At 54.1% G+C, this 57,671-nt stretch carries 58 protein-coding genes and 1 pseudogene (1 of these 59 running past the window's edge); 18 read left to right on the forward strand and 41 right to left on the reverse strand.

Annotated features, from left to right (window positions below):
* Positions 1 to 296: 296 nt before the first annotated feature.
* Positions 297 to 944, forward strand: a complete 648-nt coding sequence (locus tag OES20_10020) for a ceramidase (GenBank protein MDH3635030.1) — start codon at positions 297 to 299, stop codon at positions 942 to 944.
* A gap of 19 nt (positions 945 to 963) precedes the next feature.
* On the opposite strand, the gene OES20_10025 is transcribed toward OES20_10020, so the two are convergent.
* The gene (locus OES20_10025) at positions 964 to 1,479 is read right to left on the reverse strand and encodes a hypothetical protein (GenBank protein MDH3635031.1); all 516 of its coding nucleotides are present in this window, start codon (positions 1,477 to 1,479) and stop codon (positions 964 to 966) included.
* 572 nt (positions 1,480 to 2,051) lie between these two features.
* Between OES20_10025 and OES20_10030 the strand changes: the two genes are divergently transcribed.
* From OES20_10030 to OES20_10050, 5 genes are all read left to right on the forward strand, one after another.
* Positions 2,052 to 2,786 (forward strand): ABC transporter ATP-binding protein, encoded by a 735-nt coding sequence (locus tag OES20_10030; GenBank protein ID MDH3635032.1) that lies wholly within the window; start codon positions 2,052 to 2,054, stop codon positions 2,784 to 2,786.
* 4 nt (positions 2,787 to 2,790) lie between these two features.
* Positions 2,791 to 5,157 carry an ABC transporter permease gene (locus OES20_10035; protein ID MDH3635033.1) on the forward strand — a complete coding sequence of 789 codons (2,367 nt, stop codon included), beginning with the start codon at positions 2,791 to 2,793 and terminating at the stop codon, positions 5,155 to 5,157.
* A gap of 2 nt (positions 5,158 to 5,159) precedes the next feature.
* The gene (locus OES20_10040) at positions 5,160 to 6,356 is read left to right on the forward strand and encodes an efflux RND transporter periplasmic adaptor subunit (protein MDH3635034.1); all 1,197 of its coding nucleotides are present in this window, start codon (positions 5,160 to 5,162) and stop codon (positions 6,354 to 6,356) included.
* Between the two features lie 655 nt (positions 6,357 to 7,011).
* A complete protein-coding gene (locus OES20_10045) occupies positions 7,012 to 7,950 on the forward strand; it encodes a hypothetical protein (protein MDH3635035.1) in 939 nt (312 codons plus the stop codon).
* 91 nt (positions 7,951 to 8,041) lie between these two features.
* Positions 8,042 to 8,263 (forward strand): hypothetical protein, encoded by a 222-nt coding sequence (locus tag OES20_10050; protein ID MDH3635036.1) that lies wholly within the window; start codon positions 8,042 to 8,044, stop codon positions 8,261 to 8,263.
* A gap of 358 nt (positions 8,264 to 8,621) precedes the next feature.
* Here OES20_10050 and OES20_10055 read toward each other — a convergent pair whose 3' ends face one another.
* From OES20_10055 to OES20_10085, 7 genes and pseudogenes are all read right to left on the reverse strand, one after another.
* Positions 8,622 to 9,062 carry a DciA family protein gene (locus tag OES20_10055; protein ID MDH3635037.1) on the reverse strand — a complete coding sequence of 147 codons (441 nt, stop codon included), beginning with the start codon at positions 9,060 to 9,062 and terminating at the stop codon, positions 8,622 to 8,624.
* Positions 9,062 to 9,841: a pseudouridine synthase gene (locus OES20_10060; protein MDH3635038.1), complete on the reverse strand. Its 780-nt coding sequence runs from the start codon at positions 9,839 to 9,841 to the stop codon at positions 9,062 to 9,064. Before OES20_10060 ends, OES20_10055 begins: the two co-directional genes overlap by 1 nt.
* 299 nt (positions 9,842 to 10,140) lie before the next feature.
* Positions 10,141 to 11,067 (reverse strand): hypothetical protein, encoded by a 927-nt coding sequence (locus OES20_10065; protein ID MDH3635039.1) that lies wholly within the window; start codon positions 11,065 to 11,067, stop codon positions 10,141 to 10,143.
* 92 nt (positions 11,068 to 11,159) lie between these two features.
* Positions 11,160 to 11,705, reverse strand: a pseudogene (gene scpB / locus OES20_10070) (SMC-Scp complex subunit ScpB).
* 3 nt (positions 11,706 to 11,708) lie between these two features.
* Positions 11,709 to 12,515 carry a segregation/condensation protein A gene (locus OES20_10075; GenBank protein MDH3635040.1) on the reverse strand — a complete coding sequence of 269 codons (807 nt, stop codon included), beginning with the start codon at positions 12,513 to 12,515 and terminating at the stop codon, positions 11,709 to 11,711.
* Positions 12,516 to 12,528: 13 nt separating this feature from the next.
* A complete protein-coding gene (locus OES20_10080) occupies positions 12,529 to 13,746 on the reverse strand; it encodes a tryptophan--tRNA ligase (GenBank protein MDH3635041.1) in 1,218 nt (405 codons plus the stop codon).
* A gap of 141 nt (positions 13,747 to 13,887) precedes the next feature.
* Complete coding sequence (locus tag OES20_10085) at positions 13,888 to 14,508, reverse strand: L-threonylcarbamoyladenylate synthase (GenBank protein ID MDH3635042.1); 621 nt, start codon at positions 14,506 to 14,508, stop codon at positions 13,888 to 13,890.
* A 313-nt stretch (positions 14,509 to 14,821) separates the two neighbouring features.
* Between OES20_10085 and OES20_10090 the strand changes: the two genes are divergently transcribed.
* On the forward strand, positions 14,822 to 15,793 hold the full coding sequence (locus OES20_10090; protein ID MDH3635043.1) for a porin: 972 nt from the start codon (positions 14,822 to 14,824) through the stop codon (positions 15,791 to 15,793).
* Positions 15,794 to 15,941: 148 nt separating this feature from the next.
* Here the strand turns inward: OES20_10090 and OES20_10095 are convergent, their stop codons facing one another.
* Positions 15,942 to 16,799, reverse strand: coding sequence for a sulfotransferase (locus OES20_10095; GenBank protein ID MDH3635044.1), 858 nt, complete (start codon positions 16,797 to 16,799; stop codon positions 15,942 to 15,944).
* Between the two features lie 116 nt (positions 16,800 to 16,915).
* Here OES20_10095 and OES20_10100 point away from each other — a divergent pair, with 116 nt between their 5' ends.
* Positions 16,916 to 17,566, forward strand: coding sequence for a septation protein A (locus OES20_10100; GenBank protein ID MDH3635045.1), 651 nt, complete (start codon positions 16,916 to 16,918; stop codon positions 17,564 to 17,566).
* Entirely contained in the window at positions 17,566 to 17,865 is a 300-nt protein-coding gene (locus OES20_10105) for a YciI family protein (protein ID MDH3635046.1), read from the forward strand. Before OES20_10100 ends, OES20_10105 begins: the two co-directional genes overlap by 1 nt.
* Positions 17,866 to 18,012: 147 nt before the next feature.
* On the opposite strand, the gene OES20_10110 is transcribed toward OES20_10105, so the two are convergent.
* On the reverse strand, positions 18,013 to 18,522 hold the full coding sequence (locus OES20_10110) for a sigma D regulator (protein ID MDH3635047.1): 510 nt from the start codon (positions 18,520 to 18,522) through the stop codon (positions 18,013 to 18,015).
* 152 nt (positions 18,523 to 18,674) lie between these two features.
* Between OES20_10110 and OES20_10115 the strand changes: the two genes are divergently transcribed.
* Positions 18,675 to 18,893, forward strand: coding sequence for a SlyX family protein (locus OES20_10115; protein ID MDH3635048.1), 219 nt, complete (start codon positions 18,675 to 18,677; stop codon positions 18,891 to 18,893).
* Positions 18,893 to 19,594, forward strand: coding sequence for a class I SAM-dependent methyltransferase (locus OES20_10120; GenBank protein MDH3635049.1), 702 nt, complete (start codon positions 18,893 to 18,895; stop codon positions 19,592 to 19,594). Before OES20_10115 ends, OES20_10120 begins: the two co-directional genes overlap by 1 nt.
* Positions 19,595 to 19,624: 30 nt before the next feature.
* Here the strand turns inward: OES20_10120 and OES20_10125 are convergent, their stop codons facing one another.
* The 8 genes from OES20_10125 to smc all read right to left on the reverse strand — a co-directional run bounded on the left by OES20_10125 (position 19,625) and on the right by smc (position 28,139).
* Positions 19,625 to 20,107, reverse strand: coding sequence for a YajQ family cyclic di-GMP-binding protein (locus OES20_10125; protein ID MDH3635050.1), 483 nt, complete (start codon positions 20,105 to 20,107; stop codon positions 19,625 to 19,627).
* Between the two features lie 15 nt (positions 20,108 to 20,122).
* Positions 20,123 to 20,653, reverse strand: a complete 531-nt coding sequence (locus OES20_10130; protein MDH3635051.1) for a hypothetical protein — start codon at positions 20,651 to 20,653, stop codon at positions 20,123 to 20,125.
* Positions 20,654 to 20,820: 167 nt separating this feature from the next.
* Positions 20,821 to 21,144: an iron donor protein CyaY gene (gene cyaY, locus OES20_10135; protein MDH3635052.1), complete on the reverse strand. Its 324-nt coding sequence runs from the start codon at positions 21,142 to 21,144 to the stop codon at positions 20,821 to 20,823.
* On the reverse strand, positions 21,137 to 21,529 hold the full coding sequence (msrB, locus tag OES20_10140; GenBank protein ID MDH3635053.1) for a peptide-methionine (R)-S-oxide reductase MsrB: 393 nt from the start codon (positions 21,527 to 21,529) through the stop codon (positions 21,137 to 21,139). The genes cyaY and msrB overlap by 8 nt, the downstream gene beginning before the upstream one ends.
* Entirely contained in the window at positions 21,522 to 21,881 is a 360-nt protein-coding gene (locus OES20_10145) for a hypothetical protein (GenBank protein ID MDH3635054.1), read from the reverse strand. Before OES20_10145 ends, msrB begins: the two co-directional genes overlap by 8 nt.
* A 2-nt stretch (positions 21,882 to 21,883) precedes the next feature.
* Positions 21,884 to 23,905, reverse strand: a complete 2,022-nt coding sequence (gene ligA / locus OES20_10150) for an NAD-dependent DNA ligase LigA (protein MDH3635055.1) — start codon at positions 23,903 to 23,905, stop codon at positions 21,884 to 21,886.
* Positions 23,906 to 23,922: 17 nt separating this feature from the next.
* Positions 23,923 to 24,633, reverse strand: a complete 711-nt coding sequence (locus tag OES20_10155; protein MDH3635056.1) for a hypothetical protein — start codon at positions 24,631 to 24,633, stop codon at positions 23,923 to 23,925.
* Positions 24,633 to 28,139, reverse strand: coding sequence for a chromosome segregation protein SMC (smc, locus tag OES20_10160; GenBank protein ID MDH3635057.1), 3,507 nt, complete (start codon positions 28,137 to 28,139; stop codon positions 24,633 to 24,635). The genes OES20_10155 and smc overlap by 1 nt, the downstream gene beginning before the upstream one ends.
* Before the next feature lie 169 nt (positions 28,140 to 28,308).
* On the opposite strand from smc, the gene queF reads away from it, so the two are divergent.
* Both queF and cysZ read left to right on the forward strand, forming a co-directional pair.
* Complete coding sequence (queF, locus tag OES20_10165; protein ID MDH3635058.1) at positions 28,309 to 28,698, forward strand: preQ(1) synthase; 390 nt, start codon at positions 28,309 to 28,311, stop codon at positions 28,696 to 28,698.
* Positions 28,699 to 28,710: 12 nt separating this feature from the next.
* On the forward strand, positions 28,711 to 29,451 hold the full coding sequence (cysZ, locus tag OES20_10170) for a sulfate transporter CysZ (protein ID MDH3635059.1): 741 nt from the start codon (positions 28,711 to 28,713) through the stop codon (positions 29,449 to 29,451).
* Positions 29,452 to 29,879: 428 nt separating this feature from the next.
* Here cysZ and OES20_10175 read toward each other — a convergent pair whose 3' ends face one another.
* Positions 29,880 to 30,707 carry a metallophosphoesterase family protein gene (locus OES20_10175; protein MDH3635060.1) on the reverse strand — a complete coding sequence of 276 codons (828 nt, stop codon included), beginning with the start codon at positions 30,705 to 30,707 and terminating at the stop codon, positions 29,880 to 29,882.
* Positions 30,708 to 30,853: 146 nt separating this feature from the next.
* On the opposite strand from OES20_10175, the gene OES20_10180 reads away from it, so the two are divergent.
* Entirely contained in the window at positions 30,854 to 31,660 is an 807-nt protein-coding gene (locus OES20_10180) for a peptidoglycan DD-metalloendopeptidase family protein (protein MDH3635061.1), read from the forward strand.
* Here OES20_10180 and OES20_10185 read toward each other — a convergent pair.
* The 9 genes from OES20_10185 to rlmN form a co-directional block, all read right to left on the reverse strand.
* Entirely contained in the window at positions 31,657 to 32,232 is a 576-nt protein-coding gene (locus tag OES20_10185; GenBank protein MDH3635062.1) for a YfaZ family outer membrane protein, read from the reverse strand. The genes OES20_10180 and OES20_10185 overlap by 4 nt on opposite strands.
* 98 nt (positions 32,233 to 32,330) lie before the next feature.
* Positions 32,331 to 33,053: an AAA family ATPase gene (locus OES20_10190; protein ID MDH3635063.1), complete on the reverse strand. Its 723-nt coding sequence runs from the start codon at positions 33,051 to 33,053 to the stop codon at positions 32,331 to 32,333.
* 67 nt (positions 33,054 to 33,120) lie between these two features.
* Positions 33,121 to 34,470 carry a ribosome biogenesis GTPase Der gene (gene der / locus OES20_10195; GenBank protein ID MDH3635064.1) on the reverse strand — a complete coding sequence of 450 codons (1,350 nt, stop codon included), beginning with the start codon at positions 34,468 to 34,470 and terminating at the stop codon, positions 33,121 to 33,123.
* Entirely contained in the window at positions 34,467 to 35,618 is a 1,152-nt protein-coding gene (bamB, locus tag OES20_10200) for an outer membrane protein assembly factor BamB (protein ID MDH3635065.1), read from the reverse strand. Before bamB ends, der begins: the two co-directional genes overlap by 4 nt.
* Positions 35,615 to 36,238, reverse strand: a complete 624-nt coding sequence (locus OES20_10205) for a tetratricopeptide repeat protein (protein ID MDH3635066.1) — start codon at positions 36,236 to 36,238, stop codon at positions 35,615 to 35,617. The genes bamB and OES20_10205 overlap by 4 nt, the downstream gene beginning before the upstream one ends.
* Before the next feature lie 17 nt (positions 36,239 to 36,255).
* A complete protein-coding gene (gene hisS / locus OES20_10210; GenBank protein MDH3635067.1) occupies positions 36,256 to 37,527 on the reverse strand; it encodes a histidine--tRNA ligase in 1,272 nt (423 codons plus the stop codon).
* 13 nt (positions 37,528 to 37,540) lie between these two features.
* The gene (locus OES20_10215; protein MDH3635068.1) at positions 37,541 to 38,581 is read right to left on the reverse strand and encodes a DUF4115 domain-containing protein; all 1,041 of its coding nucleotides are present in this window, start codon (positions 38,579 to 38,581) and stop codon (positions 37,541 to 37,543) included.
* A gap of 1 nt (position 38,582) precedes the next feature.
* Positions 38,583 to 39,299, reverse strand: coding sequence for a type IV pilus biogenesis/stability protein PilW (pilW, locus tag OES20_10220; protein MDH3635069.1), 717 nt, complete (start codon positions 39,297 to 39,299; stop codon positions 38,583 to 38,585).
* Positions 39,300 to 39,318: 19 nt separating this feature from the next.
* Positions 39,319 to 40,440 carry a 23S rRNA (adenine(2503)-C(2))-methyltransferase RlmN gene (gene rlmN, locus OES20_10225; GenBank protein ID MDH3635070.1) on the reverse strand — a complete coding sequence of 374 codons (1,122 nt, stop codon included), beginning with the start codon at positions 40,438 to 40,440 and terminating at the stop codon, positions 39,319 to 39,321.
* Positions 40,441 to 40,673: 233 nt separating this feature from the next.
* On the opposite strand from rlmN, the gene thrC reads away from it, so the two are divergent.
* Positions 40,674 to 42,155: a threonine synthase gene (gene thrC / locus OES20_10230; protein MDH3635071.1), complete on the forward strand. Its 1,482-nt coding sequence runs from the start codon at positions 40,674 to 40,676 to the stop codon at positions 42,153 to 42,155.
* Here thrC and OES20_10235 read toward each other — a convergent pair.
* Genes OES20_10235 through OES20_10245 form a run of 3 tightly spaced genes read right to left on the reverse strand, consistent with a single transcriptional unit; the run spans position 42,152 to position 45,173 of the window.
* A complete protein-coding gene (locus tag OES20_10235) occupies positions 42,152 to 43,369 on the reverse strand; it encodes a multidrug effflux MFS transporter (protein ID MDH3635072.1) in 1,218 nt (405 codons plus the stop codon). The genes thrC and OES20_10235 overlap by 4 nt on opposite strands.
* A 19-nt stretch (positions 43,370 to 43,388) precedes the next feature.
* A complete protein-coding gene (gene arsN2, locus OES20_10240; protein ID MDH3635073.1) occupies positions 43,389 to 43,838 on the reverse strand; it encodes an arsenic resistance N-acetyltransferase ArsN2 in 450 nt (149 codons plus the stop codon).
* 18 nt (positions 43,839 to 43,856) lie between these two features.
* Positions 43,857 to 45,173 carry a homoserine dehydrogenase gene (locus tag OES20_10245; protein MDH3635074.1) on the reverse strand — a complete coding sequence of 439 codons (1,317 nt, stop codon included), beginning with the start codon at positions 45,171 to 45,173 and terminating at the stop codon, positions 43,857 to 43,859.
* A 95-nt stretch (positions 45,174 to 45,268) separates the two neighbouring features.
* Between OES20_10245 and OES20_10250 the strand changes: the two genes are divergently transcribed.
* Positions 45,269 to 45,688 carry an Mth938-like domain-containing protein gene (locus tag OES20_10250; GenBank protein MDH3635075.1) on the forward strand — a complete coding sequence of 140 codons (420 nt, stop codon included), beginning with the start codon at positions 45,269 to 45,271 and terminating at the stop codon, positions 45,686 to 45,688.
* A gap of 457 nt (positions 45,689 to 46,145) precedes the next feature.
* Here OES20_10250 and rpoS read toward each other — a convergent pair whose 3' ends face one another.
* Genes rpoS through surE form a run of 5 tightly spaced genes read right to left on the reverse strand, consistent with a single transcriptional unit; the run spans position 46,146 to position 49,975 of the window.
* Positions 46,146 to 47,228 (reverse strand): RNA polymerase sigma factor RpoS, encoded by a 1,083-nt coding sequence (gene rpoS / locus OES20_10255; protein ID MDH3635076.1) that lies wholly within the window; start codon positions 47,226 to 47,228, stop codon positions 46,146 to 46,148.
* 12 nt (positions 47,229 to 47,240) lie between these two features.
* Positions 47,241 to 47,999, reverse strand: coding sequence for a peptidoglycan DD-metalloendopeptidase family protein (locus OES20_10260; GenBank protein ID MDH3635077.1), 759 nt, complete (start codon positions 47,997 to 47,999; stop codon positions 47,241 to 47,243).
* On the reverse strand, positions 47,974 to 48,561 hold the full coding sequence (locus tag OES20_10265; protein MDH3635078.1) for a DedA family protein: 588 nt from the start codon (positions 48,559 to 48,561) through the stop codon (positions 47,974 to 47,976). The genes OES20_10260 and OES20_10265 overlap by 26 nt, the downstream gene beginning before the upstream one ends.
* Positions 48,561 to 49,226, reverse strand: coding sequence for a protein-L-isoaspartate(D-aspartate) O-methyltransferase (locus OES20_10270; GenBank protein MDH3635079.1), 666 nt, complete (start codon positions 49,224 to 49,226; stop codon positions 48,561 to 48,563). The genes OES20_10265 and OES20_10270 overlap by 1 nt, the downstream gene beginning before the upstream one ends.
* A 2-nt stretch (positions 49,227 to 49,228) precedes the next feature.
* Complete coding sequence (gene surE, locus OES20_10275; protein ID MDH3635080.1) at positions 49,229 to 49,975, reverse strand: 5'/3'-nucleotidase SurE; 747 nt, start codon at positions 49,973 to 49,975, stop codon at positions 49,229 to 49,231.
* Between the two features lie 90 nt (positions 49,976 to 50,065).
* On the opposite strand from surE, the gene OES20_10280 reads away from it, so the two are divergent.
* Positions 50,066 to 50,572, forward strand: coding sequence for a Smr/MutS family protein (locus OES20_10280; GenBank protein ID MDH3635081.1), 507 nt, complete (start codon positions 50,066 to 50,068; stop codon positions 50,570 to 50,572).
* 3 nt (positions 50,573 to 50,575) lie between these two features.
* On the opposite strand, the gene OES20_10285 is transcribed toward OES20_10280, so the two are convergent.
* The 5 genes from OES20_10285 to OES20_10305 are packed head-to-tail and all read right to left on the reverse strand — an operon-like array spanning position 50,576 to position 57,631.
* A complete protein-coding gene (locus tag OES20_10285; GenBank protein ID MDH3635082.1) occupies positions 50,576 to 51,343 on the reverse strand; it encodes a hypothetical protein in 768 nt (255 codons plus the stop codon).
* A gap of 9 nt (positions 51,344 to 51,352) precedes the next feature.
* Positions 51,353 to 52,345, reverse strand: a complete 993-nt coding sequence (gene dusA, locus OES20_10290; protein MDH3635083.1) for a tRNA dihydrouridine(20/20a) synthase DusA — start codon at positions 52,343 to 52,345, stop codon at positions 51,353 to 51,355.
* A 16-nt stretch (positions 52,346 to 52,361) separates the two neighbouring features.
* The gene (locus OES20_10295; GenBank protein MDH3635084.1) at positions 52,362 to 54,482 is read right to left on the reverse strand and encodes a bifunctional (p)ppGpp synthetase/guanosine-3',5'-bis(diphosphate) 3'-pyrophosphohydrolase; all 2,121 of its coding nucleotides are present in this window, start codon (positions 54,480 to 54,482) and stop codon (positions 52,362 to 52,364) included.
* A gap of 11 nt (positions 54,483 to 54,493) precedes the next feature.
* Complete coding sequence (locus tag OES20_10300; GenBank protein ID MDH3635085.1) at positions 54,494 to 56,944, reverse strand: hypothetical protein; 2,451 nt, start codon at positions 56,942 to 56,944, stop codon at positions 54,494 to 54,496.
* A 6-nt stretch (positions 56,945 to 56,950) separates the two neighbouring features.
* Positions 56,951 to 57,631, reverse strand: coding sequence for an ABC transporter ATP-binding protein (locus OES20_10305; GenBank protein MDH3635086.1), 681 nt, complete (start codon positions 57,629 to 57,631; stop codon positions 56,951 to 56,953).
* Between OES20_10305 and OES20_10310 the strand changes: the two genes are divergently transcribed.
* Positions 57,609 to 57,671: the 5' end (the start) of an arylesterase gene (locus OES20_10310; protein ID MDH3635087.1), read on the forward strand. 567 nt of this gene lie beyond the right edge of the window; only the first 63 of its 630 coding nucleotides appear in the window; its start codon is at positions 57,609 to 57,611; its stop codon lies beyond the right edge, outside the window. The two genes, OES20_10305 and OES20_10310, sit on opposite strands and share 23 nt — an antisense overlap.

Genomic DNA, 57,671 nt, shown 5'->3' on the forward strand with positions numbered 1-57,671 from the left:
CCTCTCGCCCGGCAGATCGTTTTCGATTGGATCGAGGACCGGATGCGCGAAGGGGAACGATGACAATCCGTGAGAGTCGGCTTTGGGTCGGTTATTGCCGCTGATCAATCGAATTTGAGCGTCAGCTTTCTCAATAGCGGACTCTCATCGAATCCTGATGGGAGGCAATCTTCAGCCAAGAGCGGACACTTGATAATCAGGGGCTGCTAGTGATCGTGAGTTTTTGGATACCGCACTTAAACAAGATCACGCGTAAAATGCCCTTTAAACCACTTGAGAGGATTTATTAACGGCCAATGGTGGATCTTTATTGTGAAAGAGTAGACTCTGGCTTCTGGGCGGAACCAGTCAACGCCTTGACCAATATCGGTTTTGTCTTTGCGGCGTGGTTTATATGGCGCATCGTGGCGCGCGGGCAAGTGCACAGCTCGAGTATCGCTGCGATTGTCGGCGTGATAGCGGCTATCGGTATTGGAAGTTTCCTGTTTCATACAATGGCAACACCGCTTACGCGATGGCTGGATATCATTCCCATTTTCGTGTTCCAGCTGTTATACATCGGATTTTATACTCGCCGGATTATCAATCTGCCCATGGCAGTTATTGGCATCTTACTAATCGTGTTTGTGGCAGCATCTGTCTATGGTAGGCAATTTCCGGACGTCATTAACGGCTCGCTGATATACGCGCCTGCTTTGCTGGTAATTTTTGTTCTGGGTTTATACCACTACCAGAGTCAGAAGGTGGAGCGCACCTTGTTACTCGTTGCCGCCAGTGTGTTCTTGCTTTCGATATTTTTCCGTTCTATCGATAACATGATTTGTTCCCAGTTTGCATTAGGAACCCATTTCCTGTGGCATATTCTAAATGCGTTGGTTATATACTTGGCAATGCGTGCTCTAATTTCAAACTTATCGTCTGGGCCCAGGTCGGTTTCTCACTAACCATTCCGAGGATAGCTCCTTAATCTTTATTTTGGAACGTTTCGTTTTCGATTTTTATTTTTATAGGGTAGATCTTCAATACATCTACCATAAAGATCTTTATCCCAATATAAAGGCCCGATATTGTTAAAAGCGAGGCTATAAATCCGTAGTTGGCACCGATTTTATAAATCAGAAGACCCGCGGCAACGAACATAAGACAATAATAACAAACGTCTAATAAAAAATTGCGAAGCCCAAAGTAACCAGATATACAGCCATCCTCTACAGGCATTCCATAATGAACTGGAAATGGAATGCCACCAACACAAATATCAGGATTTCTTTTGTAAGCTACCATCGGATTCACAAACCAACCTACCAATACACCAAGCACGGCGGCCAGCGTGATCGTTATTGATAGCCAAGTTGTTTCTGAATGCTGCAACCGTTCGTAAAGAGTGCTCCATACATAATAGATAAGCATCGGCAAGATAACGAGCGATCCAATAACAACATACCTCACCTTATCAAGTTGTATTCGTGGGGTTTTCATGAACTACTCGTATATTGCCCCATTGAAATTATTTCACGATCCATGGTATGCCTAATTCATGGATTTGAGGGTAAAAGTTGCTCGAACTATTCGTTTCACAAAATTAATGGGATCATAAGCATCGAATAGCCATACTGATGCGTATCAATTTCCCTTTAGATGGGAGTCTCCTTTGGGTCGTTTTCTGCCGCCCATCAAAGATTTCCCAGCGTCTGCTTTTCGGAATTGAGGCTTAAACTCGGGCTAATTGAAACTCTCTAATTCCCTCGAAAACAGCCCTGACCTCTCGCGAAGGCGCCAGGCAAAAAGTTCGATATGTGTCCACGATGGGGAGCCAAACACCAAAAAGCCGGTTGAGCATGCCCAACCGGCTTTTCTCGTTCCTGGCGACGTCGGGTAAATCTTAGCGGAGTCCGGAGACGTCACCCTTATCCGGAAACGCCTTTACCACCTGCCATCAGGCCGCACCCGACATTTCCCTGCCGGTATGGCACATTTTCCTGACTTGCATCATTTCATTCCGACCCAATTGCATTTAAATACCGGTAACCAGAGATTCTAATACTGGATAAATGACAGTCACCCGACCGCAAACGGCCGATACAGATATCGTCTTCAACACCCGTGGTATCACCAAGGTCTACCAGATGGGCGAAGTGCAGGTTCACGCCTTGCGCGGCATCGACCTGGAACTGTATGAAGGCGAATTCATCGTTCTGTTGGGGCCATCGGGGAGCGGTAAATCAACGCTGCTGAATATCCTCGGCGGCCTGGATGTGCCCAGCAGCGGCACGGTGCAATACCAGGATCACGATCTCAGCACCTTCAGGGAATCGGTGCTCACCCGTTATCGGCGCGAACACGTCGGCTTCGTATTCCAGTTTTACAACCTGATCCCCAGCCTGACCGCGCGCGAGAACGTCGCGCTGGTCACCGAGATTTCCAGTAGGCCCCTGCCGCCCGACGAGGCACTCGAACTCGTCAACCTGAGTGACCGCGCGGAACATTTTCCGGCGCAGTTATCGGGTGGCGAACAGCAGCGCGTGGCCATCGCCCGTGCGATTGCCAAGCGACCGGACGTATTACTGTGCGACGAGCCGACCGGCGCGTTGGATATCAGGACCGGCATCGTGGTGCTGGAGGCGTTGGCGAAAGCCAACCGGGAACTGGGCACCACCACCGTGGTGATCACACACAACGTCGCGATCGCCGATATGGCAGACCGTGTAATCCATCTTAGCGATGGCAAAATTTCGAATATCGAGATCAACTCGCAGAAAAAAGCGCCTGCGGAATTGAGCTGGTAAAAAGATGAGAGCACTGAACCTCAAACTCTGGCGCGACCTTTGGCATTTGCGCGGCCAGTCCCTCGCCATCATCGCGGTGATGGCCAGCGGGGTTGCCTGCTTTCTCATGTTCATGAGCACGCTGGACTCGTTGCTGCTGAGCCGCGACTTGTATTACAGCGAAAACCGTTTCGCCGACATCTTCGTGCCGATCAAGCGCGCGCCGGAATCGGTCGCCCGGCTAATCGCAACGATCGATGGCGTAGACAAGGTCGATACCCGCGTTGTGGCACCCCTGACGATCGACATCGAAGGTTTTCCCGAACCTGTCGTCGGCACCGTAACCTCCATTCCGGACAACGGCGAATCCCTGCTCAACCAGCTCTACCTGCGTGCCGGGCGGCTGATCGATCCCGGACGCAACGACGAAATCATCATCAGCGAATCCTTTGCCAAAGCGCACGACTTCAAGCCGGGCGATCAGCTGCATGTCATCATCAAGGGCAAGCGCAAACAACTGCGTATCGTCGGCACCGGCGGATCCCCTGAATTCGTTCACCAACTGCGCCCCGGCGGCATGTTTCCCGACTACGAACGCTACGGCATCCTGTGGATGGGCCGTACGGCGCTGTCACACGCCTACGAAATGCAGGGCGCATTCAATTACGCGGTGCTGACGCTGACGCGCGACGCCGATGAACAAACCGTGATGGACCGTATCGACGAGCTCCTGGGGCGTTATGGCGGCATCGGCTCCTTTGCCCGTGAGCACCAGCCCTCGCATCGGTTCCTCGCGCAGGAACTCGAACAGCTGGAAAACCTGTCCGGTATCTTTCCGATTATATTCCTGGGCGTGGCAGCCTTCCTGCTGAACGTCGTCGTCACCCGCCTTGTCGGCACCCAGCGCGAGCAGATCGCGGCCCTGAAAGCGTTCGGCTATGCGAACACTACCGTCGCTTCGCATTACCTGCAGATGGTCATGCTTATCGTACTGGCCGGTGTCGTGCTCGGTATTGCAGCCGGCGCCTGGCTCGGCGTGATGCTCAGCGAAATCTTTGTGGAATATTTCCGGCTGCCGTTCGTGCATTTCGAAATGCATCCACTGCGCATAATCCAGGCCGGCCTGATCACTGTCGTCGCGGGTCTGCTGGGCACACTGGCCGCGGTGCGTGCCACTGTGCGCCTGAAACCGGCCGAAGCCATGCGCCCGGAAGCGCCGACCGTCTACCGCACATCGTTGATAGAAGAAATGGGGTTGAAGCGTGTGTTCTCGACACCCACCCGCATGATTTTGCGTAATCTCGGCCACAAGCCGGTCAAGTCGCTATTGTCGGTGCTGGGGATCGCGCTGGCTGTCGGTATGCTGATGACCGGCCGCTTCCAGGAAAACAGCACCAACTACATGGTGGACATGCACTACGGTCTGTCGCAACGCGATGACCTGTCAGTCGGATTCAACGAGGCGACTTCGCACCGCGCACTCACCGAACTGCAAAGCCTGCGCGGCGTCGAGTATGGAGAACCGGTGCGCACGTTACCGGCGCGACTGCGTTTTGAGCACCGCGAGTATCGGGTCTATATCTCGGCGTTCGAACCGGGGACGACGATCAAGCGCCTGGTCGATAGCGATCTCAATATTGTCGAACTGCCGCGCGACGGCATCGTACTGAACGAATACCTGGCCGAGGAAATCCTCGGTATCGAGACCGGCGAACTGCTTACGGTCGAAATTCTGGAAGGCAGCATGCCGGTTCGACGGATTCCCGTGGCTGCACTGATCCGCCAAGACCTCGGTGTCGGCGCCTATATGGACCTGGACGCTCTCAACCGCCTGATGCAGGAAGGCGACGTCATCTCGGGTGCCTATCTCTATATCGATGATCGCTACGCTAACGAGATTTACCAGCATCTGAAGGACCGGCCGAGAATCGTCGGTTCCGTGATCCGAACCCAGGAGATCGATAACTTTCACCGCACCATGGACGAAACCATGCTGTTCTGGACCTTCGTGGCGACCCTCTTTTCCGTTGTTATCGCGGTGGGCGTGGTCTACAACAGCGCGCGCATCACGCTGACAGAGCGCAGCCGCGAACTGGCCAGCCTGCGCGTACTGGGTTACACGCGTGGCGAAATCTCTTATATCCTGCTCGGCGAACTGGCATTGCTGACCCTAACAGCCATGCCGCTGGGCCTGTGGTTCGGGCACGAGCTGTGCCGTTATATCGCCGCCAGCATTGGCAACGAAATGTACCGCGTACCCCTGGTTCTCGAGCCTTCCACCTATGCTTTTGCCGCGCTGGTGGTATTGATTGCCGCCGCCGTTTCAGCCTTGCTGGTGCGGCGCCGGCTGGACGAACTCGACCTGATCGAAGTATTGAAAACAAAGGATTAACTATGAACGTACAATGGCAAAGACGCATCACCTGGCTGACCGTACTGTTGCTAATCGTGGCTGCACTGGCATATGGATTCAGGCCCCAGCCACGCCTGGTCGATATCGCCGAGGCGAAACGCGCGCCCATGCAGGTCACCATCCAGGAGGAGGGCAAGACCCGCGTAATCGATCGCTATATAATCACCGCGCCGGTCGCCGGCACCACCTGCCGCGTCGACCTGGAAGTGGGCGACCTCATCGAGAAAGACGAAACTCTCGTCAATATCAACCCGCTGCAATCGCAAGCGCTCGACCCTCGTAGCCGGGCCGAGGCACGCGCCCGGGTTTCCGCTGCGGAAGCCTCGTTGCACGCCGCCGAACAGAACGTCAGCGTCGCGCGTGCCGAAGCCGACCTGGCCGTCACGGAACTGGCGCGACTCGAGCCGCTCGTGGAAGCGGGTCACATCTCTGCAGAAAGGCTCGACCAGGCCAGAGCAGTCAAGCGCGGCACTGAGGCCAGACTGCGCTCCGCCTTGTTCGCCGTGGACGTCGCCAAATACGAACTCGAGGCGGCGCGCACGGCGCTGCGTTACACGGGAAACACGTCGTCGGATCCAGAAGATATCGTGCGGGTGGCCGCGCCCGTCACCGGCAGGATTCTCAAACTGCATCAGGAATGTGAAGGCGTGGTCAGCCGCGGCCAGCCCCTGCTGGAAATCGGCGATACCCGCTCGCTGGAAATCGAGACCGATGTCCTCTCCGCGGACGCGGTGAAGATCAAACCGGGAATGCCCGTCCTGTACGAGCGCTGGGGTGGCGAAAAACCGCTGACCGGCCGAGTGCGGCGCGTGGAGCCGGTCGGTTTCACCAAGATCTCCGCCCTGGGCGTGGAAGAACAACGCGTGCTGATCATCTCCGACATCACCTCGGACGCCGAACGATGGCAAACCCTCGGCGATGGTTACCGTGTCGAGTCACGCTTCATACTCTGGGAAAACGAGGACGTGTTGCAAATTCCGGCCAGCGCCCTGTTTCGTATCGATGATCAATGGGCTCTATTTGTCATGGAAAACAACAAGGCCAAACGGCGCGGGGTCAAAGTCGGGCAACGTAACGGACTGTCCGCACAGATACTGGAAGGCCTGGCGGAGGGTGACGCCGTGATTACACATCCGGACAAAACGATTGAAGATGGCATCGGAGTGAAACAAAGATGAGAATAAATGTAATCAGTCATTCGTGGCTTGCGCCCTATTGTTTCCCATGGTCGAGGGCTGCCTGAAGCCATTGGTAGACACCCGGTCGGCAAGTCTTGCGTTGCAAAGCGGATGTCGAGCCCGGTGCTGGTTGAGCGTACGGGTGAATTCGGCCCACCCGCTTCCAGCGGAATATAAAGCTCCTTTTCCGGTCGGTTACAGCTGCTATTCGAAAAAAAGCACGATGTCAGTTTTTCCGTTCGAGTATCTGCTTCAGGATAATTAAAAACTTGCGGTAATCTCGAAAACTGCCCGGATTTCTGGTGAAGGCGCCAGGCAAAAAGTTCGATAGGTGACCACGACGGGGACCCAAACACCAAAAAGCCGGTTGGGCATGCTCAACCGGCTTTTTTTATTCATCTGATAACGATTATTTACTAACCCAGATTGTTGGGGTCCCCACCATCGACAATTTGCCTTTAACCTGTCTGGAATGGTTGCTGTTTCACGTGATAGGATCGGTAAAGTGTTAAAACCGTTGGAAAATCGATCATCACTGCTTTACCCTTCCATGCAAGATAACCTCCAGCCACTTCTTACTGCCGTTCAGCGTAATTGCCATATTTCTGATGCACGGCACGCCGGTGATTACACCCTGTGTGTATATCTCCTTAAGATGAGGGAATATTTCCGCTGGGAGATGGGTTATGCGTTTCACGACAACCTGCCTGACGGCGATCTCGGCGACTGGCTAAAAGAGCGCGAACTCTACTGGCAAACCATTGAAGACGAGTCTTTTGCCAATTTACCGATCGCCGGCGACAGTTATGATCCCTTCGACATCGACGCGCTAAACGTGGCGTTGAATCCGCACGGACTGATTTATAGCGGTGGATTCGGTTACAAACACACGCCGCATTTTTTCCTCGGTAGGCTGGGACATATCGAAAAGCAAGCCGACTTTACCATCCTCCTATCGGAAAACGAGTACGCACGGGATTTGACGGCCCCGCCAGCAATGACGCGCAACGGCACGATCTTCGTCCGGCGCGAGTCTCTGCGACGCATGATCTGGGAAAAGATCGAGGAATGGCAGTGGAACCGGCAAGAAAACGCGATGGCCCGCGCAATTCGCGGCTTCGACTTCGAACATAACACCGAGACCGCGCTCGAGAATATGACCGATTCGGTGCTCGACTCGGCGCTGTTGCATGAAAAGGGAGAAGTGCTTGCGGGAAAGCGGCTGGGGCCGGAATGGGAGCAGATGCTTGCCGACCTGCCGCGATCGAAAACCGAAATCATGATCCGCGCCGTGCGCGATAATCTTGCCGACTCGCTGACGACGCTTCCCGTCCTGCTTCGTAAAGGAGACGACCCCTCATTGCACTTTTTCTTTGCGAATCTTACGAATATGCGCAAGGAACTTTTTCCGTCGCTTACGCGGTCTTATGAAAACTGGGTAACAACTGGCAAACGCAACGGTATCGAGGCGCTGGTATCGGCGAGCGAGAACCACTGGAACAGGCTTGCAAACCAGGTGCTCGTTACGTATCGAAAGAATTCCGATGATTTTTCCGACCGGCTAAATGACCTGATTGAAAATAACAAATTCTAGAATTGCCTAAAGGGTACTAGCGCAGCTCAGGCGGTTTCCCGGGGATGGCCGGGCGATTAATATTCCAGGACATCGTAATTCTGGGGCGAATATGGCTATGTGGCATGCAATAGTCACCCTTGCGATATATATTGACCCAGCACTGGTCGACCACTGCCTGGTCGAAATCAAGGCCATTGACGAAAAAAGCAATGGCGCGCGCATGAACCAAATCGGCTTCGGGCACATTCCAGCGATCGATATGGTCTATTTTTGTTCCACAACCTCCGCGCATAAGCTGGATCAAAAAATCGGGATCGTTTTCGAGATCTAGAATCGCCTTCGCCAGGTTTTCGTTTAAATTTGAGGGACCTTCGAATATTGTGGAATGTACTTTGGTTTCAGCATTTACGTAGGGGAAAACGTGCTGGTCCGAAGGCTAAACTTCTGCCGGCTCCTGATTTATGACAACCACTTTTTCTAGTTCAGATTCTTCCATTTTATTGGCCATAAGATTTCGAACTTTGAAGCTTTGATAAACGAAGCACAAGAATAATAAAGTGGGTGAGCAGACATTCTATTGACAATCGAACTTCTGCAAACGATCAATTTTTACATCTGAGCAATAAAAAATCCCGCGGTGGCGGGGCGTACGGGTTGGAAATGTCATACACCGAAATGCAATACATTAGCTAGTCAGCTTTGAGGCTCTCGGCCAATGACAACAGGGCTGCTTTCAGTTCTTCATCTTCAATCCAGTCCGCGTTACGCCGAATCGCCCTGATCGATTCAGCACTGACTGCGCGCGGTTCACGCGCGGTTTGAATTTTATCAATCTTTAACAGCGAATCCGGAACGGTGCGGAATTTCAAAGCCTGCTCGAGGTGAAAGGTTTCCCGCAACTGCTGCGCGATCTCCCCGCTATGCAAACGCAGGTAGTTCGCCACCATCGGGCTGCTCGCGGCAATCACGATTTCATGCCGATTGACGTTCAGCAGCGTTACTGCCTGGTTCACCGATTCGGGCAGGTTCTGTTCCAGGAAATGCTGGATCTCGGGCCCGAGGCGAGTAACCTCTTCAAACCCGGCCGGCAGCACCGACTGGCAAAGCCTTGATAATTTCTTCGATCCCATCAGGCCCTGCGTCGCTGGCGCTTCGGACGATGCGTTTCGCGGCTTTTCCTGCCCAGGTCGAGACGCCGATAAACCCGGGTCACCACTTCTTCATCCAGTAATCGCGACTTACCGGGCTTTAACCACTTCGGCAGCCTGAACTGGTCATAGCGCACCCGGGTCAGGCGGCTCACCTCGACCCCAACCGCTTCCCAGAGGCGTCGCACCTCGCGGTTGCGTCCTTCCTTTAAAACCACGTGATACCAGTGATTGCTGCCGCTACCGCCGGAATCGATAATATCTTCAAAATGGGCCATGCCATCTTCAAGCTGAACACCATCGCGCAGCTGCTGCAGCATTTCATGACTGACGGCACCGTGCACGCGCACCGCATACTCGCGTTCTACCTCGAAAGACGGATGCATGAGGCGATTCGCGAGTTCACCATCGTTGGTAAATAACAGCAGTCCGCTGGTATTGATGTCGAGCCGCCCGATACTGACCCAGCGACCCTGGTTCAGACGCGGCAAATTCCTGAACACGTCATCGCGTCCCTCGGGGTCCGAGCGCGTGCAGACCTCGCCCACCGGCTTGTGGTACATCAGGATCTTTGGTTTGGCAACGTGACGCTGCAGGCGCAGCAGCTTGCCATCGATCGCGATCTTTTCGCGGCCGTTGATCTGATCGCCCGGTTTAGCGGTTTTGCCGTTGACGCTGATGCGCCCCTGCTGTAGCAGCGCGTCAATATGGCGCCGCGAACCGGCACCCTGGTTGGCTAAATATTTCTGTATGCGCTCCATCGCGCGATTATACAGCAGGCCAGAGCCGCGCCCTAAGTTAATGTCATCCCGCGGCTCGACCGGGCCGCGTAGGTCGCGGGATCCAGTATTTAATGCACTGCAACTCCTCCCTGGAAACCGCGTTATCCAGGGATTATCTAATTGGCGTCCCTGACTCAGATAACATTCTGACACTGGTTACCGTGGGCGGAATACATTTTTGCCCGCAAAAATTTTTTCCGCCCACCCTTGTATCATCATGCTCAAAAAAGTTGATTACCGCGCAGCCGGTACTAGCGATGGAGGGAATGCCTTGCAGGTCAGTTAATGGCCCAGCGCTGGCCGATGCCAGTCGAGGATTCGGAGATCAGGGTTTTCGCATTGCTGTCGAGCTTGAGGTCGAGAATCGTCGCCGAGTCCGGCTGCACCTTGTGTTTGACTTTCGGTTTCCAGGTTTCGCGGCGTTTACCGCTAGCAACATCCCAGATATCGATCGCCTTGGCCGCCCGGCCGGTCGCGAGCGTACGGTTGTCATCCGAAAAGTCGGCCGAGACCAACGTCATCCTGACTTCATCGAGACGCGACACCAGTTCACCCTTGCCGCGCGTCGTGTAAACACGTGCGTCACCGATATGGGCATTCGCGAGCGCAAGTTCACCGTCATCGGACAGCGCAACCAGCGAGATCTTGTACTCCAGGTTCTTCGACCAAAGATGTTCACCATTGCTCAAATCCCACAGACTGGCGTGCCAGTCATCGGCGCCGGTCAACGCGAAGCGACCATCCTTCGAAAGCGCCACGCTGGTAACCTTCTCGTGATGGGCAAACACGAAGCGCATCTCGCCTTCGATCATATCGAAATAAACCGCCTGGTTGTCCTTGCTGCCGATCAGCGCGAAACGACCGTTCGCCGACACTGCGACATCGGTCAGGTTGGGCCAGGTCCAGTAACCGGTAAGACGTCCCGACTCCACTGCCCAGCGCGCAATCGAATTTTGTTCAATCGTGACCAGCACATTTCCGAGCTCCGAGAATGCAGCGGCAATAACACCGCCTTCACCACCTTCTTCGTGCTGAACGCTGTACTTGACCCGGTTGGTTTGTAAATCCCAGACCCGGGCAAATCCGCCAATTTCACCGGTCAGCAGGTACTTGCCATCGGGGCTGATAGCAGCGCCGTAGGAACCGGTGTCGGCATGCACCCAGGTATCGAGCGCCTGTTTTTGCTCACTGCAGGCAGTCAGCAAGGCGCAAATAGTTATTAGACTAACAAGGCATCGCATCTACCCGATTATAGATGCTAATTGGCGGCTGCCTCGATTTTTTCCTCGAACGAAAATTCAGGATTGAACTGGTCGATGTCACGAATTTCAGCCAGCGTCGGCAACTCGTTGAGCGACTTCAGGTTGAAGTAATCGAGAAACGCGTTGGTGGTACCATACAGTGTCGGCCTGCCCGGGACTTCCTTGTGCCCCAGCGATTTAACCCAGTCGCGTTCTTCCAGCGTCCTGATGATGTTGGTACTGACGCTGACACCCCGGATATCCTCGATTTCGCCGCGCGTGATCGGTTGACGGTAAGCGATCAGGGCCAGCGTTTCCATCAGCGCGCGCGAGTAGCGCGGTGGCTTTTGCTCCCACAGGCGCACCACCCAGGTTTCGAAATCGGCCTTGACCTGGAATCGAAATCCCGAGGCGACCTGTTTCAACTCGAAACCACTGCCGTCGTATTTTTCCTGCAGTTGCTGGATTGCCTGGCGAATCTCATCCTTGCCGGGCTGCTCAATATCGCCGGCAAACAAATCAGACATCTGGTTGACCGATAGCGGTTTATCGCTGGCCGCAAACAGGGCTTCGAGGATGGCTTTGAGTTTTTCGATTTGCATAATTTATGATCTGGCTTTGACGTAGATCGGGCCATAGGGCTCGGTTTGCACAAGATCGATCAGCGATTCCTTGAGCAGCTCAAGAATCGCGACGAAACTGACAACGACGCCCATACGCCCTTCGGCTGGATTGAAAAAGTCATTAAAGCTGGTGAAATCGTCGGCCGAGATACGACCCAGCACGATCACCATGCGTTCACGCACCGACAGCGGCTCACGATCGACATGATGACTGGCAAACTGCTCGGCGCGGTTGACGACGTCGCGAAACGCACTCATCAGGTCATTCAGATCGACCGTCGGTAGCGCCAGCTTGACCTTGAACTTGGGAATATCGATGTGGGTCGGATGGATTTCGCGTTCCATTCGATCGAGCCCATCGAGGTCTTCCGCCGCCTGTTTAAACTGCTCGTATTCCTGCAGGCGTCGAATCAGCTCGGCACGCGGGTCTTCCTCGTCCTGCGATTCCGTGGGTCGCGGCAGCAGCATACGCGACTTGATTTCGGCCAGCATCGATGCCATCACCAGGTATTCCGCGGCCAGTTCGAGTTCGAGATTGTCCATCAGGTGGATGTATTCCATGTACTGCCGGGTGATCGCGGCTATGGGTATATCGAGGATATCGATATTCTGGCGCTTGATCAGGTAGAGCAACAGATCGAGAGGCCCTTCGAAAGCCTCGAGAAATACCAGCAGCGCGTCGGGCGGGATATAGAGATCCTGCGGAATAACGGTCAGCGGCTCGCCCTCAACCAGGGCAAACGGCATTTCCTCCTGGATCGATGTACTACTGGTGAAAACTTTTTCCATGGTTTTATCGATACTACCTGCGCCCGGTTAATCCCATGACCTTGCGCACTTCTTCGATGGTATCCTGCGCAACGTCACGAGCGGCCTCGCAGCCTTCGTTGATGATGCTGTCGACCCCGGAAAGATCGCCCAGGTATTCCTTGACACTCTGCTGTATCGGTTTTAACTCCTCGACGATTGAATCGATGACGTATTGCTTGCAGTCGATGCAGCCGATCGACGCCGTTCTGCAACCCTCTCCAAGTTTTTGCTTGGTCGCTTCATCGGTATAGACCTCGTGAAACTCCCACACCGGGCATTTGTCCGGGTCTCCCGGATCCGTGCGCCGCACGCGTGCCGGGTCGGTCGGCATGGTTTTGATTTTCTGGGTAATGCTGTCCTTGTCTTCGCGCAATGCGATCGTATTGTTATAGGACTTCGACATTTTCTGCCCGTCAGTCCCGGGCATTTTTGACGACACGGTCAGCAGGGCCTGCGGTTCCGGCAGGATAATGCGTCCCTCGCCATCGAGGTAGCCCAGCAGTCGTTCGTGGTCACTCAAACTGATGTTCTGTTGCGATTCCAGCAACGCGTGACCAATCGACAGTGCCTCGCTATCACCCTGCTCCTGGTAGCGCTTGCGTGCATCCTGGTAAAGCCTGGCGTTTTTCTTGCCCATCTTATTAATCGCGGCGCTGACCTTGTTTTCAAAATCAGGTTCGCGACCATAGAAATGATTAAAGCGGCGTGCAACCTCGCGCGTCAGCTCGACATGAGCGACCTGGTCATCGCCCACCGGCACAAAGCCGGCCTTGTACATCAGGATATCCGCGCTCTGCAGCAACGGGTAACCGAGAAAGCCATAGGTCGATAAATCCCTATCGTTAATCTTTTCCTGCTGATCCTTGAAGCTGGGCACACGTTCAAGCCAGCCCAGCGGTGTAATCATCGACAATAACAGGTGCAGTTCGGCGTGTTCCGGGATGCGTGACTGGATAAACAGGGTTGCCGTGCCCGGATTCACGCCGGCGGCAAGCCAGTCGATCACCATATCGCGCGTGCTCTCGGCGATAATCGATGGATCCTCGTAATGCGTCGTGAGCGCATGCCAGTCCGCAACGAAGTAAAAACACTCGTAGCTGTGTTGTAGTTCGATCCAGTTTTTCAAGACGCCGTGATAGTGGCCTAGGTGCAACAACCCGGTAGGACGCATGCCCGACAGCACGCGGTTGTTTTGACTAATGGTATTCAATAATGATGATCCGGTTTATAGAGGCCCGGCTTGAATTATACTGACAAGCCAGGCCACAAACCATGATTTTAACATGTCATCCTGCGGTAATTGGAATAGACCACCGCTCATGGGCACAACCAGGAAAACGGCCCTGTCTCCCTACTCCAGGAACGAAATCTCGCCGCGCCCATGCCTCAGGATTTCAGGCTGTCCGTCGATCAGGCTGATGACCGTGGTCGGCTCGACACCGCAGAAACCGCCGTCGATGACCAGGTCGACCTCGTGTTCATAGATTTCGCGAATTTCGGCAGCATCGTCCAGCGCCTGCTGCGCGCCCGGCGGAATCAGCGTGCTACTCATGATGGGCTGTCCGAGTTCCGTCAGGATCGCCTGCACGATATAGTTATCGGGCACGCGCACGCCGATGGTTTTACGTTTCGGGTTCATCAGGCGTCGCGGCACGACCGAGGTTGCCTTGAGCAGGAACGTGTAGGGCCCCGGGGTCAGCGTTTTCATCAGGCGGTAATCCGAGTTGGATACCTTGGCATAAGTGCCGATCTCGGACAAGTCGCTACAGACCAGCGTGAAGTGGTGCTTGTTGTCGGTACGCCTTATGCGCTGGATGCGTTCCATCGCGGCCTTGTCACCTATGTGGCAACCGAGCGCGTAGCTTGAGTCGGTGGGATAGATCACCAGGCCTCCGCGATCGATGATTGCCACGGCCTGCTGAATCAGGCGTCGCTGCGGGTTGTCCGGATGTATTTCAAAAAATTGCGCCATGACCATACCTATGTGCAAGCCGCGCGATAATACAGGAAATCAGTGGGAATAAAACAACGTTTCAAAAGATATTTAAATCAATAGATTAGCGCGGATTTTTGAACAAGCGGGGAAGAAATCGTTTAATTTGTGTTACATTTATGCAACAAATGGCAAAAATTGTTGTTTTTTTCAAAAAAAAGGGTTGCTATTGTGCCAATTATGGCTATCATCGTTGCACATAAGCCATCTGGGTCAATACATTACGCGAAACCCAACATAGAAGGTTTATATCCTAGGCACAAAACTATAACTGACTTAAGGGTAATTACTCATGAAATTTAAAACATCTGCAATCGCAATGGCCGTAGCCGGTAGCATTGCCGCTCCCGCCGCAGTACAAGCTGACGTTTATGCCTCGGCTCGCGTCGGAATCTGGAATGTTGACGAGGGCGGCGTGAGCGATCTCGAGCTGCGCAGCTTTTCATCCCGCTTCGGCGCCAAGGGCGAAACCGACCTCGGCAATGGCATGACCGGATACGGTCGTTACGAGTGGGACGTCGACCTGAACGACGAGACTAACACCGAGTCTCTGAGCGTACGTCATCGTTACGTCGGCCTGAAAGGCGACTTCGGCGACATCCGCATGGGCCAGGGCGCACAAACCTGGTACAACCACGTGGTCGGCCCGATCGACTTGCCCTGGTGGCACGTTGGTTACGCCATGATTTCATACACGAACCGTACCGATAACGCGCTGACCTACTCGAACAGTGCAGGCGCGGTCTCTTTCGGTATCACCGCATATTTCACCAACCTGGATACCGGCGAAGATGCTCCGGATGGCATGGAACTGGGTGTGACTTTCCCGATCGGCGATCTGGCGCTGGGTATCGGGGTGAAGACCACTGCTGAAGATGACGCCGGCGCTGGCGCTGCCGCGGCAGCAGCCACCGAAGCGGGTAGCATCGGTACCGATCCTGATGACAGCGACGATAACATCGTAGGCGTGGCACTTAGCGGTATTTCGCTCGGCGACGCGTCACTAGCTCTCATGTTGCAGAGCCAGGCTGACGACTCCAGCTTGACGGCCAACCTGGGTATCGGTAATGCTTACATTCACCTCGAGTCTCTCAGCCTCGACGCAGCTGATGCGGACGTGCTTGGGTTAACTCTGGGTTACACGCAAAGCCTGGGTCGCAACACCACCATGTACTACGAGATCTGGAACCTTGACGCGGATACCGGTGACTCGGACGACGACAAGACTCATGTAATGGCTGTTTTGAAGTACGACATCCTCTAAGCAGAAGATTCGTAACGCAGTACCTAAAGGGCTCCTTCGGGAGCCCTTTTTTATTGGGCGGGGAGCGTTGCTCACGTGGATTATTTGATACGGCGTGGCGCAGGATTTAGCCGCCCGCGCCGCGGCGGGCCGGTGATCGTGAAAATCGTCAGAAACTGCGTTTTTTCGGTCGCCAGAATTCCAGGCGCTTGTACTTGAAAAACAGCTGGTTGCCGAGCACGTCTTTGGCCTTCCAGGTGCGATCGCGCAGCTTCGGACCCAGCTTGTGTAAATCGGGTATGCCATAGGCGGCGCCGTCGTTTTCGACGATTTCCTTTTCGATTCGATCGAAGGAATGGGTCTGGGTGTCTTCCCAGGTCCTGAGTTCAGGGATGCCGAGAAAATCGTAAATCCTGTCGAGCACGCTGTCCGGGTCGCTCACCATATCGGCGCGCTCGATCAGCAGCAGGTTCTTGCGGTTCTTGCCCTGCCAGGTCTGCTTCAGGTTGTCGTAACACCAGCCGACGCTGGTGCCGATTTTCGGGTCCATCAATGCCTCGCATCGATTCGCATCGGACAGTTCTCGGCGTTCGTTACGCAGGTAATTGTCGATGTAGGATATATAGTCCGGATTGGTACGGATCAACATGATGAAAGACGCGAGGCAATCGGTGATATTATCGACCGGGCAGATGACCTTCATTTCTTCGCCGAGGACTTTGCGTGTCGAATCGATCGCGTCGTTCATGTGCCAGGCCCATGACTTGTCGACGATATAGGGCTCCGTGCGATGCTGGTACATGCCGTCGCGAATACCGCGCCAGACATTAGGCAGTTGATCCGGGTGCTTGTACGCTTTCAACGTAACCACATCCAGACGCCATTTGGAATAAATCTCGCTGATGAAATCACTCAGTGGCGACGCGGGCGAGACATGAATTCTGGGATTCTGGTTCAGGATCTCGCCCAGCACGGTGCTGCCGGTGCGCGGCAGGCCGGCGAGGTAGAAAAATGTCTTTGCTTCCACGGTTGATCTTGGGGGCTTAAAAACGAACGCAGAGCATATCATCGGGCCTTAAATTAGTCACCAAAGTGTCGGTTTATACGTTAGAATCTGCGCTGCTTCAGACGATTACCGGTTACATGAAACAACTTTTCGATTTCCTGCCGATCCTGCTCTTTTTCATCCTCTACAAGTTCTACCTGGACTTGCCGGATGAGTTCATCCTGGGTATCAATGCCTGGGTGCCATTAATGAGCCTGACGCCAGGGGAATCCAGCGACGCGATCTACCTGGCCACGCTGACCGCGATTGTCGTCACCGTGATCCAGGTCGTGCTCGCGGCGATTATTGTCAAGCGCGTTGAAAGGATGCCGATTATTACTTTGGCATTGCTGCTGGTTTTCGGCGGTGCAACGCTGGCCCTCAAAGACCCCGTTTTTATTCAGTGGAAACCGACTGCCATCAACTGGCTGTTTGCCCTGGTCTTTCTGGGCAGTCACCTGATCGGTGACAAGCCTCTGATTCAACGCATGATGGGTCACGCGATCACGATCGAGGAGCAGCGCGTCTGGGTGCAGTTGAACCTGGCCTGGATCGGATTTTTTGTCGTCGCCGGGATTGCCAACATGGTTGTTGCTCCTGAAATCGATCCGTTCGGGTTGCAATTCAGCGAGGATACCTGGGTCGATTTCAAATTGTTCGGGTTGATGGGCATGACGATTGCGTTCGTCATCGCGCAAGCATTTTTCCTGGCGCGTTACATGCCCGATAGCGATAAGGAGGTGAGTTGATGTTTTACAGCATCGTCGGGATCGACAACGCCAACAGCCTGCCGGCCCGCATGGCGGTGCGCAGTGAACACGTCGAACGCCTGAATGCCCTGCGTGACGCGGGCAGGCTGATCATTGCCGGGCCGAATCCAGCCATCGACAGCGAGGACCCGGGCGATGCCGGTTTCTCGGGCAGTATTATTATCGCGGAATTCGATTCGCTGGCCGCCGCGCAGGCCTGGGCCGACGATGATCCCTATATCAAGTCCGGCGCCTACGCCTCGGTCAGCGTAAAACCCTTCAAAAGGGTTCTGCCTTAGGCAGTGCGTGTCGTTGATCATCCCGATACGTCAAATCCGCGTACGCGATGGAGCCGCCGCCACAGGTAATTGCTGCACGTTTTCCAGGATGAAGCCTGCAGGCGTTACCCGTGTGGAAATGAAGGTATTAGCTAGAAATCTCTTGGGCTAGAGAGCTTTACTGGGGCTTTCGAGATTATCGCTGATTTCGCGTAGCAGCATGTCTTCGGACTCGATGCGTTCGGCCATCGCCTCGCCGATCGAGGACAGGTCGGTATATAAGTCAGCCAGGCTCTCCGGTTCATCGACGCCATCGTACTTGTCATTGAAATCGACAATGACTTGCGTCGTATCTGAAATTAACGGGTAGACACGATCGGCAACTCGCTTGATATTGCCGCGTCGCTCCTTGCCGTCAATGATTCTTTCATAGATCTCGAAATGACCCAGCGCCGTGTAATCGACCAGCCGCTGGTTGAAACTGCGAAGATTGTGGATCACCGTGTCGGGCGGCACCTCTCCGGTTTCCAGTTCGGCCAGTTCACACATCGATACCAGTACCTGTTGCCGTTCCTGCAAAAGGTTATTTATGGTCTGCGTTTGCCGGGTACGCCGGTTTTCTTCCGCCGAAATTTTTTCGGCAATCTGGGCTATCTTTTCAATTTGTGATTCGCTCACGGGTTACCTCGTTCGTGCTACTGCCGGATGACAATCAATCAGCTACGGTGTGCGTATTATGCGGCTGAATTCGCCTTCGGTAAACCATCATTATATGATTTGGCCGGGTTAATTTTTGTTAAACTCGTCTGATTTCCGCAGAGTGGATCTCCATGACTGAAAAGCTTAAGGCCCAACTGGATCGTCTCGAGATCCTGTATACCGAGCAAGACTACACGATCCAGACCCTCAATAACATGGTTGCGCAGCAGGAACAGGAAATCTCGCGCCTGGGTAGCCATATCGAGCGGCTCGAGGTTCAACTGCGGTCGCTGAAGAGCAACCTGCCGAGTGACGTCGATCCCGGCTTCGAGAAACCGCCCCATTATTAATGGCTTATCCAGAACACAGGGAGCAGGACATTCGGCATATCCTGGCGGCTGCCTCGAGTTCGGAATTAATCATTGCAACCGATGATACCGGTGTCGACATCAACCTGGTCAACTCGCAACTTCGCTTTCATCACAGCTTTATCTCGGGAGCGTTGCCCGCGAGGTCCCGCCAGGCAGGCCAGGCCATTGTCAAGGCCTGCAGCAACAAGCAGCGCAGCATCAAAAAAATTCTCGACCTGACCGCCGGTTGGGGCGTGGATAGCCTGACCCTCGCCCACCACGGCAAGCAGGTCGCGATGCTGGAACAGAATCCACTGGTGTTTGCCATCGTCGCCTATTCGCTCGAGCGACTCGCCGCGGTCGAGGCCGGCGCTGCGATTGCACGTCAAATGACGATTGAAAATAGCGACGCACGCGATTTCCTGGGCAGGCTGAACAATGACCACGACATCGACTGCATTTACCTTGACCCGATGTTCCCGGGTCACAAGTCCGGGGCCAAGCCATCCAAGGAAATGCAAATCCTGCAGGCCATGACCGGCAACCTGGGCATCGAGTCCTGTTTCGAGCAGGCACTCGGCAAGGCGCACAAGCGAGTGGTGGTTAAGCGCCCGGCGAAAGCGGGCAGTCTCGACAGCCTAAAACCCGACATGACCTATCGAGAAAAAACGATTCGATTCGATGTTTACCTTACCGCGTAGCGATTTCGAGCGGTCCGACCGGGCCCGGTTTCAGTCACGGAAATTATTGAACTGCAAAGGAATACCAAGCCCCGCTTCACGCAGGATCTGCATGACCTGCTGCAAATCATCACGCTTTTTACCGCTGACCCTGAGTTGCTCACCCTGAATTGCTACCTGTACCTTGAGCTTGCTGTCCTTGACCAGCTTGACCATCTTGCGCGCCAGGTCCTTGTCCAACCCCTCCCTGACTTTCACCTGCTGCCGGGCTCGTTTATTCATTTCGACGATATCGGCAAACTCGAGGCAATCGACGTCGATTCCGCGTTTAGACATTTTTTCCTTCAGTATCGGGACCATCTGTTTTACCTGGAATTCTGACTCGGCTTCGAGGGTGAGATCGTTCTGTGACTGTTCAATTTTCGCACCCGAGCCTTTAAAGTCATAGCGGGTGCCGATCTCGCGATTGGCCTGGTCCAGTGCATTTTTAAGCTCGTGGTGGTCGATTTCCGAAACAACGTCAAAAGAAGGCATGGCTGATTCTCGTGGTCAGGGTCTGATGGTCAAGATATTGAAATTATCGCTAAAAGTATAATCCGGGACTGCAAGATTCAAAAACTTATTATCACCGAGCAGTGCCCTGCCGGCGAAATCATAGCGTGCCTGACTACAGGTCTCTTTGACAGTGGAGGCACTTACTTCAAGACTGCAGCCAAGGTCGGTGCCAATCGCATAGCCGACGAAATACTCCGGATGCCTCGAGCGCAACAGGTTGGTCGCAAATTCGGGCTGGTGACTGCGCTCCGATTCGGGATCCTGCAATCGTGACAGGTCCTGGCCAAGCGCAGCAATGGTCTCTGCCGAGCGCCGTATCACGAGCACCGAAAGGTTATCCTGGCGCAAGATTAGGGCCTGGTCCTGTGGCAATTCGGTCAGCTTGAACTGGTAGGAACTGTGCACCCGTGGCGGGCGCAGATCAAACGTAAAATCGATAAAAATGTAAACCAGCGCCGCCGCGAACGCGAACACAAAATACCTGACCAGACGCTCTAATACGCTGCTTTCTTTTGCTGCCGCCACGACCTCACCACGAGCTGTCAGGGCTTGATGAATAAAATCTACAATCCGGTGATCGAGGCCTCCTGGTAGGGCCGGCGTCACGGATCTTTATCGGCCTGACGTGAACAGACAATCCTTCGAGTAATCGGATATCGAAGCAGAACAAGGTCAGGTCAAGCACCCGCAAATCAACCGTCGAGCTTTACGGTTTCACCGGCCTGTTCACTGCAGTATCGACCGAGACAGCTAAACAGTTCGTCGCCGTCTCCCTGCAGGCGCCAGCATTGGTCCTTGGCATCGTAATCGAAGTGGTAACCGCCCGAGCGCGCGGCGACCCAGATCTGCGACAGCGGGGTTTGCTTGTTGATGATAATCTGGCTGCGATTGGCAAATTCAAGCGTCAGGATGCCACCGGCACTGTCGTAATCGATGTCGACCCCGCAATCGTCGATTGCCTCCTCGATCGCGGTCATGGTGTTTTCGGCAAGCTGATTGAAATCCGACTCATTCATCTCCAGTGGCCTCGAAATCGAGTGACAGCGAGTTGATACAGTAACGCATTCCGGTACTTTCCCGCGGACCGTCCTCAAACAGATGCCCCAGGTGGCAACCACAGCGATCGCACATGACCTCGACACGGCGCATGCCGTGACTCAGGTCCACTTCCTCACGAATCGTCTCTGCTGATGCCGGCCGGTCGAACGAAGGCCAACCCGATCCCGAATCGAATTTATTGCCCGACTCGAACAAGGCCTCACCGCAGCATTTGCATCGATACTTTCCGCTCTGGTGGTTGTCATTGTATTCGCCGCTGAAGGGTGGCTCGGTGCCCTTTTCCCGGCACACGCGGTATTCCTCGGCGGTAAGCTTGCTACGCCATTTCTCATCATCATTCATGTTCCTCTCCCGTTGTTGGCAGATACATTTCCTTACCGTCGACCAGGTAGATCCAGCCGCGGGCGATGCGGTAAATCAACCAGATCGTCACGACCGCGAGCACCCCGTAACCGATCAGAATCGGGGTGGTTAACACGCCCAGAACCGTCCACAGCAGACCATACCAGAAGGTTGCCTTTTGCCAGTTAAAGTGCGATTCAAGCCAGCCGCCACGCACATCGTCATCCTTGATGTAGTTGATGATCACTCCAATGATCGGCGTAATCAAGGTAACAAAGGACAGCGCCTGCAGAATATATACCGCGTAAGTATATTTTTTAAGTGTGGCCATCTGCGCTTCGTCAAGTATCATGGCTAATCCTCCAGCAGTTGTTCGAATCCGGCCTGGTTCAGAATTTCGACACCCAGGGCCTCGGCCTTCGCAAGCTTGGAGCCTGGACTTTCTCCCGCTATCAGCGCGGTTGTTTTCGAAGAGACACTGCTGCTCACGCGGGCACCACGCGCTTTCAGCAGGCTCGCTGCCTGGTCGCGACTGTAGCCATCGAGGGTTCCGCTGATGACGTAGGTTTTCCCGGCCAGGACTTGCGCCAACTGCTGTCGTGAAAGGTCGACTTCTGGCCAGGTAATACCCTGGTCCAGTAACTCGTTGATGATATCCCGGTTTCTCTGCTGGTCAAAAAAGTGTCTTATATTTTCTGCAACCACCGGCCCCACGTCTTCGACCTGCTGCAGCGTTTCAAAATCCGCATCCATGATCGCGTCGAGTTCACCGAAGTGACTGGCCAGCGCCTCGGCGGTGGCCTCGCCAACCTCGCGTATCCCGAGCGCATAAATAAACCGCGCCAGGCTGGTAGCCCTGGTTTTCTCGAGCGCCTGCAACAGGTTAGCTGCCGATTTTTCCGCCATGCGCTCGAGACCTGCAATCTGCTCAAGTTCCAGCTTATAAAGGTCAGCGACCGACTCGATCAATCCCTGCTCGACCATTTGTTCGACCAGCTTGTCTCCGAGCCCTTCGATATCCATCGCCTTGCGCGAAGCGTAATGCTTGATGGCTTCCCTGCGTTGTGCCGCACAAACCAGGCCGCCCATACAGCGATACGCCGCCTGACCGTGCTGCTGCAGAACCTCCGAATCGCAAACCGGGCACCGGGACGGCATTCGTGGCCGCTTTAACTTGCCTTTGCGCTGCTGCGGTACCGGGCCCACGATTTCAGGAATAACATCTCCGGCCCGGCGCACGATGACGATATCGCCGATGCGGATATCCTTGCGCTCGATCTCGTCCATGTTGTGCAGGGTCGCATTGCTCACCATTACCCCGCCAACGGCGACCGGCTCCAGCCTTGCTACCGGCGTCAACGCACCCGTTCGCCCAACCTGGAAATCAACATCGAGCAAGCGCGTCATGACTTCCTGTGCCGGGAACTTGTAGGCGATCGCCCAGCGAGGTGCGCGGGATACAAAACCGGCCTCGCGCTGCTGCTCGATACTATCAAGCTTGAACACGACGCCATCGATATCATACGCAAGCCTGTCACGCTCTTCGAGGATGCGTTGATAGTAGTCGATACATTCGCTTATCGAGTCAAGCTGTTCGATCTGACGACTAATCGGAATCCCGATACCGCGCAGGTACTGCATTTGCTGGTATTGACCCGGAGGCAGTTCAGCCCCGTCACAGACACCAATACCATAGCTGCAAAACGTTAACGGACGACTCGCGGTTATGCGCGAATCCAGCAGGCGCAGGCTGCCGGCAGCGGCATTTCGGGGATTTGCGAAAACCTTGCCACCCGCCTGTTGCTGGCTGCGATTGAGTTCGGCAAAGCCCGCCAGTTCCATGTAGACTTCACCGCGAATCTCGATCCGTCGGGGCAGATGTTCACCCATCAAACGTAACGGGATCGAGGCTATAGTGCGCGCATTCGCGGTAATGTTTTCACCGCTGCGCCCGTCTCCGCGGGTCGCCGCACGCACCAGTTCGCCTTTTGCGTATAGCAGGCTGACCGCAAGACCGTCCAGCTTGGGCTCGGCGCAATAGCTCAGCTCTGAATCGTGATCCAGTTTCTCGCGCAGGCGGCGATCGAATGCCAGCATTTCCGTCTCGTCAAAAGCATTATCGAGCGATAGCATCGCAACTTCATGCGTAACCGTTTCGAAGTGGCTCGCTGGTTCAGAACCCACTCGCTGGGTCGGTGAATCCCGGGTAACCAGTTCAGGATACTCACGCTCGAGCTCCTGTAAGCGTCGAAACATCCGGTCGTAAGCCTGGTCGGTAATCACCGGGGCATCCAGGACATAGTAACGGTAGTTATGCTCGGACAGGGACTGGCGGAGTTCCGCTGCTTCGGTCCTGGTGGCTTTGGGAATCGACATGTCTGGGGGCCTGAAAGCTAGGCCAGTTTTTCACGATCACGGGTGATGTCGCTGATCATCAGCAGGTCCTGGTTCGGCAGGTATACCTTGACATTCATTAAGCGCACCAGCTCATCGATTTTTTTCAGCATCGATTCATACGCAAGACGCGGATGTTCACAGGTTTCAAGATCGATGAAACAATTGAATCCCAGGGTTGCAAAATCAAGCTTTTCGATCTCGTTAAAATGACCCGGATCGCTAAGGCTGGCCACCTGGAAACAGACCTCTCCTTCCTCGCGAAACTCGAGCAAACCCTCGGTATTCAGTTCCAGACCCGTCTCCTGCACGGCTGCATCGGCTTCCTCACCGGTAATCAGGCGAAAATCTTCAAACCTGAGGTGGTAACTGATCAAACTGTCTTCATCCCTGGATTTGATCATCGTCGGCACAAATATCTCGGCATCTGGCGATGCAAAGGGGGGTTTTGGTACTTCCCTGGCAGGATTAATCTGGATTTCTTCGAGGTCTTCGTCAACCTCGTTCTCGGTTAGAATCTGGTTAAGGTTGTTCATTTCGAAACGCAGCTGCTCGTCTTCGACAAATGCCGAATCGACCTCCTCGCGGGTGAATGTCTCGATCGAACTGCGTTTACGCAATCGCGCCTGGTGCACGCCGAAAAGATAGACCCCAATCCCCACCAAAATCGCGATAACGATCAGTACCCATCTAAAGGTGCTTGTATCCATTACTGAACCCCGGCTAGAACCACCGCTTCGCCGACATCGACCGAGACCAGTCGTGATACCCCGGGTTCGTGCATGGTTACACCATTCAGACCCTGGGTCATTTCCATGGTTATCTTGTTGTGCGTGATTATGATGAACTGTACCTGCTCGGACATTTCCATAACCATCGTGCAAAAACGCCCGACATTGGCATCGTCGAGTGGTGCATCAACCTCGTCCAGCATGCAAAAAGGTGACGGATTGAGCTCGAAAATCGCGAAAATCAATGCTACCGCGGTGAGTGCCTTTTCGCCCCCCGATAACAGCTGCAGGTTGGTAATGCGTTTTCCCGGCGGTCGCGCCATGATTTGCACACCCGTGTTAAGCAAATCGTTTTCGGTCATCTCGAGATGCGCTTCGCCACCTCCGAACAGTTTGGGGAAACGCTCAACCAGGCGACTGTTAACCTGCTCGAATGTAGTCTTGAAACGATCCCGGGTTTCCCTGTCTATTTTCCTGATCGCGTCCTCGAGTGTTTCCAGTGCCGAAATCAAATCCTGGTGCTGCGCGTCCAGATACTGTTTTCGTTCGGCCTGTTCCTTTTGCTCTTCGATTGCCGCGAGATTGATCGGGCCCAGGCGGTCGATACGCTTGTTCAACTTTTCGAGACGCAAGCTCCATTCATCTAAATCGGCCTCGGGCTCGAGATCCTGCTGTAAAGCAGCAACATCCTGCCCGGTCTTCTGCAATTGTTCCTCGATCGTATTACAGCGGATGCTCGCTTCCTGAAGCTGCAAACGTTCCTGTTCCAGTTGATTACGAAAGTCATCGACATGCTGCTGACGAGTGTTACGTTCGGTTTCAAGTTCGCGTTGCCGGTTATCCAGTTCACTAACGGCCTGCTGCGCGCGACCCAGTTCCTGTTCATTCTGGTTGCGCAACTTCAGCAGCTCCTGGAGCGCGGTCTCCTGCTCCGCGATGGGATCGACATCACTGTTCATGAGGTCTTCGAGTTCCCCCACTCGTTGATCAAACTGGTTTTTCTGTTGCTCGATGCGCTCGATATTCGAACGCGTGGCGCGCTGCTCCGCCTCCAGTGCCTGCTGCCGGATCTGCTGCTGATGCGCGCTTTCAAGCGCCTGCTGCAGCGCATTCCGGGTTGCAGTCAACTGCTGCTGCCGGCTTGTTTTTTGCGCCTGCAGCCCCTCTTCGAGTTCCGTCATCTGGGCAATCTGCTCGAGAAACTCGTTACGCTTGGCGCTATTCGATTGCAGTTCGTTGGTGTGTCCAAGCTTTTGTTCCTCGAGCTCAGCCAGCTCGGTATGTAACTGCTGGCGCCTGCTTTGTACCTGCTCAGCCTCGCTTTTCCGGTTACTGAGCCGCTGGCGCAGTTCGGATAAATGCTGCTGCACAGTGGCCAGTGATTTCTGATCGCCGTCCCATTCCTGCTCGAGAACTTGCAAGCGCTGCCGATCACCATCGTAGTGGGATTTCAAGGTCGTCGCCGCCTGCGTTATCTGCTCCAGCTGCGCACGAATCGAATCGATCTCCTGCGCCCGTGCAAGCGTACCCGCATGCTGGTCCTCTTCACCCTGTTGCAATATCCAGTTACCACCGGCCCAGAGCCCCTGCGCCGTAACCAGGCTTTCGCCGGCCTTCAGCTGGCTTCGCTTGTCGCGCAGGTCCTGCTGATCCCTGCACAGGTAAATCCCGTCCAGAATGGCCGACAGATCGACATCACACTCGATATAATCTGAAAGTTTCGGCCAATCACGGTCACCGCTGCGAGCCGGCACCGGGTCACGGTCGAATACGGCCACACTATGGTTAGGTACGGATGCATCGGGCACAGGTTCGCCGGTAGACGTGCAATAAGCCCCGAGAAAAGGCGACAGGACCACTTCGACTGCCCTGCCTATATCGCCCTTCAGCTTCAGCAGGCTGGTCAGGCGATGCGTTGAATCGATCTGATTTTGTTCAAGCCACTGTTTGACCTCCGCGCTGGTTTCGGAAAGCGCATGTTGCTGCAGCGCTTCCAGTGAACTCAAGCGTCCGCGCATGGTTTGCACCCGGTTGCGTAGTTCGTCAAGCTGGTTGGCCGATTCTTCGCAACTGCCGCGCAAGGCCTGGATATCTTCGGCTCGAGCCTGGGCCTGCGAGGTCGTTGCGGCATATTCCTGCGCGCTGGCCTCGACACCGGATTCAAGCTGATCGATTTCCTGAACGGCTTCGGAGGCGTCGAGAGTATCCAGCTCACTCTGCAGGCGCAAACGCTGCTGGTCGGTACGCTGCACCTGGCGTTCGATATGCTCGATCCCGCGGTTTTCGATCTGCGCAGACTCGTGAACCTGGTGGAATTCACGTCGGAACTGATCCCACAATTCCTGCCACTCGTGCATTTTTTCTTCCGCCTGCGTAGCCGCTGCCTGCTGTTGCTCGAGATTCTGATTGCTGGATTCGAGTTCTGGCGTAATATCGGCTAGCTTCAGTTCCAGCTGCTCGAGCCTGGCGGCATCATCGGCAAGTACCTTGCCCGCATCCTTTAAGGACTGTTCCAGGCTGTCCAGTTCCTGGCGTCCGCGTTGGCGCAAATTCTTCTGGTGTTCGATCGCCTGTTCCTTGCTCGAAATCTCTGCGCCGAGTTTGTAAAACTGTCCCTGGACCCGGTTCAATTGCTCACTGGCTTCAGCCAGTTTCTGTCGTCCCTGCTCGATCTCACGTTCGGTTTCACGCAGGTCCGCAGTACGCTTTTCCATGTCCGTTTCAGCCCCGGCAAGCTCGCGCCGCTGGGTCTCGATTTCCGCATCAAAAACCTGTTTTTGCAGCAGCAGACTCTCGGCTTCTAGCCGGCGCTGATCCTGTTTTAACCGCTTGTACTTCGCCGCAGCCTTCGCCTGACGGTCAAGTCGCGAGAGTTGCTTGTCGATCTCGTCGATCAAATCGATAAGTCGATCCAGGTTCTCGCGCGTATGTCGAATTCGGGTTTCGGTTTCGCGCCGCCGCTCCTTGTACTTGGAGATGCCAGCGGCCTCTTCGAGATAGACCCGCAGTTCATCCGGCTTGGCGTCGATGACGCGGCTGACCATACCTTGCTCGATAATCGAGTAGCTGCGGGGCCCTAGCCCGGTGCCAAGAAAAATATCGGCGATATCGCGACGTCGACAGCGCGTGTTGTTGAGGAAATACTTGGACTTGCCGACACGGGTGCTGAGGCGTTTTACCGATATTTCATTGTACTTGGCGTACTCACCCTTCACCCGGCCGTCGGAATTGTCGAAAACCAGCTCTACCGAGGCCTGGCCTACCGGCTGACGGCTCGACGAACCGCTGAATATCACGTCTTCCATCGATTCGCCGCGTAAATTTCTGGCCGAAGACTCGCCCATCACCCAGCGCACCGCATCGATTACATTGGATTTACCGCAGCCGTTGGGGCCGACGATGCCGGTTACGTTTGCCGGAAACACGATCTTGCTTGGGTCGACAAACGACTTGAAGCCGGCGATTTTAATCTGATTGAGACGCATCTGTGCGAGGGATTCCCGGGTAAAATTTTTTGCGAGCAGAGTATATCATTTGCGTTATCTGGCAACAGTAAAACCCTTCAATTAATTGCCTATTGCGGATAGAGATATATAATGGCGCGCCCCGGAATCAGTTGCGCTGACCCGAGCCGTTTAACCTGCGAGAAATAATATGAGTACTCAGCCCTCCAGCGAGCTGGACACTTTTGAGAATCCAAATCCTGAACGCGACTACACAATTCATATCGATACGCCCGAATTCACCTGTTTGTGCCCGCTGACCGGGCAGCCCGACTTTGCCAGCATCGAGATACAGTACGTACCTGACCGGCTATGCCTTGAATTAAAGGCGTTGAAGCTTTATTTCTGGTCCTATCGCGACCACGGTGCGTTTCACGAGGCTGTGACCAATAAAATCCTGTCAGACCTGGTGGCGGCGATTGCACCGCGATTTATGCGCATTAATGCCGAGTTTAACGTGCGGGGCGGGGTTTATACCCGCATCGTCGCCGAACATCACGCCGCGGGCTGGCAGGCTCCCGAACCGGTCGATCTGGCCTGAGGGTGACGGTCGATGCTTGCCGATATCACGCGGGGCACACAGGCACTGGCGCGGGCGCTGGGCTTGCTCAACAAACCCGGCGTTCGTATTTACGTGGTCGTGCCGCTAATGATCAACCTGCTGCTGTTCGGCGCGCTGGTCTGGTATGGATACAACCAGTTTAATCTCTTTGTTGAATGGCTAATGTCGTTCGTTCCCGGGTTCCTTGACTTTATCGCGTGGCTGATCTGGATCTTTTTCGGCGTGCTGGCGGCGATAATTGTCTTTTTCAGCTTTACCCCGGTAGCTAACATTGTCGCCGCGCCATTCAATGCCCTGATGGCGGAAAAAATCGAAATAGAGCTGACGGGAAAAGCGGTTTCATCCGAAATCAGTTTCACGCGCATGGCAATCGACGCCATTGGCTCCCAGTTACGCAAGCTGGTCTACATCATGTTCTGGGCGCTGGGACTTTTCCTCGTAAGCCTGATACCGGTGGTCAACCTGGTTGCCCCGGTGTTATGGATCGTGTTTGGTTCATGGCTGCTGTCGCTGGAGTATTTCGATTACCCGATGGGTAACCACGATCTCGTGTTTGCGGAGCAGAAAAAACGTTTGGGCGAACGGCGTGGAATCGCGCTCGGCTTCGGCGGCGCGGTCATGATCATGACCAGTATCCCGATCATCAATTTCTTCGCCATGCCGGTCGCGGTCGCGGGCGCCACCCTGCTCTGGGTCGAACAACTCCAATCCAACGCACCTGTCAAAACCTGAGATTTACCCCCTTTAAAACTTGTTCCTTCGATCGGTACCGCTATCGGTTACTTGCTTTGACATGGCCTATCTTGAGCCTCGACCTGCTAGATCAATCCCCAGCTGTCTCGGCATAAGGGTCGCAAAAGGCGCTCCCAACCGGCGCAAGCGCCGGTTGGTCCATCCATGGAATCGCTTGGAGCGCGGCATCCCTGCCGCGCTACACTTTTGCGATTCTTATGCCGAGACAGCTTACTATCGAGGTGTGACTACCGGTTTCTTCTTGCGGGACGCTGTGCGACAGGGATGTCGCACCGCGAGCCTACACGGACGTATTTACGGCGCTCCCGCAAGAAGAAACCGGTGGTCACACCGATTACTGGAATGCTGGCAAGCCAGTTCAGATCTTATTACGCGGCTGTAAGTATTCCGCCTGCACAGGGGTAGCGCTAGATGTGAAGGGGTGGCAGGTTCAGGGGGTGGCCGGTTTGCTGCGCCTCGGTTTCGGGGAGAATATCGATGCTCGGCCACAGGCCGGTACCGAGGGCCTCGCCGTATTCGTGCATTCCCGCTGCCTTGGTTGATTGCTGGCTGGTCGCATAGTCGTAATCGAGCCGATGCCAGCTGATGTCCACGCCGTCATCAACCGGTTCGATCAGCATATACCAGCCGTGGGCTCCGGCATCGTTGGCCGGCATTCCGATGACCCCGGCATTGAGCCAATACTTGTCATCGATGCGCTGTCCGAACGGAATTCCCGCATGCCCGCCAATTATCGCGTCGACACCGGCTTCCCTGATCTGTGACAGCTTGGCGGCGGTATCACTCGAGGCAAATACGAACTCGTTAATGCTGGGCAAGCTTGCGTGTACTGTTTTGAATCGTGTTCCAGACATCTCGAACTCGATGCTGCGTGGCAGCTTCTGCATCCAGCGTCGCTGCGCCACGGTCACGCGGCGATCGGCATATTGATACCAGGTCACGGCCAGAGTAGAGCAGCTACTACCCGGTTCAAAACCGCAACCGCAATCCTGCTCACTGAATGCCAGCGATTCCTCGCAGTTACCCATAACCACGTGTATACCCCAGGATTGAATGAGGTCGATCGTTTCAGCCGGCTCGGCACAGTAGGCGACGATATCCCCGGTACAGACAACACGACCGGCCGGAATCTCAAGTTCTTTAGCGCGTGCCTGCATTGCAACCGTCGCCTGAAGATTACTATAGGGGCCGCCAAAAATAAGCGCTTTCGCGGAAATGTTTCCGAGATCTACCATACCCGTAAATACCTCAGGTTAAACAATTATGAAGCCTGGGCCGTGGAGCGACCCTCAATAATATAGTGGGCATTGTTAGGACCTTGACCCCGGTGCAAAAGTTCGCATACTTGCTCGCGTATTCTCTATTATTTCGGAAATCAGGTTTGCGTTTTTTACTGCTGGTTTTATCACTGTTGTTCGCATTGTCTGCGCAAGCCTTGCCCCGACAGTCACTGGTTCCGGGTGGCCTCGCTATCATTAATCTTGAACCCGGCAAAGATTCCGGTTACCGCTTTCGGAATAAACCAGTGTTGATAACAAAAATCGGGGGTAAATCCGCGGCTCTGGTTGGTTTACCCCTGAGTCTCTCGCCGGGAGAACACTTTATCGAAAGGCGCGGTGCCAGCCAGGTTTCGAAAAAGTTTTTCAAGGTTGTGCAAAAACAATACACCACCCAACATATCACGATAACCGATAAGCGCAAGGTCGATCCCTATGCCAGCGATATGGAACGGATTCTTGCCGAAAAAGCGCGTAAACAAAAAGCGCGCAATCATTTTTCGATGATTGACGTCGATGTGGATTTTCTGCTCCCTGTCGAGGGTATTCGCACGGGTAGTTTTGGCAAGCGCAGGGTCTTCAATGGTCAGAAACGCAGGCCGCATAGTGGTATGGATATCGCGGCCAACCAGGGAACCCCGGTACTTGCCCCCAGTGCGGGCAAGGTCATCGAAATGGGTGATTTCTTTTTCAGCGGCAACCTGGTTTATATCGATCACGGGCAGGGATTAATCTCGATGTTTGCCCACCTGAGTGAAATCAACGTCAGCCTTGGCGAGCAGGTCGAGAAAGGTCAGATAATCGGCAAGGTTGGTGCCACCGGTCGGGTTACCGGCCCGCACTTGCACTGGAGCCTCGGTTTAAACGGCAACTGGATAGACCCGTCGCTATTCCTGCCATCCGACAACTAGAAAGTCAGGCGCACTCCTAAATGGAGATTGTCGTCATCAGCCTCATAATCACTATCGTCGTCGGTATCAAACTCGAGATGCCTGATGCCTACGAAAGCGAACGTTTGCGGCAAGGCTTCGATCTGAAATCCTAACTCGTAATCAAGCACTTCTTCAGCGTCCAGGAAACTCGTGATCTCAGGTGCGAAATTTCCGCGCAAATAGACCGCCATCGGCATGGTTCCGGGTATCGTATAGCGAATTTCGCCACCGATTCCGAGGGCAAGAACATCCTGATCGATATCATCGAGCACACCAAGGTAAACCTTGACACCAACACCGAAGGTGAGTGGAGCCTCTTCAGAGGCCTGGCGCATCTGCATCAGGCTTGCATGCGCAACAAAGTCGCTGTCTTCGTTATAAAACAATCCGAGCCCGAAGTCGGAACCACCCCAACCGATCAGGCTCGAGTCCGAGCGAAAGGTGAACTGTGCAGTTTCTGAACTGAGCGCAGCTTCGAAATCACTGGCGCTCGCGGTGGAAAGGCAGACTATACCGAGCAAGCAAAGGCAGGTAAAACGATTCAATTTCATTATTGGGCCATGGCTGAAAAATCGCGCCATGATAGCACAGGGCTTCACGCCGGTGCGCGTCGAAAATCCAATAATTGAACTAGTTTACACGGGCGTATCTAAGGTAACGAAGATGAAGGCTCGACTTGATTGAATAGCGGGGTGACGGGATCGCTTTCGACAACAACCGGTGTATCCAGCCAGCGAAATATCGGCGCCCACTGTTCCTTGTCGGTGCCGTTGCGCGAGGTCCGGATTTCCTGCACGCCAAGCCCCACTTCGATTGCCTTTGCGTAAAGCTGCGTGTCTCGAAGGCTCGAAATAAACGGGATGTTAAGACTGAACAGGAAACGTTCCAGGGAATGATACATCAGGGTGTTTTTTCGTACACGGTTGGCAACCACGGCGAGCCGAATCATTTTTTTACGCACTCGGCCGGTGGTCAACAGGGCCTTGATGAAGTATGCGGTGGCATGAATGTCAATCGGCGACGGTAACACCGGAATCAAAACCGAGTCGTTTTGCTGAAATAAGGACACCAGCTCAGTAATATCGGACCCCGCTGGCGAGTCGACAATCGCGACGTCCGTTTCCGGGGGAATCCGCAATTGCCAGGAGCGTGTCAAGCGGTGATCGGCGTTCCTGGAAGCATCGATTCCGGTGATCGGGGCCGAGGAATCCGTTCGCCGCTTGATCCAGGCCAGCGACGAACCCTGGGGATCGTGATCAAACAGGCGTACGGTTTTCCCCTGGTGCGCATAGTGGGAAGCGATGTTGGTAGCAAGCGTGGTCTTCCCACACCCGCCTTTTGCATTAGTGACAAGTATTCTTTGCAGGCCCATACATCAAAGTCTATGCCGGATCCGCCGTTTTTCTGGTTTTTTTGCGGAATTCGCCTGTTTTATTCGATTATTTTCGACCAGCGTGATGTTTTGGACGCTTTTTGGTCGAAAATGGATTACTGCCCGACTTCAATTCAAGGCGCACGGGGGTACCTTTAAGCTTGAGCCTGGAAATAAAAAAGTTTACCAGGTAGCGCTGATAGGAATCCGGGAGATGCCGGGTCTGGTTGCCATGAATTACAATAACCGGGGGATTGCGTCCACCCTGGTGGGCATAACGCAACTTTACGCGTCGACCGTGGTGTAGCGGCGGATTGTGCTTAAACACAGCTTCTTCGAGTAGATCGGTAAGGTAGCGCGTATTGATATCAATAAATGCCGAGGCGTATGCTTGGTCCACTGCCGCCATCAGGTCACCGACGCCGGTGCCATGCCTGGCGGAAATAAAATGCTGCGCGGCAAAAGAAACAAAACCGAGTCTGCGTTGCAAGGCGCTGCGATTATGTTCGCGTTGATCCGCATCCAGACCGTCCCATTTATTGATCGCAATGACCAGGGCGCGCCCACTGTTGAGCACGTACCCCAGCAGGGTCAAATCCTGGTCTGTCAAACCCTCCTGCGCGTCGACGACGAGTATAACAACCTGGGACTTTTCGATCGCCTCCAGCGCCTTGATGACACTGAACTTTTCAATTGCCTGGTGTACTTTTCCGCGTCGTCGAACACCGGCGGTATCGATCAGGGTGTAGTGTTTTCCGTGGCGCTCAAATGGCACCGAAATGGTGTCTCGTGTCGTGCCGGGCTGGTCGAAGGTAACGACACGTTCCTCGCCCACAAGCCGGTTTATCAGGGTTGACTTACCGACATTGGGACGACCGATGACGGCCACCAGGGGACCTCCTCCAGTATCTTCAGTCACCGTATGCGGTGCGTAGGCTTGCAGCAGTTCGTCGAGCAGATTCACGGTTCCCTTGCGATGTGCGGCTGAAATCAGATGCACATGTTCAAATCCGAGTGCAAAAAATTCAGCCTGCGCCTGCTCCGGATCCGAGCCGTCAACCTTGTTGACGACTATCCGGCATGATTTGCCTGATTTGCGAACCAGGTCGGCGATCAATTGATCGCCGCTGGATAAACCCTGCTGGGCGTCAACGATAAACAGAATTTCGTCGGCCTCGTCGATAGCGAGCCGCGTTTGCCTGGCCATCAAGTCATCGAGGTCCTGCTTTTCACCACTTAATCCACCCGTGTCGATGACGATAAAGGTTTTGTCGGCTCGTTCGCCAACACCGTACTGGCGATCACGCGTCAAACCCGGTTCATTCGCGACAATAGCGTCTCGACTGCGGGTAAAAACATTGAAAAGCGTTGACTTGCCGACATTCGGGCGACCGATCAACGCGATGACGGGAATCATTGCTGCAGCGATATCGAGGACAGAAAACCGTTCCCGTCAAGTGCAAGCACTGACTGTTGCCAGATCAGCGGCTGAACATAATTTCGGTTGCTTGTCGCCTGTATCCTGGCGACCAGTTTGCCGTCTGCCGCATCGAACCAGTGTATATAGCCATCGAGATCGGCGACCACCACTTTGTCATCTAAAATCGCCGGGGCAGTAATCTTTCGGGCGTGCAAAACATCCTGTTTCCAGAACGCCGATCCGGTGCGCCTGTCGATTGACCACAAATCGCTATTGTCCGCGGTTAAATAAATCGCGTTGTCATCGATTGCGATTGGCTGGAAGCTGGAAAAATCGCGCGACCAGAGTAAATCCCCATTGGCCGCCACGACCGCCGCCAGGCGACCCTGAAACGAGGCCACGTAAATAACGCCATTACGTATCACGAAGCGACCATCCAGATCGACCAGGCGCTCGACTTCAGTGCGCCCGCTGGGGAGGCTGATGGTTGATTCCCATCTCGTTTTACCACTGCGGCGCTCGTACGCGATCAATTTGCCATCATCGAAACCCATATATACAAGTTGCGCGTCGACCAGGGGTTCACTATTGCCGGTGAGCGATAACGCTGGCACCCGACCCGCTACTACCCATTGCTCACTGCCGTCGACAATCGACAGGCTGCGTAACTTACCATCGACGCTGCGCACGAAAACCTGGTCTCCATCGACCGCCGGGGTCGATCTGATTTCGCTACCGATACGGATTTTCCAAAGCGGCTCGAGCCCGTTTTCCAAAAACCGAAAAGCGGCTACATCCCCATCCCCTGAGGTCGCGATAAGCAGATTTTCGTTTCCACTGAGTCCGCTCAAAGATAACAGTTCGGTCGCATAGTCCCAGAGCTTCTGTCCGGTGGCGACATCGACACTGGCAATCATACCGCTGGTGTCAATCGTGTAGGCGCGGTCCCCAATGATAAGTGGCCGCAGCCGATAGGCAGCTTCATTACTGGCCGCGCGGGTATCAAGCTTCCAGTTCAGGCTCAGGGGAAGCTCTGCCTCGATGTCGGTTAATGGTGCCGGGGGCTCACTGTTATCCTTATCAGTCGAGCAGGCAGTAAGCATCGACACCAGTAACAGTGCACCTAGCTTGCTGGTTGATTTCAACCCTTACCTCCGAGGTCATTCAGTTTTTGTCGCAGAAACTCAACGTTGGCTGGTTGGGGTTGAGCGGTCTGGGCTTTACGATAAGCCTCGATCGCTTCTGCTGATTTACCCTGCAGCGCGTAAACATCACCGCGTAACTCGTTGACGATCGCGGCAAACTCTTCCGGAAAGTCGATCGACAACGAGGTCAATGCATTCTCATATCGACCGGTTTGAATCTGCACAGTCGCAAGGCGCGTGCGCGCTACGAAGGCCAGTGGCTGCTGGGCGGCACTGCCCACGACCTGTTGCAAAGCTGACTCGGCCTTTTCGTACTCGCCGTTTGCAACATAACTTTTTGCAAGCGCCAACTGTGCCATCATCGCGTAATCGGTCGATTCATAATCTGAAAGCAGCGTATCGGCCTGCTCCAGCACGACTTCGTTGTTACCGGCTGACAGCGCTTCCATCATTTGGGCGAAATGACTGGAGGCTTCGGCCGCGGTGGTTTCCTGCACGTGCATCCAGTAGTTATATCCACCAATACCGCCAACACCAATAATTATGCCCAAAACGATCGATATCCCGTTTTCCTTAAGCCAGGCCTTTAGTCTTTCGACCTGTTCTTCTTCAGTTTCCATTGATGCCCTCTTGTTTGTTAATCCAGTAACGATGCCAGTTGTGTCACCACATCAGTCTGTGATATTTCCGCTTGTGCCCTGTCCTCGCGCAGGAATTTAACCGCGACGGTACCAGCCTCGATTTCAGACTCGCCAAGAATCAGCGCTATCTGGGCGCCAGATTTGTCGGCCTTGCGCATCTGGCTTTTGAAGCTGCCTGCACCGGCATGCACCACGAGTTGCAACCGCGGCATCTTGTCGCGAATGGACTCGGCAATCTGCTGCGCTTTGGCGACGCTGTTCTCGCCACGCATCACCAGGTAAACATCGCAGCCTGAATCGCTCGCTGCCTTACCCTGGTCAATGAGCATGGCGACGAGTCGCTCGCAGCCCATGGAAAAGCCGGCCGCGTAATTCGGACGCCCCCCGAGCTGCTCAACAAGGCCATCATAGCGCCCGCCACCGCAAACTGTTCCCTGCGCACCCAGGGTATCGGTCACCCATTCGAATACCGTGTGACAATAGTAATCAAGTCCTCTCACCAGGCGCGAATTGACCTGATACGAAACCTGTACCTGGTCAAGAATATTCGTCAGTTCGCTAAAGTGATCGCGGGATTCCTGGTCGAGGCTATCCTGTAAGGCAGGTGCTGCCTCGATCAGGTTTTGCAGGTCAGGATTTTTGCTATCCAGAATTCGCAGCGGGTTGGTTTCGAGTCGACGCTGGCTGTCTTCATCCAGCGCCTGGTAATGATCGCGAAAGTACTCGACCAGAATGCTGCGGAATTTCTTTCGACAGTGGGTACTGCCGAGGCTGTTGATTTGCAGTTCGATCGCATCGAGATCAAGCTGCTTCCAGAACCTGTCGGCTAGCAGGATCAGTTCTGCTTCGATATCGGCTCCCTCTATACCAAAGGTCTCGGCGCCCAGTTGATGGAACTGCCGATAGCGACCCTTTTGCGGTCGCTCGTGACGGAACATCGGTCCGCTGTACCACAGTCTCTGCTGCTGTTCCTGCAGCAACCCCGCCTGCAAACCGGCTCTCACCACGCTTGCCGTGCATTCCGGGCGCAAACTCAGGCTATCACCATTGCGATCCTCGAAACTGTACATTTCCTTCTCAACAATATCGGTAACTTCACCGATTGAACGCGAGAACAGCGCGGTCTTTTCGACAATCGGGGTGCGAATTTGGCGATAGCCATACGATTCTGCGAGATCCCGATAAGTGTCTTCGAGCTGGTTCCAGGCAGGCATGTCGGCTGGCAGAATATCGTGCATTCCGCGGATGACCTGAATTTGGTTCGCCACGCTCTACCCCGATCTAGCTGCCTACTTTCAGGCGTGCAGTATTGTCATCACGTATACGCCGTGAAACGTCCACCGCCTCGCCATTAATTTTGATTTCAACCCCGTGGCCATTTCCGAGAAATACAGAAAAAGGCGCTTCGCCCGTCAATTCCACGGAATCGCCGGCGCGCAATAAATCGTAAACCAGCTGGTAGGAATTTGCGTCTTTGACATCAGTCCAGGTATCGGCAGTGACAACAAGTTGCAACTTGTCCGAGCCTGTGGGCGCGAGCAGCACAGGTCCGGTGCGTGCAGCCGCGGTGGTTTCAGTTACCTCCGCTTCGGAGGCTCGGGATTCGGTCTCAACTGCGACGGATTCCGCCACCACGGGCTCCGGGGCCGGAGACTCCGGTAATGCAACCGGTTCGACAACTGCCGGTTCAATGGTGTCCTCCTGGGTTGATACAGCCTCGGCAATATCCTCCTGGGTTGGTAAAGTCTCGGCAGTGTTCTCCTGGATTGGTTCAGCCTCGGCAATGTCAGTTGTTGCAACTAGTTCTTCCGATACAGCTTCGATTTCGCTGCTGATCACTTCGTCATCGGCTGCGGCACGCTGCTCCGTGGATTGAGAATCCAGTGAAATGGGTGCCTCATTGTTCTGTTCCGCGTTCCACCACCATGCGGCAAGCAACACAGCTATGACCAGGATAACGAAGTAGGTGGTCCATTTAATGCGGGCGTCGCCGGCAGACAGCTCAGGCAAAATATTGCTGGTCGAGCTGATCGGGGGATCTTCTTCCGAATAAAAGTCCCGGTACTGCAGTATCATTTCATCCTCGTTCAGCGAAACGATACGGGCATAAGCGCGCAGGTAGCCCTTTACGAATATCGGTGCGGTTATCTCTTCGAAATTATTGTCCTCGATGGCCTTCAGGATATCGAGGCTGAGATGCATGCGGTGGGCGACATCTTCAAGAGAAAGACCCTGCTGGATGCGGGCTGCCTGCAGCCGCTCGCCGGGACCGATAGCGGATTGCCGGGACTCGTCTCCGAGCTGTGTTTCTGTCGATTTCATGCTATTGAATCTGCTTCCATTGCTGATATTCCCTGGAGTCCGGAAAATCCGTCTCCAGTCGTTGCGCCAGTTCCTCTGCTTCACCCTCGTTATCGAGCTCCAGCGTGTTTCTGATCGCAAGCCACAGACTTCTCGCACTGGCCCTGGAAACCAGGTGATAACGGTCAATGTAAATTTTTGCATTGGTGAAATCACCTTCCTTGTAGAGCACATCTCCTAGGGCGACGAGGGCCGGACCGAAATCACTTTTCGATGCCACCGCCTGGCGCAGGTATTCTTTGCCCTTCTCGGCTTGATTTACCTGCAGCAAGCAAATCGCGGCATTGGTATAGGCATATTCCGGAGTCTTGTAAAGCGGGTTATCAAGGGCCTTCAAAAAATACTTTTCCGATTCCAGCTCCCGGCCATTACGGCACAGAAATGCCCCGAAGTTATTCGCGGCCTCGGAATTTTTTGGATCCAGTTCGGTCGCCTTTCGATAGTGAAACTCGGCCAGTTCTTTTTGCCCAAGCTTGTCCTGCAGCACGGCATACACGTAGTTTGCCTTTACCGATTCCGGATTCTGTCGAAGCGCTTTAACAAGTTTTTCCGTGGCAAGCTCAAAATTGTCCTGTTGCAGGTACCCAAGCCCCATCTCGGTATTTACATCACTGGCCTGTTCGTCCCTGCTCTTGCCGGGATTCACCGCTACGCAAGCCTGGAGTAATCCAGTTACCACAAGCAAAATGAATAGTCTTTTAATTGGCAAGACGCATCCCCTTTATTTCTTTCAAACTTAACTGATACTTTTCGCTACGCCGGCTGCGGTCATGAAATGCGCCTACCAGCTGTCCGCAGGCAGCGTCGATATCGTCTCCGCGCGCGCGCCGGGTGACCGTCACGATTCCCTTACCCGCGGTATAGTCACGAAAACGGTCGATCGCCTGCTGCTCCGAGCACTGATAAATGGCATGCGGATAGGGATTGAAAGGAATCAGGTTCAACTTACAGGGTATATCCCTGATGAGTTTAACCAGTTGACGCGCGTGCTCGAGACTGTCGTTGACGCCATCCAGCATGACGTATTCAAAAGTGATCTTGCGACTCTTGTAACCGTCAATATAACCGTGGCAGGCCTGCAGTAACTTGCGTATCGGGTATTTTCTGTTGATCGGGACCAGCTGGTTGCGCAACCGATCATTGGGTGCATGTAGCGATACCGCCAGCGCAACATCGGTTGAGTGCTCGAGCTTTTCTATCGCTGGAACAACACCAGCGGTGCTTATCGTGACCCGCCGTTTGCTCAAGGCGTAACCATAGTCATCACACATCATATCGACTGCGGCAATGACCGCATCGAAATTCAGCAGCGGCTCACCCATGCCCATCATGACCACGTTGGTAACACCCTTTGTATAACCCTCGGCCAGCAGGCTGTGATGCGCAAAATGCAGTTGGGCGATGATTTCGGCAGTCGTCAGATTGCGATTAAATCCCTGCTTTGCGGTTGCACAGAAACTGCAGTTCAAGGTGCAGCCGAGTTGCGAAGATACGCAAAGTGTCATGCGCGATTTTTCCGGGATTAATACGCACTCGATCGCGTTGTCGCTATCGTCGACGCTCAGTAACCATTTGCGCGTACCGTCGGCCGCGCGCTGATGCGTCAGTATCCGCGGGCGCCGAACGCAACAATTTGCATGCAGAAACTCACGCAAACTCTTGGACATGTCCGTCATCAGGCTGAAGTCGGTAACCCCGCGCTGGTGTACCCATTGCATCAACTGCCGGGCACGAAACGGTTTTTCTCCATTGGAGATAAAGAACGTTTCGAGCGCAGCTCGATTGAAATCAAGCAAATTAATTTTATCAGTCGTGGGCATCGGATTAGACACGGGCACTCAGGCTCAGCCAAACATGATTCCCCGGTCTGGACAATCAACCGGGTCGATCGGCGAATTTTACGCATAAATTCGACTCAGTAGAAGTGAAATGCAGTCAGTTATCGGGTATTTGGGGGCTTTTGGCACGTTTTCCTTGTAAAACAGCTTGTTAGGTCAGGGTAGCCAGATATAATTCGCTTTTTCTCCAGCTTTGGCAGGCCCGAGGCCCCCGCATGATTTTCACCGAAACCCGAGGCAACGACGGTATACGCCAGGCGCGCATGAGCTTTTCGGGCGCGCTGCAGTCTCCGATCGCCTCGTTCGGCGGAATTTACAGCCCCGAGGCCATGCCACCGCTTGACCCCGGATTCCTGGGCCGCCACCTGGACAGTTCATACAAGCAATTGGCGCTCGCCTTGCTGCAACACCTCGATATCGATATCGACACGCAAGTGTTACGTCAGGCACTTGATTTGTACGATCGTTTCGACGACGCGACTGACCCGGTACCGGTGGTCAGGCTGGATCAGAATATATTTGTCAGCGAACTCTACCATGGGCCAACCCGTGCCTTTAAGGACATGGCGTTACAACCCTTTGGCCTGGTACTGTCGGAGCTCGCGCAACAGCAACAACAACAATACCTGATCCTGACCGCAACCAGCGGTGACACGGGTCCGGCCGCGTTGGAGACGTTTCGCAACCGTGCCAACATCCGTGTTGCCTGCCTGTATCCGGATGGCGGCACCTCCGACGTGCAGCGCCTGCAGATGGTGACCGAGGATGCACCCAATCTCAAGGTAATTGGTATTCGCGGTAATTTTGACGACGCGCAGTCAGCGCTTAAATCGCTACTTTCTTCACAAACGTTTAACCAGCGCTTAAGCGAATTAAACATATCCCTGTCAGCCGCCAACTCGGTTAATTTCGGGCGCATCATATTCCAGATGCTGTACCAGTTTCATTGCTACCTGGCGTTGGTGCGTCAACAGGCAATTACGCTGGGTGAAAGTATCGTGCTGCATATTCCCAGCGGCAATTTTGGTAATGCGCTGGGCGCTTACTATGCCCATCGTCTCGGTTTGCCGATCGCTAAAATCGTAATCGCGTCCAACGCCAATAACGTACTCACCGAATGGATTCAAACCGGTCGCTACGACCTGAGTCATCGCGACCTGATTACGACGACTTCACCGGCGATGGATATTCTCAAATCATCCAATGTTGAGCGCCTGCTGTTCGACCTGTTCGGTGCGATCCGCACCCGGGAACTGATGCAGCAGCTAGACGAGCTGGGTTGTTACCAGCTCGAACCAAAGGAGCATGAGCAGGTTACCGAGGTATTTGCGGCCGATTTTTGTTCAGACAACGAAGGAAAGGAGTACATTCGACAGACTTTTGCGCAGGGATACCTGGTAGATCCACATACAGCGACCTGCCTGAAAACCTGCCGGTCGGAGCCCTTTCGGGACCAGGTCAATCTCATTTATTCGACCGCGGAATGGACCAAGTTCGCTCCGGTTATGGACAATGCGATTAATGGAAACGAACCAGAATCGGACCGGGCGGCACTGGAATCGGTTGCGGCCGCCGCCGGCATAAAGGTGCCCGAGGTCATCGCACAATTATTCGAGAAAGCCATCGCTCACCCCGACGTTGTCAAAAAGCAGGACATCGAAAGCGAGATTTTGAAATTCCTGGAACCGAAGCGCTAGGAATCCGATTCGAGGCCGGCTTCAGTCCATTTGATAATCAACAGGCTGGCTAATCCGAGTATCGCGAATCCTGCCACCAGCGGCATAATAGTCGAGTTATAGGCGTTGGCAATGATGATCCCAAACACAACCGAGATCAGGGTTGACAGGGACCCTACGACCGCCGACCCAAGACCGGCTATGTGACCGAGCGGCTCCATCGCGAGCGCAATCAGGTTTCCAAACAGAATACCAAAGAAAAAGAATACGCAAAGCAGATACATCATTAACATGAAAAGGCCTGGATGACCATCCAGAAATGCCGCGCCAAGAAAAAATGGAAAAGACAGCAAACAGATCACCTGCAGCGCGATTCTTGACAGACGCCTCATTCCGAAGCGCATCACCAGGCGCGCGTTTACCAGCGATGCGCAGCCAATCGCACTGGCCAGAATTCCGAAATAAAGTGGAAACAGGTCGAATAACTCGTACTGTACCTGGAAAATCTGCTGAGAGCTGCTGAGGTACCCGAGGAAAGCACCAAAAATAAATCCCATCGTCAAGGTGTAGCCCAGCGCGGCCCGGTTTCTGAGTATGGCCTGAATATCGAGCAACAATTGGGCGAAAGAAAACCTGATTCGGTTCTTGCGCGCCAGTGTCTCGGGTTGACGCAACCAGAACCAGGATACAACCACCAGCACCAGCAGCAGAAACATAGCGAAGATCCAGTGCCAGCTGGCCAGCTTCAGAATCAGCTGCCCTATCGCAGGCGCGAATACCGGAACCAGTATGAACACGGTCATCACGAAAGACATGACTCTTGCCATTTCGCGGCCTTTGAACTGATCGCGAACCAGCGCAATCGATACGATGCGCGGCCCCGAGGCCCCCAATCCCTGCAGAAATCGGCCCAGCAACATCTGCTCGAAATCGACTGCAACGATAGAAAGCACGCAACCCAGCGCGAACACTGCAAAACCCGAGATAATGGAGGGACGACGACCGAACGAATCCGACAGCGGGCCGAAAAATATTTGACCGAAGGCCATACCCGCAAAAAAAATCGAGATCACGTATTGGCTGTCATTAATCTGATGCACACCGAGATCGGCCGCAATCTCCGGCAGTGCCGGCAACATCGCATCGATTGAAAGCGCAACCAGCGATATGATCAATGCAATGAGAATAACAAACTCGATAAACCCGGGACTTCGACCGGCTACCCGGGGATTCATCTCGCGACTCGTCCGACGCCTATCGAGGCGCTGCAAACGTCATCTTCAGACAACTGGCAGTGTCTGGACAAAGCGACGTAAATTGGCGGGTACTTGCAATAGCGGGCGGGACTTCGATACGATCAATTCGCTTAAAACCCAGATTTTCAAAATAGGCCCCGGCAGTTTCGGTGAGTAAATAAACCGACTCCCTGCCCTCGGAATCAGCGAACCTGATGAGGTGTTCGATGATGCTTTTTCCGAGACCACGGCCGCGATATTGCTCGTGCACGACCACGGAGCGCAGCAGCGCAACGTTTGCAGCAGGTTCGAGTCCTCCGGCAGCAATCAGATCGGCCCCGTCGAAGATCCCATAGAAATTTTGCACCTGTTCTGCACAATCCTCCGCCGGTAGATTATTGCCAAGCAGCAGGTTTTCCAGCTGAACCAGGTCACCAGCCCGAAGCCTGATTATCGAATCGAAAGGCAAGACGCCGGCACTCCCGTCTTAATCCCCGTCGAGCGTCTCAACGCGAATCCGGTGGACATCGCCGTGTACAACTTCAAGTCGCTTGATTGCATCAATCGCATCGACCATTTGCTGTTCCTGGATCCTTTGCGTCAGCATGATAATTGTCGCCCGTGTGACCCCGGATTCCGGCTCCTTTTGCAATACCGCTTCGATAGAAATTTCCTTATCTCCCATAATGCGGGTGATTTCAGCCAAAACACCGGGACGATCATCGGCACACATGCGTAAATAGTAGGCAGTTTGAATCTCAGTGATCGGCAGAATCGGTAGATCGACAATTTGATCGGGCTGGAAAGCCAGATGCGGTACCCGGTTCTGTGCATCGGTGGTAATCGTGCGGGCAACGTCGATAATATCTGCGATTACGGCAGATGCGGTTGGGTCGGCTCCTGCCCCGGCACCATAGTAGAGTGAAGGCCCAAGCCTGTCAGCCTGCACCAGCACCGCGTTCATGACGCCGTCCACATTGGCAATCAATCTTTTTTCCGGAATCAGGGTCGGATGTACACGCATTTCAATTCCTGCCTCGGAACGACGTGCTACGCCCAAATGCTTGATTCGATAACCTAGCTGATTGGCATAGACCACGTCCTCGGTCGAAATGCCACCAATACCTTCCGTGTAAACAGCGTCGAACTGCAGCGGGATACCGAAGGCAATCGACGCCAGGATACAGAGCTTATGGGCCGCATCAATTCCTTCGACGTCAAAAGTTGGATCTGCTTCGGCATAGCCCAGTTGCTGAGCCTCATGCAGTACGTCGTCAAAATCACGACCCTTATCACGCATTTCCGTGAGTATGAAGTTACCGGTGCCGTTGATAATTCCAGCAACCGACTGGATATGATTCGCACTTAAACCCTCGCGAATCGATTTGATGATCGGTATACCCCCGGCTACTGCAGCCTCGAATACAACATTGACGCCACTTTTCTGGGCCGCGGCAAATATTTCGTTACCGTGTAATGCGATCAACGCCTTGTTGGCGGTCACTACGTGTTTCCCTTTTTCGATCGCCTGCATCACCAGTTCAAGCGCCGGGTCATAGCCACCGATAAGCTCGATGACGATATCGATTTCGGGATTGTTGATGACTTCAAAAGGATCATCAACGAGATTGATATCTCCGCTACCCTGTGGCAATCCAGCCGCGACATTGCGCCGTGACGCCTGAATAATTTCTATTTTTCGACCTGCCCGACGCGCGATTTCGGCGGAATTATTCTTTAACACTATCGCGGTACTGGCACCGACGGTACCGACACCAAGCAAACCCAGTTTCACCGGTTTCAATCAAAGTCTCCAGAAGTCATCGCAGGGGATTTTCGAACGCGCAACAGTAAGAAAACTATACTCGACTGTCAACCACAAGCATCATTGGGCCAATATTGATCAGGCTGGCAATTTACATTATTCTGAGTTGCATGCCGCTTGCCGAAGACATCATCACCAGTAGCCATCGAATCACCGCCTATGACACGGGCATGATCAGCATAAACGAGGAGATATATCGTCAAAGCCTGGTCATGACGGCCGATTCTATTCTGTGTCCGTGGCCGGTTTCATCGCTTGAGCATCTCGATACGGAAACCCTGGCGCCAATATTCGATTCAAAACCAACGGTGGTCCTGCTCGGCACCGGCGAACGCCAAATGTTTCCGGATGCCAGGATATTCGTACAGTTCGGCGAGCGGGGCATCGGCCTCGAGGTCATGGACAACGGCGCCCTGTGCCGCACCTTTAATATCCTCGTCGCCGAAGACCGCGACGTCACCGCCGCCATCATCCTCAACGCCTCAAACACCTGACTCACAAATACCGAGCCAACAACCCGACCGATAATCCGTCCGAACGCTATCCCGGAATAAAGCTCGCAAAAGACGCTCCCAACCGGCGCGCGCGCCGGTTGGTCCATCCATGGAATCGCTTGGAGAGCGGCACGGATGCCGCGCTCCACTTTTGCTGGCTTTATTCCGGGATAGCTACCCACGGTAGAGGCAACCGAAGAGACTCATTGCGACATAAAGACCGGGTGCTGAAAAATGCTTGTTTTTAAAGGGTCAGGCCGCAGGGATGCGGTGGTCCGACACATCGGCTGAGGCGATCCGAGACAAGGACGTCGAGTCTCGCCGTGCCCTTTAAAAACAAGCATTTTTCAGGTAGCCGAAGGCCACCCGGTCAGTCGCAATGAGTCTCTTCGGTTGCCTGTACAGAGTTCGAAGGATTGTGGGCCGGGTTGTCGGCCTAGTAAGCGCGAGAGCGGTGTTATTCTTCGATTATGTTTTCGCGCGAGTAGCCGCTGTGCTCGAGGATGCGACGCAGCTTGCGCAGTGCATCCATCTGGATCTGGCGCACGCGCTCACGGGTGACACCGAGCTCGAGCCCAACCTCCTCCAGCGTACCGCGCGCGTGATTGCGCAGACCAAAGCGGCGTACCACAACATCCCGCTGCTTCTCATCGAGTTCGTCGAGCCAGCTGTCAAGGTGCGCTATCACGGATTCATCCTGCAGAATAACAGATGGATCCGCATTATTATCGTCAGGGATAACGTCGAGTAGCGGGCGTTCACCCTCACCGCCCATCGGAATATCGAAGGAGGAAACACGATCAGCGAGCTTGAACATTTTCTCGACGTCTTTTACCGGTTTCTTCAGCAACCTGGCCACGTCCTCGGGCGTTGCCTCCCGGTTCAATTCCTGGGTGAGTTTTCGTGCCGCCCTGAGGTAGGTGTTCAATTCCTTGATCACGTGAATCGGCAACCTGATAGTGCGTGTCTGGTTCATCAGGCCGCGTTCTATGGTTTGCCTGATCCACCAGGTGGCATAGGTTGAAAAACGAAAACCGCGCTCAGGATCAAATTTTTCGACCGCGCGGATCAGGCCCAGGTTGCCCTCTTCGATCAGATCGAGTAGCGCCAGCCCGCGATTCATGTATCGTCTCGCAATCTTGACGACCAGGCGCAGGTTACATTCGATCATTTTATCGCGCGCCGCGGTGTCACCTTTTAACGCGAGCCGCGAATAGTGGACTTCCTCTTCCGCGGTCAACAGTGGTGAAACTTCTATTTCCTTGAGGTAGAGCCGGGTTGGATCTGCATCCGATGAGCGACGTGTCGTCGTCTTGCGACGATCCGTTTCAGGCTTGCGTCGATCGACAAATTTCTCACTCTCGGTGGCGTCCCCTTCGCCCGCTCCGATCGTAGTGATCTCTTCTACTTCGTCTTCGTCTCCATCCTCGACATCGGCTTCCAGATCGGTCGCTTCCTCATCGTCGACAAGATCCTCTACCAACTCTTCTGGCGGTATTTCGGTATCTTCGATAAGAGACTTATCGGTCGATTTAGTCATTGAGAAGTTCCTTTAATTCTTTGGCAGATACTTCATAGGGTCAACTGGCTTACCGTTTCGCCTGATCTCAAAATGCAGCTTTGCAACGTTATCTCTGCTTCCCATTTTCGCGACCATCTTCCCTGCCTTTACTGCGCTTCCCTCTTGCACCAGACGTTCCTGACAATAGGCATAGGCACTCAGATAGGTATCGCTGTGCTTGATAATGATCAGATTACCATAACCGGCCAAACCATTACCACTATATACCACGCTTCCATCTGCAACTGCGCGTACCGGTTGACCGAGTCGTCCAGCAATATCGATTCCGCGTCGACCGAGTTCTGACGCCAGAAAAGTATTCATAGGTTTGCCTTTGGTCGGCCATAACCATTTAACCGGATTGCGCCCACTAGACTGCTTATTTTTGGTACTGGTGGCAACTTTAGGCTGGGTAGAAGTGCTTTTTTTGCTCGCGCTACTTGCGGTACTTTTAATGGTACCGGCAACAGCTTGTCCGCTGGGTTTTATCAACCGCAGGCGCTGTCCCGGGTGAATCGGCGAATTGACGCCGATCTGGTTCCAGCGGGCCAGTTGCTTGTAGTCGAGTCCGTAACGCCACGCGATCGAATAAAGCGTATCACTCGGTTTTACCGTATACCAACCGGCACCGCGCGACACATAAGTCGGCGGCTTTACCGTAACGCAGGAAACCAGCAGCAATACGGCAAGAGCGGTAGTGAGAGCTGATTTCATGATTCGACTTTTACTGTTTAAAATTATAAATACCAATCGCTATCAGCAATGCGACAACGATAAACCATCCAATATATTCGATATACCTGACCAACTTAGGTTCAATTGCCGGCCCAAATCTTGCCAGACACCAGGCCAACAGGAAAAACCGCGCACCGCGGCCAATAATCGATGCGAACAGAAATGGTAAAATCGCAAGATTCAATACCCCCGCGGCGATCGTAAATATCTTGTAAGGAACGGGTGAAAATCCGGCCACCAACACTGCCCAGAAACCCCACTGGTTAAACCACAGGATTACCGTGTCGAATCGGGTCTGGTATCCCCAACTGATAATATAGGGTTCGGCCAGGTCGAACAGAAATGCGCCGATTGCGTAACCCACAAGACCGCCCAGAACTGAAAAAACCAGTGTTAGCGTGGCAAAATACAACGCTCGCGAAGGTCGAGCCAGGGCCATCGGCGCCAGCATAACGTCGGGCGGGGGGAAAGGCAGGATGAAGGATTCAACAAAGCTGAGCGCCGACAGGTAGTAAGGTGCCTGCCTGCGACGCGCGAACTGCATGACAGCACGGTAGATCTTTTCAAAAACCTGCACTAGTTTAATCCCGGCAACAGCGGCACAAACACGACTTTTTCCAGCGCCTCGCTCACCAGACCACTTTGACTTCGGGTTACCTTGGTCATGGTTTGATCGGTACCGTTATCGAATGGCAACACCATGATGCCCCTATCACTGAGTTGTGACACCAGAGCTGCCGGTAACTCGGTGCAGGCAGCCGTCATGATAATTCGATCAAAGCGATAACTGGGATTAGGCCAACCCTCGGTGCCATCGGTATAACGCAACTGAACGTTATACAATTCCAGTTCAGCGAGTCGTTGCTTTGCCTGGAGATACAACGCTTCGATGCGCTCAATGCTATAAACCTGGGGGAAAATATTGGCTAGCACTGCGGTCTGATACCCGCAACCGGTACCAATTTCAAGCACAGAGTTGGGCATACCATCTTCCAGCAACAGCTGCGTCATTTGGGCAACGATATAGGGTTGTGAAATCGTCTGTCCATAGCCGATTGGCAGCGCGGTATCCTCATAGGCCCGGTGCGCAAGAGCCTCATCGACAAACAAATGCCGGGGCACGCGACGCATCACTTCAAGTACCTGTTCGTTATTGATGCCCTGCTGTTTCAGGCGCCTGACCAGGCGATCACGCGTACGCTGGGAGGTCATCCCGATTCCCTGGTGTTCCCGATCCGACATATTCACAAAGCGGCCAGCCAATCTTGCAAAGGTTCGATACCGTTATGACGCGTCAGGTCAATCTGCATCGGGGTTACCGAGGCAATGGCGTGTTCGACCGCGTAGAAGTCGGTGCCGGGACCGGCATCCTGGGCCTCGCCCGGTGGACCAACCCAGTATATCGGACGGCCATTGGGATCACGCTGCTTTACCATGGATTCGGACCGGTGTCGGAAACCGAGGCGAGTTGCCTGGATCGCAGTAATATCGCGACCGGGTAAATCAGGCACGTTTATATTGAGCAGGGTGTCATCCGGTAACGGACTTTGGGTGAGTCTTCCAATCACGCGCCGGGTAATCTGTGCGGCGGAAAGAAAATGGTTTGCCGGTTTGCCGACAAGCGATACCGCGATCGCGGGCAGGCCCAGGTAACGACCTTCCATCGCGGCTGCCACGGTACCCGAATACAACACATCGTCACCGAGGTTGGGGCCAGCATTAATGCCCGAGACAACCATATCGGGCTGCTCATCGAGCAATCCCGACAGTGCCAGGTGAACACAGTCGGTAGGCGTTCCGTCGACGTAATAGCTGCCATCCGAAGATTGCTCGACGCGCAGCGGGCGCATCAGGGTCAGTGAATTACTGGCCCCGCTTTTATTCCGATCCGGGGCAACCACGGAAATGTCGGCAACCTGGGCAAGTTCCTGTGCCAGAATTTTGATTCCGGGCGCCAGGTAGCCGTCATCGTTGGTAATGAGAATGTGCACGGAATGGGATTCTATATGATTTGAATGCAGGTCTGAGAGCATTTTCGGATAATATACAGGGAAAAATAACATTTACTTTGTGATAACTCGATGAACGACGATGACGACTCCGAATTTGCCCGGCTGATCCCGGGGGTTAAACGCCTGCGTCAAGATCGCATCAACGTCTATCAGCATCGCCGTCGGGAAAAGAATGTAACCCGGGCCAAGAACGCGGGTACGCATTGGCAGGAATCTGGGTTTGTTGACGAGTCCGTTCCGGCGCGCGATACCCACTTTAAGCCCGGTCTGCAAAAAAAACTGCAACGCAAAATAAAACAGGGGACAATCCGTCCCGAAACCAGCATCGATTTGCACGGTTACCGACAGCTCGAGGCACTGGAAGCGCTGGAAGCGTTCTTAGCCGATGCGCTGCAGCACGGAAACCGGATGTTATTAATCGTCCATGGCCAGGGCTATCGATCGCAAAGCGATGCAGTGCTCAAGCCCCTGGTACAACGCTGGCTCGCAAACCAGGCGCAGGTGCTCGCCTGGTGCCCAGCCCTGGCACGAGACGGCGCGGCGGGTGCGAGTTATGTTTATCTGCGCGGTAGTTGAGCCTTATTCGACGGGCCAATTGATTTCCGCCGCGGTATAAACCCCGATCACGACTTCGTTCAAAGACTCGGGCATTTTCGAATCCTGTACTGACAGTGGAACTCGACCACCCATTATTTCCGCCTTTTGCTGCGGATATAGCGGATTCCGATAGGGTTCGGCGTAACCCTGCGGATGGATCGGCAGGTTTCCCGGGGTATATTTATCCGACGCACCCAGCGTATGCATTAGTTCATGTGCGATGACGACCTGGTTAGAGCCGTTGTAGGATTTATCGGCAAAGGCGTTGATGATGCCGATAAGCCCGCTTTGCAATCCAACCGAATGGCGCAGTGATTGCGTGGTTTCGGTATCGTAATAGTTCACGAATAGCTCGACGTCACCTGCCTCGCTATCGCTGCGCCAGCCACGGTAGGTAGCCCAGGCCCGGAACTTCAGACTCCACCAGATATTCTCGAGCATGCTCTGGCCGGATGGGGGCTGTGGGGGCCCCGACTGCAGGCGCCCGTTGTAGGCAACATCGATAGCGTCAATCTTGATGCCGTAACGTCTGGCCTCGCGGTTTACAAATTTTTCTGTCATCTCGAAGCTCCGGGTCGTGAGCGAATCGATATACTTATCGGTCGCTGCGCGACCATCTCCGTTCACCGCATAGATTCGCACCCACAGAGGATTCTCCCAGTTGGTCGAACGCGTTTTGTTCAGTGCCTCGTTAACTGCGACAAACAGCAGTATCAACAACAGGATCAGATAGCGCAGGTTCTTTCGCATCAGGCGGTTCTAGCTGACCAGTTGCTCAGCCCGGTAAAGCACTTCGATACCGGCCGTTTTTTGATGAGCGTTTTCACTCAGGTAACGACGCCAGCGTCGCGCATTGGGTTCTCCGTGAAACAACCCGATGATATGGCGCACCATGTGCATCAATGGCAGGCCCTGTCCAAGCTGCCGTTCGATATAAGGGTAAACACGGTGCAGCATTGCCATGCGGCTGGGAATTTCGGCACGCGGTTGATTGAAAATCACCTGGTCGACATTATGCAGCAGATAGGGGTTTTGGTATGGCTCGCGGCCCAGCATGACGCCATCGACCTGCTGTAAATGGTTGCGACAGGCATCGAGGGTTTTAATGCCACCGTTGATGATGATCTGGTGATCCGGTAAATCCCGTTTAAGACGATAAACCCAGTCGTATTTCAGCGGCGGTATTTCCCGATTTTGTTTCGGACTAAGTCCCTGCAACCAGGCATTGCGTGCGTGCACGATCAGCGCATCTGCCCCGGCCTCGACCTGGGTCGAGGCAAAGACGGCGAATATTTCATACGCTTCCTGCTGGTCGACGCCGGTACGATGCTTTACGGTAACCGGTAGCGACGTCGCCGATTTCATTGCCGAGACACATTCAGCCACCAATCCCGGATCCTTCATCAGGCAGGCACCAAAGCTGCCGGACTGAACCCGGTCACTGGGGCATCCGCAGTTCAAATTGATTTCATCATAGCCGTATTCTTCACAAATTTGCGCGGCACGGTATAACTGCTGCGGATCCGAGCCACCCAGTTGAATCCCCAGTGGATGTTCTTCTTTATTGAAGCCGAGCAGGCGATCACGGTCGCCATGCAAAACGGCGGCAGCGGTAATCATCTCGGTATACAGCAGAATGCGATCAGAAAACAAACGCAGGAAAAAGCGCAGGTGCCGATCCGAGCAGTCCATCATCGGGGCGATACTGAATCGCCGATCGATAACCATCTTGTTGTTACGCTCTGATGTCACTGCTAATCGTTTCCGCTCAGGCGATCCGCCTGACGTCCTGCACATTCGGTAGCTGGGAAAGCTTGTCAATGATAGCGACCAGTTCGTCAACACTGTGAATCTCCATGGTAAGACGGGTATAGACCATTTGCTCCGCCTTGTTGGTATTGGAGTTTATATTCAGCAGGTTGACTTTCAAGTTTGCCAGGATGGTGCTGATGTCCTGCATCAGGCCGGTGCGCTGGTACGCAGTCAGGGTGACTTCGACCGGGTAAACCGATCCGTTCTGCCGACCCCACTCAACCTCGATCAGGCGCGGTCGTTTCTCGTCCGGTAATGCCAGGATGTTCGAACAACTGCGCTTGTGAATCGAAATACCACTGTTGATGGTAATGAATCCAATAATCTCATCCCCGGGCACCGGTTTGCAGCAGCGCGCAAACTGCGTCATCAGGTTACCAACGCCATGAATGCTGACTTCATCCCGGGAGGTTTGCGCTTTGCTTACTTTTTTGATTTTCTTGAACGGATCCTGCTCGGGTTCGGATTGCAGATACCCGACGATCTGGGGCGAGGTAATCAATCCGCGACCGATATCGGCATAAAACTGGTCCGCATCCTTGCGCTTGAAATGCACCACCAGGTTTTTCAGATTCGCGTCGTGAATCGAGTACTTGCTCAGGATGCGATCATAGATAGATTTTCCATCCAGCAGATTTTGTTCGAAATCCTGGTGGTTAAACCAGTTTCGCACCTTGGACCGGGTCCCTGCTGACTTGATGAAACCCAGGTTCTTGTTCATCCAGTCGCGACTGGGCCGGCTCTCCCTGGTGGTCAGAATCTCAACCTCGTCACCTGTCCGCAACACCGTTGTCAGGTTGACGATGCGCCCGTTGACCTTGGCTCCGCGACAGCGGTGACCAACCTCGGAGTGAATGCTGTAGGCAAAATCGAGCGGGGTACCACCTTGCGGAATATCGACAATTTGACCAGTTGGTGTAAATACGTAGACCCGATCATTCGATAATTCGGTCGATATCTCCGAAATCGCGTCGGATACTTCTTCCTCCGAGCCCTGCAGCAGATCACGCATTTGCGCGATGCTGGATTCCATACGCTTGTCGAGTTTCGCACCTTCCTTGTAGCGCCAGTGCGATGCAACTCCGAGTTCGGAATTTTCATGCATCTCGAAGGTACGAATCTGGACTTCTACAATCTTGCCGTCATCGGCGACAACTGCCGTATGCAGCGACTGGTACCCGTTCTCCTTGGGATTGGCGATATAGTCATCGAACTCGGCAGGGATATGCTGCCAGGTGGTGTGGACAACTCCGAGTACCGCGTAACAATCGGCCACCGAATCGACCAGTATCCGTACCGCACGAACATCGAAGAGTTCATGAAACTCGAGATTCTTACGCCGCATCTTGCGCCAGATACTGACAATGTGCTTGACGCGACCCTCAACGCTTGCACTGAGTTCCTGCTCCGCCAGCAGATCTTTCAGGCGTGCGATAAATTTTTTAATGAAGGTTTCACGTTCGCTGCGTTTCTCTTCCAACAACCTGGCGATCCGCTTATACGCCTGAGGTTCCAGTGCCCGAAACGCCAGGTCTTCAAGTTCCCACTTGAGCAATCCCATACCGAGGCGGTTGGCCAGGGGCGCAAAAATATCGAGCGTCTCCTGTGCGATCCAGCGACGTTGTTCGTAGTTATCGTGTTTTAACAGTGGTAATCGTTCCACCCGGTAACACAACTTAATCAGCATGACGCGCACGTCGCTGACAATGGCCATCAGCAGGCGGCGCAGTTTTTCAGCCTGTTCGGGTGTATTTATTTGCGCTTGCGCCCCTTCTTTTAGCGTATTCAGTTTGTTTACACCCTGCGTCAGCCTGGCAATTTTGTTACCAAATTCCGATTCGATACGCTTGATATCCAGCACATCGCGTAACGCGGGATCACTGAGCAGGGTTGCGATAACCGCTTCACGATCATTACCCAGGTCGAGCACCCGTCTGGCAACATCGATACTGCGTGGCAGGCTCTTGTTCAGGTGCTTTGCTCCGGATGCATAATCCAGCGCTTTGGCGAGTTCTTCATCCCAGCCAATCTGTCTGGTCACTGCCGCAATAAATTTTTTATCGGATGCGGTTTTCATGGGATGTCGGGTCAGGAGCGTAATATTTTCATGGGTGAAATATTATAAACCCTACGGCTTACCAGGGTACCGGCCAGCGTGAGAACGAGGCAGGCTGAAACCAGGCTGTAAATCCATACCATCGGCGATAACTGGAATTCAATCTTGAAAAAATAAACGCTAATCGCCCAACCGGCCAGGCTCGCCAAACAGGCCGAGAAAAAACCGATCAAGGCGCCCATCAGCGTGTATTCGAACACGTGCACCCGGTACAGCTGGCTGGTATGCGCACTCAGGGCGCGCAGCAGCGAAGATTCGATCTCACGTTCCTGTCTACCGGTTTGTATCGCGGCGAGTAACACGATGGTTGCAGAGGCCAGTGCAAACAGGAAAAAGAATTGCAGGGCAACAGTCGCCTTGTCAACGATGGCGCGCACGCGCGCCATCAGTTCGCTGATATCGAGCAGGGTCACCGAGGGATAGCGCTTCAAAAGCTGCTTCAGATCAGCCTTGTTCTGGTCTGTGATCAGAGCGCTCAACAACCAGGTTTGTGGAAAAGACTCGAGTAATTCAGAATTTGCGATCAGGTAGAAATTGGGTTTGAAATTTTCCCATACGACCGAACGAATGCTGGTCACCTCCGCCTGCATAACCTTGCTGCCGACAGTCATCGTGAGCCTGTCACCGAGTTTCAAATCCAGTCTTTTCGCCATCCCCTCTTCCACCGACATTTGCGCCAGTCCCGGATTCGCGCTCAGCCACTGGCCTTCGACTATCCTGTTTTGATCGGGTATTTCTTCCGCATAGGTAATGTTGAAAGTGTGCGTTACCGAATGGGATGCACGCGGGTCGGAAAAATCGATCTTGTCGACATCTACTGAATTGATTTGCGACATCCTCGCGCGCACCAGCGCATAGGGTGTCGACGCGTCGATACGCCGCTGCTCGAAAAAATTCCTGATGCCGCCCACGTCCTCGCTGCGTATATTGATCAGGAAATAGTTTGGGATATTCTCGGGCAACTGCGCCTCCCATTCGCCCAGCAGTTCATCCTTGACCACGGCGATTAAAAGAATCGCGATCAATACCAGGCTGAATCCCGCCATCACGTAGATCGCGCCGCGAGAGGTTGCCTGCAAGCGGCTCAGCAGGTATTGCCGCAACCAGAACCTGCGCCGCGAGGAAAACAGCAGCAGTTTCACCATCCATCCCAGGATGAGCGGCAATACCAGGGCGCAGGCCAGCACCAGCGCCAGCGTGGCCACCGCCAGTATCGAGCTTTGCATCAGCATCATCAGGACGATGAATATGGCAACAATCGCGCTGCTCGATATTAACAGCCCGCGGATCAGGGAACGCCGGTTGCCGCCGCTACGTAACACCTGCATCGGCGGAGTCGCGGTTGCGTTGACCAGGTACGGCAGCGAAAAACCCGATAGCGCCAGCAATCCAACCAGCGCCGCCGTCAGGTAGGGCCGCAAACCGTATACCTGGGGTAGCGTTCTACCAAACCATCCATCCAGCGCCCACTGCAGCGGAAATTGCGTGCACCAACCAACCAGCACACCGATGACGGTGGCCGCGATCCAGAGCGCACCGAGCTGACGCAGGTAATACTTCAGCAGGCTGAACTGCGAAATGCCGAAGGCGCGTAGCATCGCTACTTTCGGGGCTTCCTGGCTGGCCGTGTAACGGGCGGTAATGGCGATTGCCGCCATCGCAATTACCAGCGTCAACACGATTGCAAGCGCAAAAAACTTTCGTGTCCGCTCCAGTGCCTGTCGCATTTCCGGCCGGGCATTTTCTAGATCCTGGATTTCTTCCCCGGGTTTCAAATTCTGGCTGAGCCAGTTCTTGTAACTTGCTACATCGGCCTGCTCGCCGGCAAACATCAGTCGATAACGGACGCGGCTGCCCGGTATGACGAGACCGGTTTCGGCAAGATCGTCAAGATTCATCAGTACCCGTGGCGCCAGGTTAAAGATGGCCCCACCCCGGTCGGGCTCGTAGGTTAAAAGCCAGCCGCTATCGAAAGATTGATTGCCCAGGCTGATCCTGGTGCCGACGAGGTCGCTGAGCTTGGTATCAACCCAGACCTGGCCACTCGATGGAATTTCTGTTGTCGTGGTGCGCGTGCCGGTTACCTCCCGGGCTATTTCCAACCTGCCGCGCAACGGATAGGCATTATCGACCGCCTTTAATTCTACCAGCCGCGGATTATCGTCGATAAAAATGGCGGTACGCAGGCTTGCACTCTGGCTGATTTGCAGACCTTGCCTGCGGGCTTCCTGGCGATACTCGTCCGCAAATTCATTGCTGGAAACAATCACCATATCGGCCGCCAGTAATTCGCTCGCCTGGCGATCGAGCAACAGCCCGATACGATCGGTAATCAGCTGGCTGGAGGTGACGATGCCGACCGTAATCACGGTGGCGATAAACATCAGCCAATAGGAATGGAGAGTGGCGCGTTTAACCTTCATTACATATCAGTTTGCTAGCAGTTTGCCCGATTCGATCAGGATCTGGCGATCCCCTCGTTCCAGCAATTCCTCTTCATGCGTTACCAGAACCAGCGTGGTGCCCGACTGGTCACGTAAATGGAACATTAAATCGGTGATCTGGCGACCGGTGACCGCATCCAGATTACCCGTCGGTTCGTCGGCAAACAATACCTTCGGACTAGTCGCGTAGGCCCGGGCAATTGCCACCCGCTGCTGTTCGCCACCCGAAAGATGCTCAACCAGGGTATCGGTTTTAGCTTCCAGGCCCACCTGTTGCAAGCTCGCGATGGCAAGCTGATGGGCATCATCAATCCCGGCCAGTTCGAGCGGTAGCATGACGTTTTGTGCTGCCGTTGCACCCTGCACCAGGTGAAAGGACTGGAACACGAAGCCTACTCGTCCAGCCCGTATCGACGAACGCTGTTCTTCGTTCGCATCGGTCAGATTATGGCCAAATAGGATCACGTCTCCACTGCTGGCCTGATCGAGACCCGCCATCAAACCCAGCAGCGTGGTTTTACCGGAACCCGAGGCACCCTTGATGACAACGGCCTCCTGGTACTTAACATCCAGCGATATATTGTCTAGGATATCGAGCTTTCCATTCGGGGTATCAACGGTCTTGCATACCTGGTTCAATTCAATGCAGAAATTATCTTCGGCCATGGTCCTGTTCTTGTTGCTGGGCTTTCACTGCAGTGGTAAT

The sequence above is a fragment of the Gammaproteobacteria bacterium genome, from assembly GCA_029862005.1.
Classification (GTDB): Bacteria; Pseudomonadota; Gammaproteobacteria.

Coding starts and splice junctions, on each gene's coding strand:
- OES20_10295 (MDH3635084.1), bottom strand. CDS start 54,482: ATGAAAACCGCATCCGATAAAAAATTTATTGCGGCAGTGACCAGACAG.
- cyaY (MDH3635052.1), bottom strand. CDS start 21,144: ATGAATGAGTCGGATTTCAATCAGCTTGCCGAAAACACCATGACCGCG.
- OES20_10105 (MDH3635046.1), top strand. CDS start 17,566: ATGTTTTACAGCATCGTCGGGATCGACAACGCCAACAGCCTGCCGGCC.
- msrB (MDH3635053.1), bottom strand. CDS start 21,529: ATGAATGATGATGAGAAATGGCGTAGCAAGCTTACCGCCGAGGAATAC.
- OES20_10235 (MDH3635072.1), bottom strand. CDS start 43,369: ATGAATCCCCGGGTAGCCGGTCGAAGTCCCGGGTTTATCGAGTTTGTT.
- OES20_10050 (MDH3635036.1), top strand. CDS start 8,042: ATGGCTATGTGGCATGCAATAGTCACCCTTGCGATATATATTGACCCA.
- OES20_10100 (MDH3635045.1), top strand. CDS start 16,916: ATGAAACAACTTTTCGATTTCCTGCCGATCCTGCTCTTTTTCATCCTC.
- OES20_10060 (MDH3635038.1), bottom strand. CDS start 9,841: ATGGAGCGCATACAGAAATATTTAGCCAACCAGGGTGCCGGTTCGCGG.
- OES20_10270 (MDH3635079.1), bottom strand. CDS start 49,226: ATGTCGGATCGGGAACACCAGGGAATCGGGATGACCTCCCAGCGTACG.
- OES20_10020 (MDH3635030.1), top strand. CDS start 297: ATGGTGGATCTTTATTGTGAAAGAGTAGACTCTGGCTTCTGGGCGGAA.
- OES20_10035 (MDH3635033.1), top strand. CDS start 2,791: ATGAGAGCACTGAACCTCAAACTCTGGCGCGACCTTTGGCATTTGCGC.
- OES20_10190 (MDH3635063.1), bottom strand. CDS start 33,053: ATGGGCCTGCAAAGAATACTTGTCACTAATGCAAAAGGCGGGTGTGGG.
- OES20_10085 (MDH3635042.1), bottom strand. CDS start 14,508: ATGGCGCAATTTTTTGAAATACATCCGGACAACCCGCAGCGACGCCTG.
- OES20_10125 (MDH3635050.1), bottom strand. CDS start 20,107: ATGCCTTCTTTTGACGTTGTTTCGGAAATCGACCACCACGAGCTTAAA.
- OES20_10055 (MDH3635037.1), bottom strand. CDS start 9,062: ATGGGATCGAAGAAATTATCAAGGCTTTGCCAGTCGGTGCTGCCGGCC.
- smc (MDH3635057.1), bottom strand. CDS start 28,139: ATGCGTCTCAATCAGATTAAAATCGCCGGCTTCAAGTCGTTTGTCGAC.
- OES20_10040 (MDH3635034.1), top strand. CDS start 5,160: ATGAACGTACAATGGCAAAGACGCATCACCTGGCTGACCGTACTGTTG.
- OES20_10090 (MDH3635043.1), top strand. CDS start 14,822: ATGAAATTTAAAACATCTGCAATCGCAATGGCCGTAGCCGGTAGCATT.
- OES20_10280 (MDH3635081.1), top strand. CDS start 50,066: ATGAACGACGATGACGACTCCGAATTTGCCCGGCTGATCCCGGGGGTT.
- OES20_10205 (MDH3635066.1), bottom strand. CDS start 36,238: ATGGAAACTGAAGAAGAACAGGTCGAAAGACTAAAGGCCTGGCTTAAG.
- OES20_10215 (MDH3635068.1), bottom strand. CDS start 38,581: ATGAAATCGACAGAAACACAGCTCGGAGACGAGTCCCGGCAATCCGCT.
- thrC (MDH3635071.1), top strand. CDS start 40,674: ATGATTTTCACCGAAACCCGAGGCAACGACGGTATACGCCAGGCGCGC.
- ligA (MDH3635055.1), bottom strand. CDS start 23,905: ATGTCGATTCCCAAAGCCACCAGGACCGAAGCAGCGGAACTCCGCCAG.
- queF (MDH3635058.1), top strand. CDS start 28,309: ATGAGTACTCAGCCCTCCAGCGAGCTGGACACTTTTGAGAATCCAAAT.
- der (MDH3635064.1), bottom strand. CDS start 34,470: ATGATTCCCGTCATCGCGTTGATCGGTCGCCCGAATGTCGGCAAGTCA.
- OES20_10185 (MDH3635062.1), bottom strand. CDS start 32,232: ATGAAATTGAATCGTTTTACCTGCCTTTGCTTGCTCGGTATAGTCTGC.
- OES20_10045 (MDH3635035.1), top strand. CDS start 7,012: ATGAGGGAATATTTCCGCTGGGAGATGGGTTATGCGTTTCACGACAAC.
- OES20_10075 (MDH3635040.1), bottom strand. CDS start 12,515: ATGGAAAAAGTTTTCACCAGTAGTACATCGATCCAGGAGGAAATGCCG.
- OES20_10115 (MDH3635048.1), top strand. CDS start 18,675: ATGACTGAAAAGCTTAAGGCCCAACTGGATCGTCTCGAGATCCTGTAT.
- OES20_10175 (MDH3635060.1), bottom strand. CDS start 30,707: ATGGTAGATCTCGGAAACATTTCCGCGAAAGCGCTTATTTTTGGCGGC.
- rlmN (MDH3635070.1), bottom strand. CDS start 40,440: ATGCCCACGACTGATAAAATTAATTTGCTTGATTTCAATCGAGCTGCG.
- OES20_10145 (MDH3635054.1), bottom strand. CDS start 21,881: ATGATACTTGACGAAGCGCAGATGGCCACACTTAAAAAATATACTTAC.
- OES20_10030 (MDH3635032.1), top strand. CDS start 2,052: ATGACAGTCACCCGACCGCAAACGGCCGATACAGATATCGTCTTCAAC.
- cysZ (MDH3635059.1), top strand. CDS start 28,711: ATGCTTGCCGATATCACGCGGGGCACACAGGCACTGGCGCGGGCGCTG.
- OES20_10155 (MDH3635056.1), bottom strand. CDS start 24,633: ATGGATACAAGCACCTTTAGATGGGTACTGATCGTTATCGCGATTTTG.
- OES20_10120 (MDH3635049.1), top strand. CDS start 18,893: ATGGCTTATCCAGAACACAGGGAGCAGGACATTCGGCATATCCTGGCG.
- OES20_10305 (MDH3635086.1), bottom strand. CDS start 57,631: ATGGCCGAAGATAATTTCTGCATTGAATTGAACCAGGTATGCAAGACC.
- OES20_10285 (MDH3635082.1), bottom strand. CDS start 51,343: ATGCGAAAGAACCTGCGCTATCTGATCCTGTTGTTGATACTGCTGTTT.
- OES20_10300 (MDH3635085.1), bottom strand. CDS start 56,944: ATGAAGGTTAAACGCGCCACTCTCCATTCCTATTGGCTGATGTTTATC.
- rpoS (MDH3635076.1), bottom strand. CDS start 47,228: ATGACTAAATCGACCGATAAGTCTCTTATCGAAGATACCGAAATACCG.
- OES20_10025 (MDH3635031.1), bottom strand. CDS start 1,479: ATGAAAACCCCACGAATACAACTTGATAAGGTGAGGTATGTTGTTATT.